This window comes from Sphaerisporangium sp. B11E5 (assembly GCF_039871875.1).
GTDB lineage: Bacteria > Actinomycetota > Actinomycetes > Streptosporangiales > Streptosporangiaceae > Sphaerisporangium.
This window is the reverse complement of the sequence record NZ_JBDPMD010000015.1, coordinates 1-57218: the sequence shown is the minus strand read 5'-3', so window position 1 is coordinate 57218 and position 57218 is coordinate 1. Positions and strand designations below refer to the sequence as shown.

The 57218-nt window shown below is 73.6% G+C and carries 46 protein-coding genes and 1 pseudogene (1 of these 47 running past the window's edge); 29 read left to right on the top strand and 18 right to left on the bottom strand.

What is annotated here, in order from left to right; translation table 11 throughout:
• On the bottom strand, positions 1-371 hold the 5' end (the start) of the coding sequence (locus ABGB17_RS16620) for an AfsR/SARP family transcriptional regulator (protein ID WP_347630326.1). It extends 655 nt beyond the left edge of the window; only the first 371 of its 1026 coding nucleotides appear in the window; its start codon is at positions 369-371; its stop codon lies off the left edge, out of view.
• Between the two features lie 212 nt (positions 372-583).
• Here ABGB17_RS16620 and ABGB17_RS16615 point away from each other — a divergent pair, with 212 nt between their 5' ends.
• Positions 584-775: a DUF397 domain-containing protein gene (locus tag ABGB17_RS16615; RefSeq protein ID WP_347630324.1), complete on the top strand. Its 192-nt coding sequence runs from the start codon at positions 584-586 to the stop codon at positions 773-775.
• A gap of 67 nt (positions 776-842) precedes the next feature.
• Here ABGB17_RS16615 and ABGB17_RS16610 read toward each other — a convergent pair whose 3' ends face one another.
• Together ABGB17_RS16610 and ABGB17_RS16605 are read right to left on the bottom strand one after the other, a co-directional pair.
• On the bottom strand, positions 843-1547 hold the full coding sequence (locus ABGB17_RS16610; RefSeq protein WP_347630322.1) for a DUF5753 domain-containing protein: 705 nt from the start codon (positions 1545-1547) through the stop codon (positions 843-845).
• A gap of 755 nt (positions 1548-2302) precedes the next feature.
• Positions 2303-2473, bottom strand: a pseudogene (locus tag ABGB17_RS16605) (MerR family transcriptional regulator); the annotation flags it as partial.
• Positions 2474-2727: 254 nt separating this feature from the next.
• On the opposite strand from ABGB17_RS16605, the gene ABGB17_RS16600 reads away from it, so the two are divergent.
• The 3 genes from ABGB17_RS16600 (at position 2728) to ABGB17_RS16590 (ending at position 4571) form a co-directional block, all read left to right on the top strand.
• A complete protein-coding gene (locus ABGB17_RS16600) occupies positions 2728-3183 on the top strand; it encodes a nitroreductase/quinone reductase family protein (RefSeq protein ID WP_347630320.1) in 456 nt (151 codons plus the stop codon).
• Between the two features lie 39 nt (positions 3184-3222).
• Complete coding sequence (locus ABGB17_RS16595) at positions 3223-3726, top strand: MarR family transcriptional regulator (protein ID WP_347630481.1); 504 nt, start codon at positions 3223-3225, stop codon at positions 3724-3726.
• Positions 3727-3833: 107 nt separating this feature from the next.
• A complete protein-coding gene (locus tag ABGB17_RS16590; RefSeq protein WP_347630318.1) occupies positions 3834-4571 on the top strand; it encodes a thioredoxin domain-containing protein in 738 nt (245 codons plus the stop codon).
• 5 nt (positions 4572-4576) lie between these two features.
• Here the strand turns inward: ABGB17_RS16590 and ABGB17_RS16585 are convergent, their stop codons facing one another.
• Positions 4577-5230, bottom strand: coding sequence for a TetR family transcriptional regulator (locus ABGB17_RS16585; RefSeq protein WP_347630316.1), 654 nt, complete (start codon positions 5228-5230; stop codon positions 4577-4579).
• 126 nt (positions 5231-5356) lie between these two features.
• Here ABGB17_RS16585 and ABGB17_RS16580 point away from each other — a divergent pair, with 126 nt between their 5' ends.
• From ABGB17_RS16580 to ABGB17_RS16570, 3 genes are read left to right on the top strand one after another with little or no spacing between them, the layout of a single operon-like run.
• On the top strand, positions 5357-5875 hold the full coding sequence (locus tag ABGB17_RS16580; protein WP_347630314.1) for a 2Fe-2S iron-sulfur cluster-binding protein: 519 nt from the start codon (positions 5357-5359) through the stop codon (positions 5873-5875).
• On the top strand, positions 5872-6867 hold the full coding sequence (locus tag ABGB17_RS16575; RefSeq protein WP_347630312.1) for a xanthine dehydrogenase family protein subunit M: 996 nt from the start codon (positions 5872-5874) through the stop codon (positions 6865-6867). Before ABGB17_RS16580 ends, ABGB17_RS16575 begins: the two co-directional genes overlap by 4 nt.
• Positions 6864-9161, top strand: a complete 2298-nt coding sequence (locus ABGB17_RS16570; RefSeq protein WP_347630310.1) for a xanthine dehydrogenase family protein molybdopterin-binding subunit — start codon at positions 6864-6866, stop codon at positions 9159-9161. Before ABGB17_RS16575 ends, ABGB17_RS16570 begins: the two co-directional genes overlap by 4 nt.
• A 55-nt stretch (positions 9162-9216) precedes the next feature.
• Here ABGB17_RS16570 and ABGB17_RS16565 read toward each other — a convergent pair whose 3' ends face one another.
• From ABGB17_RS16565 to ABGB17_RS16540, 6 genes are all read right to left on the bottom strand, one after another.
• Positions 9217-11721 carry a hypothetical protein gene (locus ABGB17_RS16565; RefSeq protein WP_347630308.1) on the bottom strand — a complete coding sequence of 835 codons (2505 nt, stop codon included), beginning with the start codon at positions 11719-11721 and terminating at the stop codon, positions 9217-9219.
• 132 nt (positions 11722-11853) lie between these two features.
• Positions 11854-13176 carry a metallopeptidase TldD-related protein gene (locus ABGB17_RS16560; protein WP_347630306.1) on the bottom strand — a complete coding sequence of 441 codons (1323 nt, stop codon included), beginning with the start codon at positions 13174-13176 and terminating at the stop codon, positions 11854-11856.
• On the bottom strand, positions 13173-14558 hold the full coding sequence (locus ABGB17_RS16555) for a TldD/PmbA family protein (protein WP_347630304.1): 1386 nt from the start codon (positions 14556-14558) through the stop codon (positions 13173-13175). The genes ABGB17_RS16560 and ABGB17_RS16555 overlap by 4 nt, the downstream gene beginning before the upstream one ends.
• Positions 14555-17056, bottom strand: coding sequence for a lantibiotic dehydratase (locus tag ABGB17_RS16550; protein WP_347630302.1), 2502 nt, complete (start codon positions 17054-17056; stop codon positions 14555-14557). Before ABGB17_RS16550 ends, ABGB17_RS16555 begins: the two co-directional genes overlap by 4 nt.
• A gap of 194 nt (positions 17057-17250) precedes the next feature.
• Positions 17251-18339 (bottom strand): FAD-dependent oxidoreductase, encoded by a 1089-nt coding sequence (locus ABGB17_RS16545; RefSeq protein WP_347630299.1) that lies wholly within the window; start codon positions 18337-18339, stop codon positions 17251-17253.
• The gene (locus tag ABGB17_RS16540) at positions 18336-21029 is read right to left on the bottom strand and encodes a hypothetical protein (protein ID WP_347630297.1); all 2694 of its coding nucleotides are present in this window, start codon (positions 21027-21029) and stop codon (positions 18336-18338) included. Before ABGB17_RS16540 ends, ABGB17_RS16545 begins: the two co-directional genes overlap by 4 nt.
• Positions 21030-21415: 386 nt before the next feature.
• Here ABGB17_RS16540 and ABGB17_RS16535 point away from each other — a divergent pair, with 386 nt between their 5' ends.
• The 8 genes from ABGB17_RS16535 to ABGB17_RS16500 all read left to right on the top strand — a co-directional run bounded on the left by ABGB17_RS16535 (position 21416) and on the right by ABGB17_RS16500 (position 34390).
• Positions 21416-21559 carry an ammosamide/lymphostin RiPP family protein gene (locus tag ABGB17_RS16535; RefSeq protein ID WP_347630295.1) on the top strand — a complete coding sequence of 48 codons (144 nt, stop codon included), beginning with the start codon at positions 21416-21418 and terminating at the stop codon, positions 21557-21559.
• Positions 21560-21657: 98 nt separating this feature from the next.
• Complete coding sequence (locus tag ABGB17_RS16530) at positions 21658-23505, top strand: hypothetical protein (RefSeq protein ID WP_347630293.1); 1848 nt, start codon at positions 21658-21660, stop codon at positions 23503-23505.
• 140 nt (positions 23506-23645) lie between these two features.
• Positions 23646-26045 (top strand): lantibiotic dehydratase, encoded by a 2400-nt coding sequence (locus ABGB17_RS16525; protein ID WP_347630291.1) that lies wholly within the window; start codon positions 23646-23648, stop codon positions 26043-26045.
• 695 nt (positions 26046-26740) lie between these two features.
• Entirely contained in the window at positions 26741-27997 is a 1257-nt protein-coding gene (locus tag ABGB17_RS16520) for a hypothetical protein (RefSeq protein ID WP_347630289.1), read from the top strand.
• Positions 27998-28178: 181 nt separating this feature from the next.
• Positions 28179-30506, top strand: coding sequence for a lantibiotic dehydratase (locus tag ABGB17_RS16515; protein WP_347630287.1), 2328 nt, complete (start codon positions 28179-28181; stop codon positions 30504-30506).
• Positions 30503-31759 (top strand): MFS transporter, encoded by a 1257-nt coding sequence (locus ABGB17_RS16510; RefSeq protein ID WP_347630285.1) that lies wholly within the window; start codon positions 30503-30505, stop codon positions 31757-31759. The genes ABGB17_RS16515 and ABGB17_RS16510 overlap by 4 nt, the downstream gene beginning before the upstream one ends.
• Before the next feature lie 253 nt (positions 31760-32012).
• Positions 32013-33629 carry a cellulase family glycosylhydrolase gene (locus tag ABGB17_RS16505; RefSeq protein WP_347630283.1) on the top strand — a complete coding sequence of 539 codons (1617 nt, stop codon included), beginning with the start codon at positions 32013-32015 and terminating at the stop codon, positions 33627-33629.
• Positions 33630-33736: 107 nt separating this feature from the next.
• Positions 33737-34390, top strand: a complete 654-nt coding sequence (locus tag ABGB17_RS16500; RefSeq protein ID WP_347630281.1) for a hemerythrin domain-containing protein — start codon at positions 33737-33739, stop codon at positions 34388-34390.
• A gap of 119 nt (positions 34391-34509) precedes the next feature.
• Here ABGB17_RS16500 and ABGB17_RS16495 read toward each other — a convergent pair whose 3' ends face one another.
• From ABGB17_RS16495 to ABGB17_RS16485, 3 genes are read right to left on the bottom strand one after another with little or no spacing between them, the layout of a single operon-like run.
• Complete coding sequence (locus ABGB17_RS16495) at positions 34510-35721, bottom strand: hypothetical protein (RefSeq protein ID WP_347630279.1); 1212 nt, start codon at positions 35719-35721, stop codon at positions 34510-34512.
• A gap of 54 nt (positions 35722-35775) precedes the next feature.
• Positions 35776-36282, bottom strand: coding sequence for a hypothetical protein (locus ABGB17_RS16490; protein WP_347630277.1), 507 nt, complete (start codon positions 36280-36282; stop codon positions 35776-35778).
• 4 nt (positions 36283-36286) lie between these two features.
• Positions 36287-36547: a hypothetical protein gene (locus tag ABGB17_RS16485; RefSeq protein ID WP_347630275.1), complete on the bottom strand. Its 261-nt coding sequence runs from the start codon at positions 36545-36547 to the stop codon at positions 36287-36289.
• 105 nt (positions 36548-36652) lie between these two features.
• Here ABGB17_RS16485 and ABGB17_RS16480 point away from each other — a divergent pair, with 105 nt between their 5' ends.
• Together ABGB17_RS16480 and ABGB17_RS16475 are read left to right on the top strand one after the other, a co-directional pair.
• A complete protein-coding gene (locus ABGB17_RS16480) occupies positions 36653-36877 on the top strand; it encodes a DUF2277 domain-containing protein (RefSeq protein ID WP_347630273.1) in 225 nt (74 codons plus the stop codon).
• A gap of 528 nt (positions 36878-37405) precedes the next feature.
• Positions 37406-38464: a PP2C family protein-serine/threonine phosphatase gene (locus ABGB17_RS16475; protein ID WP_347630271.1), complete on the top strand. Its 1059-nt coding sequence runs from the start codon at positions 37406-37408 to the stop codon at positions 38462-38464.
• Between the two features lie 30 nt (positions 38465-38494).
• On the opposite strand, the gene ABGB17_RS16470 is transcribed toward ABGB17_RS16475, so the two are convergent.
• Positions 38495-39415, bottom strand: coding sequence for a universal stress protein (locus tag ABGB17_RS16470; protein WP_347630270.1), 921 nt, complete (start codon positions 39413-39415; stop codon positions 38495-38497).
• 46 nt (positions 39416-39461) lie between these two features.
• Complete coding sequence (locus ABGB17_RS16465; protein ID WP_347630268.1) at positions 39462-40040, bottom strand: hypothetical protein; 579 nt, start codon at positions 40038-40040, stop codon at positions 39462-39464.
• A 396-nt stretch (positions 40041-40436) separates the two neighbouring features.
• Between ABGB17_RS16465 and ABGB17_RS16460 the strand changes: the two genes are divergently transcribed.
• Positions 40437-41345, top strand: coding sequence for a hypothetical protein (locus ABGB17_RS16460; RefSeq protein WP_347630266.1), 909 nt, complete (start codon positions 40437-40439; stop codon positions 41343-41345).
• A 36-nt stretch (positions 41346-41381) separates the two neighbouring features.
• On the opposite strand, the gene ABGB17_RS16455 is transcribed toward ABGB17_RS16460, so the two are convergent.
• Complete coding sequence (locus ABGB17_RS16455; protein WP_347630264.1) at positions 41382-43229, bottom strand: cytochrome c oxidase assembly protein; 1848 nt, start codon at positions 43227-43229, stop codon at positions 41382-41384.
• Positions 43230-43483: 254 nt separating this feature from the next.
• Between ABGB17_RS16455 and ABGB17_RS16450 the strand changes: the two genes are divergently transcribed.
• Positions 43484-43678, top strand: a complete 195-nt coding sequence (locus ABGB17_RS16450) for a CsbD family protein (protein WP_347630262.1) — start codon at positions 43484-43486, stop codon at positions 43676-43678.
• 54 nt (positions 43679-43732) lie between these two features.
• Here the strand turns inward: ABGB17_RS16450 and ABGB17_RS16445 are convergent, their stop codons facing one another.
• Positions 43733-44362 (bottom strand): hypothetical protein, encoded by a 630-nt coding sequence (locus ABGB17_RS16445; protein ID WP_347630260.1) that lies wholly within the window; start codon positions 44360-44362, stop codon positions 43733-43735.
• Positions 44363-44829: 467 nt separating this feature from the next.
• Between ABGB17_RS16445 and ABGB17_RS16440 the strand changes: the two genes are divergently transcribed.
• The 6 genes from ABGB17_RS16440 (at position 44830) to gndA (ending at position 52589) form a co-directional block, all read left to right on the top strand.
• Positions 44830-46155, top strand: coding sequence for a hemolysin family protein (locus tag ABGB17_RS16440; RefSeq protein WP_347630258.1), 1326 nt, complete (start codon positions 44830-44832; stop codon positions 46153-46155).
• Between the two features lie 178 nt (positions 46156-46333).
• A complete protein-coding gene (locus tag ABGB17_RS16435; RefSeq protein ID WP_347630256.1) occupies positions 46334-47350 on the top strand; it encodes a hemolysin family protein in 1017 nt (338 codons plus the stop codon).
• Between the two features lie 125 nt (positions 47351-47475).
• Entirely contained in the window at positions 47476-48816 is a 1341-nt protein-coding gene (locus ABGB17_RS16430) for an acyltransferase (RefSeq protein WP_347630254.1), read from the top strand.
• An 88-nt stretch (positions 48817-48904) separates the two neighbouring features.
• Complete coding sequence (locus tag ABGB17_RS16425) at positions 48905-50335, top strand: LCP family protein (protein ID WP_347630252.1); 1431 nt, start codon at positions 48905-48907, stop codon at positions 50333-50335.
• A 57-nt stretch (positions 50336-50392) separates the two neighbouring features.
• Entirely contained in the window at positions 50393-51061 is a 669-nt protein-coding gene (locus ABGB17_RS16420; protein ID WP_347630250.1) for an HAD family hydrolase, read from the top strand.
• A 94-nt stretch (positions 51062-51155) separates the two neighbouring features.
• Positions 51156-52589: an NADP-dependent phosphogluconate dehydrogenase gene (gndA, locus tag ABGB17_RS16415; protein WP_347630248.1), complete on the top strand. Its 1434-nt coding sequence runs from the start codon at positions 51156-51158 to the stop codon at positions 52587-52589.
• A 23-nt stretch (positions 52590-52612) separates the two neighbouring features.
• On the opposite strand, the gene ABGB17_RS16410 is transcribed toward gndA, so the two are convergent.
• Positions 52613-52921, bottom strand: coding sequence for a hypothetical protein (locus tag ABGB17_RS16410; RefSeq protein ID WP_347630246.1), 309 nt, complete (start codon positions 52919-52921; stop codon positions 52613-52615).
• 422 nt (positions 52922-53343) lie between these two features.
• Between ABGB17_RS16410 and ABGB17_RS16405 the strand changes: the two genes are divergently transcribed.
• The 4 genes from ABGB17_RS16405 to ABGB17_RS16390 all read left to right on the top strand — a co-directional run bounded on the left by ABGB17_RS16405 (position 53344) and on the right by ABGB17_RS16390 (position 57122).
• Positions 53344-54351, top strand: coding sequence for a hypothetical protein (locus ABGB17_RS16405; protein WP_347630244.1), 1008 nt, complete (start codon positions 53344-53346; stop codon positions 54349-54351).
• A 134-nt stretch (positions 54352-54485) separates the two neighbouring features.
• Positions 54486-55313, top strand: coding sequence for an undecaprenyl-diphosphate phosphatase (locus ABGB17_RS16400; RefSeq protein WP_347630242.1), 828 nt, complete (start codon positions 54486-54488; stop codon positions 55311-55313).
• 85 nt (positions 55314-55398) lie between these two features.
• Positions 55399-56358: a ketoacyl-ACP synthase III gene (locus ABGB17_RS16395; RefSeq protein ID WP_347630240.1), complete on the top strand. Its 960-nt coding sequence runs from the start codon at positions 55399-55401 to the stop codon at positions 56356-56358.
• Between the two features lie 14 nt (positions 56359-56372).
• Positions 56373-57122 (top strand): glycosyltransferase family 2 protein, encoded by a 750-nt coding sequence (locus ABGB17_RS16390; protein WP_347630238.1) that lies wholly within the window; start codon positions 56373-56375, stop codon positions 57120-57122.
• Positions 57123-57218 lie beyond the last annotated feature (96 nt).

Sequence of the window (57218 nt, the reverse complement as noted above, 5' to 3'; positions counted from 1 at the left end):
AGCGCCGCCCGCCACAGCCGGACCGCCTCGGCGTCGTGCTTCCCGTCGTACTGCCGCGCCTCGGCGTCCTTGTCCCGGAACCGGAGCACGTCGACCTGCCGCCGGTCCACAGCGAGGCGGTAGCCGCCGCCGGCCCTCGGCACCGGGTCTTCCCCACGGGGCATTGCGGACGCCAGAGAACGGCGCAGCGAGCTCGCCAGCGTGTTGAGACGATCCTCCGGTTCAGCCGGCATCGCGTCTTCGTCCCACAGCCCGGACTTCAGTAACTCCCGTGTCAGCGGGTGCCCCTCCGCGAGAGCCAGAAGGGCCAGGAGCTGGCGAACCTGAGGCCGTACGAGATTAACCTCCTCTGTTTCCATGTAGACCTTCACGTCACGTAGCAGGTGTATCCGTAGCATTTCTTCCTTCCTGAGGTAGTGACTTCTCCTACGGAACCCGTGCAGAACATGGACCGCCGCCTGTTCCACGGAGAGAAAAACAAAAGGATATGAGCCATCGGCCGGACGGTCTTCATAAAGGTGATCGCGATTCTATTTCCACGTCGGCGGAATCACCGCCGCGGGAAAAAGAAAGGGTTGTCCGCATGGGTGACTTCGCGATCGAGAAGGCCGGATTTCGCAGCGCGTGCAACGGCGGCAGCTGCGTCGAGGTGGCGATCGGCACCGTCGTCTCGGTGCGCAGTTCGATGGCCCGCGGCCGGGTCGTGGTTTTCACGCGTGACGAGTGGGCCGACTTCGTCAAGGGGGTGAAGGCCGGACTCTTCGACATCAAGTAGTGCGTCCAGGGGGCGCCGCGGCCGTCCGTCCGCGGCGCTCCCGCCCCTAGGCGTGCCGCTCCGGTGCTCATGAGCCGATCTCCCCGAACTCGTCCGCGATCCCGGCGAGAAGCCTCCTGGCGTCGTCCCCGAAGACGGCCATCCGCCGCAGCAGGGACCACTGCGTGCGGTAAAGAGACACGCTTTCCTGGTCCTGCAACGTAAGTGGGCCGTGGATGGCCTCCACCGTCACGATCGCGTCTCCGGCATCGTCGGTGGACGGAGCGTGGCCTTCCTCTCCCGTCTCCTCGAAAAGCACGAACGGGTGGGTGATACTGACGACCGCCTCGACCGCGTGCGGGATGAGCCCCATCGAGATGTTGGACAGCGTGCTGATCGACGCCAGGCGGTCAAGCTGGGCCCGCAGGAGCCGCGGCGGCCCAGGCCGCCACCGAAGCGCCGCCTCGGTGATGAGGAACTCGAATCCCCGGTTCTCCTCGTAGAGGGCAAGCTGCCGGTCGAGCCGACCAGCGACCGCCGCCGGGATGTCCGATTCATCGTAGGGCGGCTGGAAAAGAGTGAGCACCCGTCGTGCGTACTCGGCGGTCTGCAGGAGGCCGGGCACCATAGAGGACTGAAAGGTGAGAATCCGCCGGGCCTGACTTTCCATCTCCTGTATCTCGTCCTGATTGTGCGGGCGCCCCTGCAGCAGCGTCCGCCAGGTGTAGACCTCCGTGAAGGCCGCCTCGGTGAGCGCCGCCAGCACCTCCCGGGCTTCGACGGAAGCGCGCACGGCCTCGGCCCAGTCTGCGACCTGGGGAGCCGTCGGGAGTGCGCGTCGCGGGCGAGGGTCAGGTGCTCGCGGGAGGGGACGCCGGGAGGGTAGGGGGGCCAGGAGTTGATGGTGGCCATGAGGTCCCAGTAGCGGGTGGCGCGGGGGTCGGCGGCGCGTTCCAGGGTTTCCAGCAGGGAGTCGTCGTGGGGTGACGGGCCAAGGATGGTGGTCAGGACGGCGGCGGCTTCGGGGGAGGTGGGGGCGACGCCGTTCCGGTGGGCGGCGGTGGCGTGGTGGATGAGGCGGCGGGTGGGGTTCTCCTCGGTCTTGTCGCGGGCGCGGGCGATCTGTTCGGCGAGGGCGCGGAAGTCGCGGCGGAAGTCCGGGTCCCGCACGAGGGTGGCGAGTTCGATCCAGGCGTCGACCTGTTCGGGGGTGGGGGTGTCGGGGAGGTCGGGGGTGCCGAGGCGCAGGCGGTTGTGGATGCCGGGGGTGGTGTCGAGGCCGGCGAGGATCTCGGTCAGGAAGTCGTCGATGATCTTTCTGCGCTGCTCGGCGGACAGTCTGGCCAGTTCGCTCATCAGGGTGATCTCCTCGGTGGTCGATCCGCGGTGGGCGACGGTGGACAACACGGCGCGGCGCAGCCGCAGTGCGCGGATGTGCGTGTCGAGGGCCTCGACGTGGGCGGCGGCGACCTCGGCGAGGGTGGTCTCGCGCGAGAGCACGCGGCGGACGTCGTCCAAACCGAGGCCGAGGTCGCGCAGAGTGGCGACCAGTTCCAGCCGGGCGACGGACTCGGTGTCGTACAGCCGCCATCCCCTGGCGGTGCGGGCGGCCGGGGTGATGGCGCCGGTGTCCGACCAGAAGCGGATGGTGCGGACCGGCAGGCCGGTGCGCCGGGACAGGCCGCCGATGGTGAACAGCGTGCCACTGTCGTCCTTCATGGCCGGAAGTCTCGCTGTTCCAGCGGCTGGAGATGCAAGCCCTGGCCCGGGTGATCGCCGTAGCCGCCCTCGACGCGACGTCTCGCTGTTCCAGCGGCGGGAGATGCAAGGGCCACCCGGCGGTCCACGTGAGTGGATTCACGTTAAAGCTCGGTTAACGCCCTTACCCCCTCATATGCCGCAGGCCATACCATTCCTCTGCGTGGCCGCCGCGTCCGCGCCTGGCCGTCCCCAACCACCGAGGAGCACTGAGAATGGGGCCGATCGACCACCGCCGGTGGCTCGGGAAGGCGCTGCGTGCGCCGGTGTGGCTGTACCGGCACGGGCTCGGCTGGACGCTCGGTGAGCGTGTCCTCTACCTCGTCACGCGGGGGCGTGTCACCGGTCTCGCCAGGGAGACCGCCCTCGGGGTGCTCCACCTCGACCGGACCGAGGGCACGGTGTACGTGGTCGGCCACGGGAGCGAGTGGTACCGCCACCTCCAGGAGGGCCCCGCGCTGGAGATCAGGCTCGGCAGGCGCCGGCTGCCCAGGCCCGCGCACCGGTTCCTCACCCCCGAGGAGTGCCGGTCGCTGCTGGTGCGCCACCGCGACACCCACCCGTGGGCGTGGCGCGGACTCGCCCCGCTCGGCCGCCTGCCACGCGACCCCTCCGACCCGGCGCAGTTGCGTGGGGTGCACGCCGTCGCCTTCCACCCGGCCTACTCCTGATCGGTGCGGGCCCGCGGCGAACAACGAGAAACGGTGCATATGCCACAGCACGCCGCCGGCCCGCCCTGTGAGGACGACTTCGAGGCCGTCACCTCCGCGGTGCTCGGGGCCTCGCGCCTGCTGGTCGCCATCTCCGCGCGTTCGCTGGCGGCCGCCGAGGACCGGGTCACCCTGCCGCAGTTCCGCATGCTTCTCGTCATCCGGCAGGGCGAGACCAAGCTCGTCACCCTGGCCGAGCGGCTGGAGGTGAACCCCTCCACCGCGTTGCGCATGGTGGACCGCCTCACCGCCGCCGGGCTGGTCAGCCGCGAGGTGAACCCGAGCAACCGCAGGGAGACCCTGCTGCGCCTGACCGCCGAGGGCCGCCGCGTGGTGGAGGACGTCACCACCCGGCGCCGCACGGAGATCGCCACCATCGTGGCCAGGATGCCGGCCTGCCAGCGTCAGGCGTTGATCACGGCCATGCGCGCCTTCAACGAGGCCGGCGGCGAGCCTCCCCCGGGCGCCGTCCCGCTCGGCTGGCCGGACGCTCCCCCCGCCTGAGCCCTGGCGCGGCGACCGGCCCATCCGCCCGGTAGCGTTTGTGGGGGACGGGCCCCGGCACAGCGTGGGGCACGTCGGCATTCGGGCGAGAGATGGGTTGCAGGATCATGAGCAAGGCGTCCCGGCAGGCCGCACGTGATCGCCTGCGTGAGGAGCGGCTCCGGCAGGAGCAGCAGGACAAGCGCCGCCGCGTGCTGCTGATCGGCCTCGTGGTCGCCGTGGTGATCGCCGTGGTGGCCGGCGGGGTGGTCTACTCGCTGAACCGCGCCGAGCCCAGCACGTACGCCGGCGGCCTCGCCCCCGTCACCGTCGATCCCGCGCAGGCCACGGTCACCATGGCGAAGCCGGGCGTCAGCACGCCGGTGCTCGAGGTCTACGAGGACTTCCAGTGCCCCATCTGCAAGGAGTTCGAGCACACCAGCGCCGGCGTCATCAAGGAGTTCGCCGCGCAGGGCAAGATCAAGGTCGTCTACCACCTGCTCGCGTTCGTGAACCCCGAGGGCTCGCTGCGTGCCGCCGCCGCGTCGATGTGCGTGCCCGGGGAGTCCTGGATGCGCTTCCACGACGAGGTCTTCGCCAAGCAGCCGGACGAGCGGACCGCGCTGACCATCGCCGACATGAAGGGCTTCGCGAAGAACGTCGGGATCACCGACTCGGCGGTGCTGTCCTGCATGGACTCCCAGCAGCACGCCGCGGCGGTCCGGCAGCACACCGACGCGACGTTCGGCAAGGGCGAGGTGAAGGGCACACCCGCGCTGGTGCTCGACGGCAAGCAGCTCTCGACCGGCGAGACCCTGTCCGCCGACGGCCTGCGCCACGCGCTGACCACCGCCACCAAGGGCTGACCCGGTCAGCGCAGGGTCGGCATGCCGGCGGCCAGCGCGGTGAGCGCGCGGGTCAGCGTCGGCAGGAAGGGCGGGCAGGCCGCCGCGATGTCGGGATCCTCGGCGTAGAGCCGGGCCAGCACGGGCGAGGGGTTGGCCGCCGGGTAGAGGGCTCCGGCCAGCGCGGCGGCGGCCCCGGCCAGCTCGCCGCCCTCGCTCGCGCTGAGACCGGCGCCGGTCGCGGCGATCGCCGCGCCGACGTCGTCCACGACGGCCAGCACGGACCGTTTGAAGGCGCGGGCCGCCTCCAGGGAGACGTTGTGCTCCAGGCTGAGCGGGGCGTGCCCGATCAGGTCGCAGAGCAGCGGGCGCGCCTCCAGCGTCTCGCCCAGCGCGGCGACGACTCCGGGCATGGCGGACACCTGGCGGAGCCGGGCGACGAGCTCGTCACGCCAGCCGCGCCACTCCTCGGCGGCCAGCTCCAGGTAGATCTCCTCACGTGTCCCGAAATAACGGATCACGTTGGACTTGGCCAGCCCGACGGCGACCGCGACGCCGCCGAGGGTCACGTCGCGCACCCCGTGCCGCACGGCGAGCTCGCGGGCCGCGTCGAGGATGGCCTGCCGCCGCTGGCGCTTCTGCTCCGGCCGCCTGGCCCGGACGAACGGTGCGTGCTCCATCTCCCCGCAAGCATACGACTCCGGCGGGGTGTCCTCCCAGTTAAAAGAACGTCGTTCTCTTGTTAAGGAGACAGTGTTCTGTTAGCGTCCCCGTCGGGAGGCACAAAGACCGCCGATGGAGGAAACGTGGTCGAGGTACGCATACAGGTCAACGGCGTCGCCACGACGCTCGACCTGCAACCCCAGGTCAGCCTGCTCGACGCGTTGCGCGAGCATCTCGGCCTGACCGGCACCAAGAAGGGCTGCGACCAGGGGGCCTGTGGCGCCTGCACGGTCCTGGCGGACGGCGAGCGGATCAACTCCTGCCTGGCGCTCGCCGTGCAGTACACCGGCCGCGAGATCACCACCGTCGAAGGGCTCGCCGCCGGGGAGAACGCCCGGCCGCTGCGCGAGGCGTTCATCGAGCACGACGGCTTCCAGTGCGGTTACTGCACCTCGGGCCAGCTCTGCTCGGCCGTGGGCATGCTCGCCGAGCACGCCGCCGGCGCGCCGAGCGCGGTCACCGAGCACCTCGCGGCCGGCCCCGGCGAGCTGTCGGAGGCCGAGATCCGCGAACGCATGAGCGGCAACCTGTGCCGGTGCGGCGCCTACAACGGCATCGTCACCGCGATCCGCCAGGTCGCCACGGCGGAGGCGGTCCGATGAGGACGTTCGACTACGTCAGCGCCCCGGACGTCGCGACGGCCCTGCGTGAGGTGGCCGGGCGGCCGAACGCGCGGTTCCTCGGCGGCGGCACCAACCTCGTCGACCTCATGCGCGAGGGCGTCGAACGGCCGGACACCGTGATCGACATCACCCGTCTGCCGCTGGCGGAGGTCGAGGAGCTGCCCGGCGGGGGCCTGCGGATCGGCGCGCTGGTCCGCAACAGCCACCTCGCCGCGCACCCCGCGGTGCGGGCCCGCTACCCCGTGCTGGCCCAGGCGATCCTGAGCGGCGCCTCGGCGCAGCTGCGCAACATGGCCACGGTCGGCGGCAACCTGCTCCAGCGCACCCGCTGCATGTACTTCTACGACGAGGCCGCCGCCTGCGGGCGCCGCGACCCCGGCGCCGGGTGCGACGCGATCGGCGGGTTCACCCGGGGCCACGCCGTGCTCGGCACCAGCGAGCACTGCATCGCCACCCACCCTTCTGACATGTGCGTCGCCCTCGCCATGCTGGACGCCACCGTGGAACTGGAGAGCGTGCGCGGCACCCGCCGTGTGCCGCTCGGCGACTTCCACCGGCTGCCCGGGGACACCCCGCACATCGAGACGGTCCGGGCGGACGACGAGCTGATCACCGCGGTCGAGCTGCCGCCGCTGCCCATCGCGGCCGTCTCCCGCTACCGCAAGGTGCGCGACCGCGCGTCGTACGCGTTCGCCTTGGTCTCGGTGGCCGCCGCCCTGGACGTGCGGGACGGCGCGGTGGCCGGGGCGCGGCTCGCCCTCGGCGGGGTGGCCGCCAAGCCGTGGCGTGCGCACGAGGCCGAGCGGGTGCTCACCGGGGCACCCGCCACCGAGGAGACGTTCCGGCGGGCGGCCGAGGCGGAGCTCGCCCCCGCGTCCGGCGACCCCCACAACACGTTCAAGATCGAGCTGGCCCGCCGCACCGTCGTCGCGACGCTCCAGCGGCTGCTCGCCGAGGGGAGCGCGGCATGACCCAGACCGAGATCCGCCCGGCCCCGCCCGCACCGGCGGAAGGCTACGTCGGCAGGCCGGTGGACCGGGTGGACGGCACGGTCAAGACCACCGGCGCCGCCCTGTACTCCGCCGAGTACCCCTACCCGGGCATCACGCACGGCGCGCTGGTGCACGCCACGATCACCCGGGGCCGGATCACCCGCATCGACACCGAGCGGGCCGCCGCCGTGCCCGGCGTGCTGACCGTGCTCACCCATCTGAACGCCCCGGTGCTGAAGCCGGCGCCGAAGCGAAGCCCCATGAACCTCAGCTCGATGGTGTCGGGCACCTCGGTGTCCTACCTCAACACCGACGAGGTGCACTGGAACGGCCAGCCGGTGGCGATGGTGGTCGCGGAGACCATCGGCGCGGCACGCCAGGCCGCCGTCCTGGTCGAGGTGGCCTACGACGAGTTCCCCGCCACGGTGGACTTCGCCGCGGCCGAGCCGGACGCCGTCGTGCAGAAAAGCGACCTGCTGATGAGCGGCGAGGGCAGGAAGGGTGACGCGGAGGCCGCGCTCGCCGCCGCCCCGGTGTCGCTGGACCTGCGTTTCACCACGCCGCCGCATGCCCACAACGCCATCGAGCCGCACGCCACGACGGCGGCGTGGGACGGCGACCGGCTGACCGTGCACGACGGGACGCAGGGCATCGCCTGGGCGCAGGCGCATCTGGCGTTGCGGTTCGGCATTCCGGTCGCGAACGTGCGGGTGGTCGCGCCCCACGTCGGCGGCGGCTTCGGCGGCAAGGCGTCGCTCTGGGCGGGCACGCTCCTGACCGCGATGGCGGCCCGCGCCACCGGCCGCCCGGTGCGCATGATGCTCACCCGCGAGGGCGTGTACCGCACGGTCGGCGGGCGCACCCCGTCGGCGCAGCGGGTCGCGCTCGGCGCCCGCCCCGACGGGAGTCTGACCTCGCTGATCCACACCAGCGTGACCCTGACCGGGCGGGTGGGCGGCGGCCCCGAGCAGGTGACGGCCCAGTCGCGGCACCTGTACGACGCGGAGAACATCCTGGTCAGGCAGAGCCTCGTCGAGATGGACATGGTCTCCAACGCGACCATGCGGGCACCGGGCGAGTCGATCGGCACCTTCGCGCTCGAGGCGGCGATGGACGAGCTCGCGTACGGGCTGGGCATGGACCCGATCGAGCTGCGCATGCGGAACGAACCGGCGCGGAACCCGATGGACGGCAAGAGGTTCTCCCACCGCATGCTCCGCGAGGCGTACGCGCTCGGCGCGGAGAAGTTCGGCTGGTCCGGCCGCACCCCCGAGCCGGGGTCCATGCGGGACGGCCGGTGGCTGGTCGGCATGGGCGTCGCCACGGCGTACCACCCCGCGTGGCTGTTCTGGGGGAACATCATGGTGCGGCTCTCCGCGGACGGCACGGTGCTGGTGCGGTGCGGCTTCCAGGAGATGGGCATGGGCGGCGCCACCGCGCACGCGCAGATCGCCGCGGACGCGCTCGGCGTGCCGCTCGGCGCGGTGCGGGTCGAGTACGGCGACTCCACCCTGCCCACCGCGCCGCCCGCCGGCGGGTCGGGGCAGACCGCCTCCGTGGCCGCGGCGCTGCTGGACGCGGCCGACAAGCTGAAGCGGTCGCTGCTCGCCATGGCCAAGCGGTCGCCGTCCTCGCCGCTGCGGGGAGTGCGCCCGGGTGACGTCGTGGCACGGGACGGCGGGCTGCACCCGGTGGACGGCACCGGGGAGACGTACGCGGCGATCCTGGCCCGCGCGGGCCGGGACCACGCCGAGGCCGCCGTGGGGTCGGAGAGCCGCGCCGGTCAGGTGAGCGGCCAGCTCAGGTTCATGGCCCGGTTCCTGCGCGACCGGCGGCGGTTCGTGCGGGCCGCGTCCGGCGCGCAGTTCTGCGAGGTGCGGGTCGACCCGGACACCGGCGAGGTGCGGGTGACGCGCTGGGTCGGGGTGTTCGACGTCGGCCGGGTGATCAACGCCAAGACGGTGGCCAGCCAGTTGCGCGGCGGCATCGTGATGGGCATCGGCATGGCGCTGTCGGAGGCCACGCTGGTCGACCCGCGCACCGGGCGGATCATGAACCCCAGCCTGTCCGAGTACCACATCCCGGTGCACGCCGACATCCCCGCCATCGACGTGCACTGGCTGGACATCCCCGACCCCACCATGCCGCTCGGCCTGCTCGGCGTCGGCGAGGTCGGCATCACCGGCGTCGCCGCCGCGGTCGCCAACGCGGTCCACCACGCCACCGGCAGGCGCGTGCGCGACCTGCCGATCACGCTCGACAAGCTGCTGTAGACCGCGGCGGCAGCCGGGCACGCCGCCGGAGGGCCCGCACCGCGCCGGGGCGCCGTCAGCCGCGGTGCAGGCGCCAGCCCGCGCCGCCGGTGGCGGTGCCCGCGCCGCCGGGGTGGACGGCGAAGGCACGCAGTTCCATGGTGTGGCGGCCCTCGGGGCCCGGCAGCCACAGGTCGGCCGGGGCGGGGAGCATCTCGCTGACCGTCACCGGGCCGGCGCTGCGGGAGACGTGCCGGTGGAACAGCTCCACGAGGTGGCGGCTGGTGAAGTCCAGCAGCAACGGCTTCGGCTCCTCGGGCGTGCGGTAGTACACCTGCTCGGGCATGCCGGACCTGGCCCGCCACCCCCGCGCGGCGCGCAGCAGGGCCCACCCGCCGAGCGCGGTGTCCCAGGGCAGGCCGGGCACCTGCCAGCGTTCGCGCTGGTAGACGACGCCGCCGACGGTGATCCTCGGGGTGTGCTCCGGCAGGGCGATCGGGTGGTCCTCCACGGCGGGCAGGGTGAACGGCGCGAACGGGTCGAAGCCGGGGGCGCGGCGCAACTGCGGGTGCAGCAGCAGCGGGCCGTCGTCGTCGTACAGCGTCACGCCGCCGCCGTCCCTGCGCACGCGCAGCGCGGCGGCGGGCACGGCGCCGGGGCCGGGCAGGTGGGGGCGCAGCTCGACCAAGGTGTCGGCAAGCCGGTACGGGAAGATCTTGGTGCCTCGCCCGATGAGCACCTGGCCGACCCGCACCCCGGCGTCCGCGAACACCTTGGCCAGCAGCGCGGCCACGCGGTCCGGGTCGCCCGCCTCGCGGCGGAAGTGGTCGGTCGGGAACACCGACAACAGCGCGGGCGCGTGCCCCTCGCCCACCACGAGCAGGAACCGGCCCTCGGCCAGCTCGCCGGCTCCGCCGGCCGCGAGCAGCAGGTCCACCGAGGTGAACGACGGGTGGCCGGTGTCGTCGATCTCGCCGAGCGCGGCGGCCGACACCGCGGCCAGCCGCTCCGGGTCCAGCTCCACGTGCGGCGCGTCGCCGCGGCCGTCCAGCAGCCCGCGCAGCGACCGCTCGAAGCGCGCGAACGCCGTCCGGCCGTCGTCCTCCGGCGCGGCGCCCGTGGCCGAGCGCAGGTAGCGGAACAGGGGGACGTCGCCGTCCGGCGCGAGGGCGTCGAGGACGTGCCGGGCCTGCCGCCGCTGGTCGTGCCCCCGCAGCAGGGCCGCGGTCCGCCACAACTCCAGCACGGGCACGAGGCCGTCCCCGACGCGCCGGGCCACCGCGCCGCCGAGCTCGAACCGCGCGAGGTCGCCCCGGCACTCCTCGAACACCAAGGTCCGGTCGGCGTACATCGTGCCCGCGCCGCGCCGCGCGGCCTCCCCGGACAGCTCCTCGTACCGCTCCTCCAGCCGCCGCAGCGCCCCCATCGCCGCGGTCCGCGGCACGGCGGCGCACGCGGCCACGAGGCCGGCCAGCTCCTCCGCCGTGGCCCGCCACTCCTGTACGGCCCGCGCCGCGTCGTCGTCCACAGCCTGTGGACAACTGTCGAGCCACGCCGCGACCGCGTCGAGCGGGTGCGCGGTGTCGGGGGCGGCGGGCGGCGCGAAGGACAGCAGGCGGCGGTGGACCAGCGCCGCGACCCGCTCCGCGACGGACGGCCACGGCTCCCCCAGATCGGCCGCGAGGTCCCGCACGCTCCGGGTGCCGTCGGCGGCCTCGACCAGCCGGGTGTCGTCCGCGGACAACGTCACGGCGCGCCCGGTGCCGGTGTGCACCGCGCGGCCGTCCGCCACCCGGTGGGCCACCGAACGGCGGGGCCGCAGATGGGGACGCATCCGCGGGTCTGCCTGGACGGCGGCGGTGAGCGCGTCGGCGAGCCGTGCGGCGGCGAACACCGTGCGGGTGACGAGCGACGGGTCGCGCTCCATCCGCACCGGGGCGGGCAGCGCCGGGTCCAGGCGGCCGTAGTTGACCGGACCGAAGTGGCTGTTGGTCTCGTTCTTGGCGGCGAGGCGTTGCAGGTAGGCGGCCAGGCGCCGCTCCACCTGCCGCGCGTCCTTCGCCGACCCGGCGGCGTACTTGCCGAGGCTGTCGTGGAAGGCCGGGCTGAGCAGCAGGATCGCGTCGCGCAGGCGCGGGTCGGCGGCCCTGGCCCGCAGCCGTTCCCCGCACAGGGCCAGCTCGGCCGGGTGCGCGGCCTCGGCCCGCTCGGCCAGCGCTGCCGTCACCGCGAGCAGCCGGTTCCACTCGCGCAGCAGCCCGGCGAGCCCGTCGCCTGGCGCGAGCTCGGGCGCGGACACCGGGCACCAGCGTCCCACCGCCGCCCGCTGCTTGCTGAGCAGCCGTCCCGCCGCCCGGTCTCCCCCCGCGGCGCGCACCGCCGCGGGGAACGCGTCACGCAGCAGCGTCTCGCGGTGCTCGCCGGCGGCGTGCTCCGCGGCCAGCACGGCGTCCACGTCCGCCGCCGTCGCGGGCAGGCTCAGCTCCTCGACGATCTCGTAGGGGAACCCGGTCGTGCGCACCACCACATGGTCGTGCAGCGACCAGGTCGCGGGGCGTGCGGGCAGGGCGGCATGGGTCATGTTCGCTGGACCTCTTCACGGCTACGGGGTTTTCTGGTCGCACCAGAAACTCTCCGTGCTCCGCGAGCCACGGACCAGGGAAAACGGTGTCAGCTAGTTGTCAGCCGCCCGCCGATTGTTGCCACGGCGAGCTCAGCCGGCGTCCATGCGGCCGACGAGCACACCCGGGCACGAGGCGCCCGCGGCGAGGAACGAACGGGCCGGGTCGTCGCCCACCGCCTCGACCGAGCGCAGCAGCTCGAACACGCCGAGGGAGAGGCGGACCGGGCCGAGGGCGTGGACGCGGCGCCCGCCGCGGATCCGCCATCCGAGGACCACGGTGGTGAAGGTGCCGCGGCGGCCCCTGATGGCGCCGGGATGCACCACCCCGACGGCCTCGATGCCGTCGTCCATGCCGGAGCGCAGATCGTCCAGGGACCGGGTGCCCGGGACCAGCGAGATGCGGGACGGGCTCTCCACGGCGGGTTTGTCCGGTGCCTCGCGGCGGGCCGAACCGGACGGAGGCACGCCGAGCACCGCGGCGTTGTCCCGGCCGGTGAGGAAGCCGCGCAGCACCCCCGCCGAAAGGAGCGTCTGCCGCCGGGTGGGGGTGCCCTGCGCGTCCACCGGGGCGGGCGGGTCGTCCACCAGGGTGACGGCCGGGGCGGCGATCCTGCGGCCCACCCGGGCCAGCAGGGGCCGCATGCCGGACAGCACGTTGCCCGCGCTGAGCAGGAACCCGAGGCTGCGCACGAGATGGGCGGCGACCTCGGGGTGGAGCAGCACCGGGTGGGGGCCGCTCTCCACCACCGCGCGGGGCCCGGCCAGGTGGACGGCGCGGAACTCGCGGGCACGGGTGGCGAGGAGGTCCCAGCTCAGCTCGCCGAACCGGGTGGCGGCCAGGCCGTCCACCATGTGACCGCCGAGGCCCTCCAGCCAGTGCCAGGCGTGGTGCCCCGCCTGCTCGTACGCCACGGCCGTCCCCGCGGCGTCCGCGACCACCGTCCAGCTCCGGCTGCGCACGTGTTCCGCGCCGAGCGCGACGGGCCCCTCCACCGGGGTCAGCAAGCGGGAGAGCAGGGCCCGGCAGTAGTCGAACGGCACGTCGGGCTCCGCGGGCACCGGATGGATCGCGGCCTCACCCGGCCGGCGCGCCGCCGCCGGCGGGGGCAGGTCGTGGGGGTCGGCGGTGAGGCGGGAGCGGCGGGCCAGTTCCACGGCCAGGCGCGCGGCCTCCGCGGGCTCGCCGGGCGGGGCGCCGAGGAGAAGCCCCGCGACGCCGCCGCCGGCCTGGACACGCAGCTCCGTGACCGTGGTGACGCCGTCGCGGCCCGCGTGGGTGCCGTCCGCGAAGACCTGGGTGGCGCGCACCGAGGTGGTGACGGCCCGCACGTCGGCCGCGTCGCCCCCGGCGTCCGCCACGGCGTCGAGCAGCCGCCGCGCCGACGCGAGCAGGTGCTCCGCCGCCGAGGTCACGGGCCGCTCACCGCCATCGCGGCCACCCGCAGCGTCGGCTGGCCCACCGACACCGTGAGAGGGAACTGGCCGAGCTTGTTGCACTGGTAGCCGTACGGCATGAAGCGCAGGTCGTCGCCGATCAGGTCGATGGCGCGGAGCACTCCGAGACCCGTGCCCGACAGGGTGGCCTCACGGATGGGGGCGGTCAGCCGGCCGTTCTCGATGAGGCGGCCCGAGGTGACCCGCACGCTGAACCGGCCCGAGCTCATGTCCGTCTCCCCTGACACGATCGACTCCACGTACAGGCCGTAGGGCGTCGCCGCGATGATCTCCTCGGGGGGCATGGCGCCGGGGACGACGTAGGTGCAGCTCATGCGGGGCAGCGCGGGGTAGGCGTAGCTGAGGCGGCGGCCGTGGCCGTGCGGCTCGGCGCCGGTCGCGGCGGCGGTGCGCCGGTCGTGCAGGTACGACCGCAACACGCCGCCCTCCAGCAGGGCCACCGCGGCGGCGGGCTCGCCCTCGTCGTCGAACCGGTACAGCCCGGCGCCGGCCGGGGCGCGGGGTGAGTCGATGAGCGTCAGTCCGGACGGCGCGAGCAGCTCGCCGAGCACCCCTCCGTACGCGGCGCCCGGCTGCAGCGCGACGTCGGCCTCCAGCCCGTGCCCGCACACCTCGTGCAGCAGCGCGCCCGGCCCGCCCGCGGCGAGCACCACCGGCAGCTCACCGGTGGGGGCGTCGACGGCGTCGAGGTCGCGCACCGCGGCGTCGGCCGCCGCCCGCGCGGCGGCCCGGATCACGTCGTCGCCGACCGAGGCGGCGAGGCTGTCCGGTCCCCTCACCTCGGCCCCCGCGACGCGCATCACCCGGGCGGTCGTGCCGTTCCCGCGGGCGGTGACGTGGACCCGCAGTTCCACATGGGCGTGCGAGCCGTGGCGCAGCACGCCGTCCTCCCGGGCGACCAGCGTGGCCCGTTCGGTGAGCTCGCCGGTGACCCGCGCGACGGTCACCCCCGGGTACGCCGCCCCGGCCTCCGCGGCGGCCACCCCCACCATGCGGGCCAGCGTGCCGGCGGTGCCGAGGTCGGTGTCCGTGGTCATCTCCGGGCCGTCCCATGGAGCGCCCGGCGGGCCGTACACGTCCGCGGCGCGCCCGTCGTCGCCCAGCAGCAGCGGCAGCCGGTCGCTCGCCAGCCACGGCAGGTGGCGGTGGCGCACCCCCCGCTCGGTCACGAGGGACAGACCCATGCCCTCCCTGCGCCGCTGCCCGAGCCGCAGGCCGTCCTGCTCGGCCACGGCCCGCGACAGGACCCACGACTCGGCGAACACCTCCGCCCGGCACCCGGTCCCGGCAGCGGCCGCCAGCCGCACCGCGGCGTCACCGTCGACGAGCGGCGTGCTCATCCCGGGACCCCGGCCGCCTGGAGGACCGGCGCCTTTTCGGGGGACGTCTCGGGGAGACTCTGCGGCACGGCGCGGGCGGCGACCAGGCGGAGTTCGGCGCAGTGGGCGCCGTCCGGGCCCGGGAGCCACAGGTCGCCGGGGCCCGGCAGCATCTCCGAGAGGGTCAGGTCCGTGCCGGGCTCGCTGAGGTGGGCGACCAGCTCGGCGAGGAACAGGCCCTCGGTGTCCAGGAGCACGGGCTTGCGCTCCCCGGGGATCTTCACGAACGTCCACCGCGGCAGGCCGTGCCGCCGCACCGCGCGGCGTACCGCCACGAACAGGGCGAACGCCGACTCGTCCCCTGCCGTGCCCTGGGGGGCGTCGGGCGTGAGCTCGTCGCGGTCCACGAGCCAGCGCTCCCGCTGGATCACGGTGCGGCCCACCGAGATGCGGGGGGTGTGCCGCACCCCCTCGGGGGCGCCGAACGTCACCGGGCGGACGCGGGGCGGGGCGAGCACGTTGTGCGCCGGGGAGTCCAGCTCGCCGTTGTACAGCAGGAATCCGTCGTGGCCCGGCGCGGCCAGCAGCAGCCGCCCGTCCCTCGCCACGACGTCGACCTGACCGGCGGGGATGGTACGCCCGTCGGTACGGTGGCTCGGCTGGGCGGCTTCCACGGTGGGGCCGGGGAACTCGAACGGCACGATCTTCGCGCGTTTCGCGGTGAGCATGTTGGCCAGCGGGTGGGACGTGTCGAGCCGGTCGAGCAGCGCGGCCACCTCGGCCTGCGCGGCGGCGGGGTCGCCGGCGAACTGCAGCGCCCACCCCCACAGCAGGGCGGTGTCGTGCGACTCGGCCAGCACCAGGGTGAAGTCCCCGGCCCGGACGGCGTCCAGGTCCCTGGCCACGATCATGACGTCCGGGGAGCAGACCAGGGCCCGCCCGGCCAGCGTGCCCGGTGCCACCGCGACGTCCGCCGGATCGAGGACCACGGCCTCCCCACCCGCCGCCTTCTCCTCGATCACCGTGCGCCACGGGGCGGGGGGCGCCGGCGGCAGGGGCTGTTCCGGCCAGGGGTGGGCCAGGTAGCGGGTGAGGGGGACCCGGCCGCCGCCGGTCAGGCCGAGGGCGGCGGTCGCGGTGGCGGTGAGCGCGGCGTGCGTGCCGATGGCGGCGGCGGCCAGCAGGTCGAGCACAGGGGCGAGCTCGGCGGTGAGCAGGTCGAGCACGGCGTCGCCGAGGCGCAGCGGGGTGGCGTCCCCGAGGCACTCCTCGGTGATCACCAGCCGGTCGGCGTACAGGCGGCCGCCGGCCCGCCGGGGTTCCAGGCCGGTGAGCCCGGCCACGGTCTGTTCGAGGTCCGCGAGCAGGTCCTTGCGCCGGGCGAAGTCCGCACCGGCGAACTCCTGCTGCGCGGCGCGCAACGCGGACAGCCGCCCGAGCCACACCTCCCGCGCGGCGCAGTCCCCGGGCAGTCCCGCCACCCGGTCCAGCAGGGCCTCCAGCGCCCGCGGCTCGGTCACCGGCAGGTCGATCCCGAACGCCACCAGCCGCGTCCCCGCCAGCCGTTCCAGCGCGGCCACCACCTCGTCCACCGGGGCACCGGTCAGGCGGGCCAGCTCGGCGGCGTCGCGCCTGCCGTCCACCAGCGGCAGCACCTCGGCGGCCCGCCCGGCGAGGGTGACCGTGCGGGCGCGCGCCAGGGTCACCTCGACGCGTGCGCCGGCCGACACCGCGGCCAGGGGGGACAGCCGGGGCCGCAGGTAGGGGCGGACGGACGGCTCCTCGGCGAGGCGGTCGGCCAGGGCCTGGACCACCCAGTAGGCGATGTAGGCGTGCCGCCGGGTGACCGCCCCGGCGCGGGGCCGTTCCTCACCCGGAGGCGTGAAGTCGCCGTAGTTGATGGGGCCGAAGAAGGAGGCGGTCTCGTTCTTGGCGGCGACCCGCTGGAGGTACCCGGCGAGCTGGCGCTCCAGGGACCGCACCCTACCTGTGCGCGGCCCGGTCAGATCGGCGGCGACGTGGCCGCGCAGCCCGCGCTCGTACATCTGCGGGCTGGACAACCACACCGCCTCCTGGAACCGCTCGTCCGCCGCGAGGTCCCGCAGCGCCGCCCGCCGTTCCGGCAGCTCGGCGGCGAGCCCCGACCGGGCGGCCTCCCACGCGCGCTCGCGCCCCTCCAGAGCGGCCCGGTACCGCGCCAGCACCTCCCGGGTCGCCGCGTCCTGCTCGCCGTCCTCGTCGGGCAGCGGCCGGTGCCGCGACAGGCTCTTCCACAACCTGCGCCGCAGCCGCCCGTCGGTCACCCCGTCGTGGTCCCGCAGACACGCGACGGCCTCCGCCGCCGCGCCCGCCACCGCCTCGTCCGCGTCCAGCGCCGCGTCGATCAGCGCGGCCGTCCGCGGGAACGAGATCCGGTCCAGCACCGCGAACGGGAACCCGGTGCTGCGCAGAATGAACGTGGGGTGCAACTCCCACTCCGCCGCTCCGGGAGGAGCGTCCTCCGGCCGGGACCGCGACATCCGACCCACCGCCGGCTCCGCCGCTCCGGGAGGACCGGACTCCGGCCGGGGCCGCGACACCTCGTCCGCCGCCGGCCCTCCCGCTCCGGGAGGACCGGACTCCGGCCGGGACCGCGACACCTCGTCCGCCGCCGGCCCTCCCGCTCCGGGAGGACCGGACTCCGGCCGGGACCGCGGCTCCCAGGCCGTGGTGGTCACTCGCGCTCCAGCGCCGGGGTGAAGGCTCTCACCCACTCGTCGTCGCCGGTGGCCAGGTAGCCGGCGACGGCGCGGCCGGTGAGGCCGCCGGTGAGGATGCCCTGGCCGCCGTGGCCGGTGGCGGCGATCACGCGGTCCTCTGCGGGGACCGCGCCGATCAGGGGACGGCCGCCGGGGGCGGCGGCGCGCAGGCCGCTCCAGGCGTCGCGCAGGGAGCCGGCGGCGAGCCGGGGCAGCATGCGGCCGAGGAACGCGGTGAGCACCAGCAGGCCCTCGGGGGTCACCGACTCGGCGAAGCCCGCGTTCTCCTCGGTGGCGCCGACCACGACAGTGCCCGACCTGCTCGGCGCCGCGTACACCGAGCCGGACACCACGTGCCGCAGGCTGACGGTGGCGTCCAGGCGCAACATCTGGCCGCGCAGGGGGCGCACCGGAAGCGGGGTGATCCCGGGGATGGCGCCGGACCACGCGCCGGCGGCGACGACCACCCGGTCGGCCTCCAGCGCGCCGTCCTGGGTGCGCAGCGTCACGCCGTCCGCGGACTGCTCGACGCCGAACACCTGGGTGCCGAAGCGCACCTGTGCACCCGCGGCGACGGCGGCCTGCTGGAGCAGCGTGACGTAGCCGTCGGCGTCCATCACCAGGCCGGTGGGGTCGAAGTACGCGCCGTGGATCTTGCCGGTGGCCATCAGCGGCTCGACGGCGGCCAGCCGCTCGCCGTCCAGCCACTCGCCGAGGTAACCGGGGTGGCCCGCGGCGGCTTGCTCCAGCTCTTCCCGGTGCTGCGGGGTCCGCACGACGCGGATCACCCCCGCCTCGGTGCGCAGCCGGCCGGGGTCGCCGCCGGTGAGCTCCTCCAGGTCGGCGAGCAACTGCTTGCGTCCCGCCTCGGCGAAGCCCAGCATCAGGGGGTCGGCGAGCAGGCGCACCGACGGCACGCCGACCCCCGCGGCGGCACGCGAACCGCGCCCGCCGCGCGCGCCGGCGTCCAGCACGCAGACCGAGGCACCCTGGGCGGCGAGCAGGCGGGCAGTGGACGCCCCCACCACCCCCGCGCCGATGACGGCGACGTCGTATCGAGTCATTGGTCTTCCTTTCCGCGAGGTCCCTGAGGGCGGGTGAAGTACGTCATCCGCAGTTCGGTGCTGTAGCGGCCCCGCCCGTCGGCCAGCCACCAGCCGTCCGGGCCCGGCAGCAGTTCGGTGAGCCGCAGCGGCCCGGACGCCGCGCGTGTCATGTGGACGAGGTGCTCCAGGCTGAGCGGCTCGGCGAGGTCGGCGTAGAAGGGTTTGCGCTCGCCGGGCACCCGGGCGAACACCCGGGCGGGCAGGCCGTGCTCCGCACGCAGCCGGTCCGCGGCGAGCAACGCCTCGGCGGGGCCGGCGGCGCGCAGCAGGCCGTCGAGCGCGGCGGCGGGGATCTCCCAGGCGCGCCGCCAGAGGGTGACGCCGCCGAGACGCACCCGGGGGGAGGCGCCGGGGATGTCCAGCGGCGGCGCGACCACGGGCGGCGGGCCGAACAGCCAGCTCGACGCGGCGCGCGGGTCCCTCGGGCGCAGGAAAAGGTCTCCGTGGCCCGGGTGGCGCAGCCGCAGGCCGTCCGGCCCGCGCACCACCGTCACGTCGGCGGCGCGCAGACGGTGCGCGTCGTCCTTGGTGGAACGGCCGAGCACCTCGATGTCGAGGCCGGGGAGGTCGCGCTCGAACGCCTTGCCCTGGGTGCGGCGGTGCACGAGCGCGGCGGGGAGCCTGCCGTCCACGGTGAGCAGCTCGGCGATCTCGGCGGCGAGGTGATCATGGTCCCGCAGCAGCGCGCCGAGGTGGGTCCAGACCTGGGTGCCGTGGTGGATCTCCCCGACGATCAGCTCGGCGGCGCCGTCCCGCAGGGCCTTCTCGTCGGGGGCGGCGAGGAAGATGTCCGGGGAGACGGTGAGGCCCGGCGGCAGCGGCCGGGTGAACGGCGCGACGTCGGCCGGGTCCAGGTCGGCGAGGCCGTCACGGTCGCGGTCCCGCACGAGGGCCGCCAGGCGGGCCAGCCAGGCCGCGACCGGCGGGGCGTCCGCGATCCGCGTCATGTCCACGTGGGCGTCGAGCGCGGCGATGAAGGGGAGGAAGCCGGTGGCGGCGCCGCCCCCCAGCTCGGCGTGCAGCGCGAGGGCCCGCTCGTGCACAGCGTCGGCGACCGTGAGGCCGTAGCCCGCGCACAGTCGCAACACCGGGTCCAGGCGCGTGGAGATGCCGTCGAGCAGCGGCCCGCCGATCGCCGCGTCCACGACATCCCCCCGGCAGTCCTCGGTGACGATCAGCCGGTCGGCGTAGATGGTGCCCGCCGCCCGGCGTGGCTCGGCCCCGCTCAGCTCGGCGAACACCTCCTCCGCCGCACGCAACGCCTCCAGCCGGTCCGCGTCGCCCGCCGCCGCGAACCGCGCCACACCCGCCGCGAACCGGTCCACCCGCGCCACCCACGTCGCGGCGTCCTCGCCCATGCCGGCAAGCGCCGCGCGGAGCGCCGCGAGAGGGTCGTCCACGGCGGTGGGGACCGGGATGTCGCGCCGGATGACACCACGCGCCATGAGGCGACGTGCGGCGGCCTCCTCCTCGGATGTGGCCTTCTCGGCGAACCGGCCCAGGGTCACCCCGGCGTCACAGGCACGGACCGCCGCCCCGGACGCCGGATCGAGCCGTGCGGCACGCCCGTCCGGCATGACGAGCCGCCGTCCGTCCGGCGAGGCGGCGAAACCAGGCGCGAGGCGCAGCGGCACGTGCTCAGCGAGGTCCTCCGCGGCACGCCCCGCCAGGGCCTCGGCGGCCCAATGAGCGGCACGCGTCCACCGCCCCTGAAGGCTGCCGGCCCTGCGGTTCAGGACGAGCGGCACAGCCGAACCAGCCTCGACCCGCACGGCGTCCACCGGCCCGAAGAAACTCACCGACTCGTTCTTCGCACAGAACCGCTGCAGATACGCGTACAACAACCCCTCCTCCCGCCGCACCTTCGCGTTCCGCCCTCCAGGCGGACCGGGGGAAGGGGGTGGGGTGGGAGGCAGTCCGGCCGACGAAGCCGCCGGGACCACCGGGGCCGACGGGACAAGCGAGTCCTTGGAGGCGGAGGACGCCGGGGAGGCCGGCGACGCCACCGGGGAAGTGACCGGCGAACCGACCGGCGACGCAACCGGCGACGCAACCGGCGAACCGACCGGCGAAGCGACCGGCGAACCGACCGGCGAACCGACCGGCGAGGTGGGGTGGGTTTGGGTGAGGGGGGTTCGGTGGAGGACTCGTTCGTAGGCGCCGGGGTTGGACAGGAGGACGGCTTCGCGGAAGGGCTCGGTTGTCGCGGTCTGCCAGAGCAGGGTGCGGGCTCGGGTCAGGGCGGCTTCCGCCGTGGCGTTCACGTGGGCGCGGCACGTGTCCAGCCGGCCGGTGGCGGCGCGCCAGCGGGCTGCCCAGTCCGCGGTCTCGGGGCCGAGTGACTCCACGGTCGCGAGTGCGTGGGCGGGGGGCGGCTCCGTCCGGTCCGCGGCGCGGCGTACCCGGTAGAGGGCCTTGAAGACCGGTGGCGGGGCCTGCGCGGCCTCCTGCTCGCGTACGGCACGGTCGAAGAGCTGGGCGGTGAACTCGGCGCACAACTTCTCGGCGTGCGTCCGCGCCGCCCGGTAGGCGTCCAGCGACCCGGCCACCTCGGGGACGGTGAGGCGGTCGAGCAGCTCGAACGGGAAGCCGGTGCGCCGCAGCAGCGCCAGGGGCGCGGGCCGCCACCGGGTGGCGTCCGCCGTCATGGCGTCGCCTGGGACAAGGGCCGTTCCATGCTGCGTGAACTCCGGGGTCGCGGGAAATCGCCGGTGCCGTGAACCGGAACGGGCTCGACGCCCACCGTAAACGGCCCGGCCCGCGTGGCCCGTCTTCCAGAATGCTGCGTTCAGCAGACCGGAAGAACGAGCGGGAAAACCCAAACTCGGCACGTGCGAAGAAGACACGCTGGGGCTGCTGTTACAGGATCGGTGAACGACAGGAGGGACCGCGCTCCCGGCCGCACGGGACGTGCCGGCCCGCCGTTTCGCCATGCCCGGCCCGGTGCCGTGCGTGCGACAGCGGAGACGAGGAACGCCCCGGTGACACGCGTACCCGCGGGTCACCGGCGAACATTCGAAAAGGAGCCCTGCATATGGCCGACGAGGAGATCTCCCCGGATTCCGCGGTCGATTCCGTGGCGGAGGACGCCGCGTACGACGACGACGAACTCGGCGACCTGGACGACATGGAGTTCCTGCTCGAGGAAATCGAGAACCGCATCGCCCCGCTCGCCTGAGCGATACGGCCGCCGACGGCGGTTCCCGCTGAGACATCTATTTCCAATGCCACAGGATCGCGATGGGAGCCCTGGTGCGAATGGTTACGAATACATTGGTGGAGATCCCGCGGGACGTGCTGCGCGTCGGCGGTCCGGCGTCTCCGTCGCCCGGCACGGCGCCCGTCGTCGTGGCCGTGGGCACCCGGCTCCCCGTCGCCTTCTCGTCCCTGCGTGCGGTGCTGACCGCACTGGCCGGGCTCGCCCCCGAGGTCGTGGACGAGGTCGCGCGGCGCCGCCGGCCGGAATGGCAGTGGTTGTTCCCCGGGACGTTCCCCGACGCGCCGCTGCTGGCGGACCTCGCGGGCACGCCGTCCGAGCGGCGCCTGCACGCCGAGTCCGAGCAGGTGTTCCGGGTGCTGGACACCGGCGCCGAGGCGGTGACCGCGGCCCTGGTGGCGGTGGGCCGGCCGCTGCTGCTGCGCGGGATCGGGCACGCCGACGTGGTGAGCCTGCGGGCGCTGCCCCGGATCGCCGAACGGCTCGCGCTGAGCGGAGCCACCGGCACCGGCTTGTGGCTCGCCGACCTGGACCCGCCCGCCGGGACGTCCGCGCGGGCCGCCGCCGTGCGCCGCGCCACCCTGGCGGCGCTGCTGGACCGGCTCGGCGTCGCCGCGCCGTCCCCTGAGCCCCCCGTGGAGATCCTCACCGACGACGTGCCCGGGGACGTGCCCGAGCACCGCCAGTTGACCGAGGTGCTCGGCGAGCCCGCCGGGCCGCCGGAGCGCACGGCCGCCGCCGCGTTGCTCGCCATCCGGTCCTGCTTCTTCAGCGCCAACCACGAGGGCGGCATCCTCGCCGCCGAGGCGCTGCTCACGCTCCTCGACACCGTGCCCGCGCTGGACTGCGCCGCGGTCCGCGAGCACTTCACCGCGCTCGACCCCGGCGACGGCACGCCCGCCATCGGCGTCCACGTGGACGCCGCCGCCTCCCCGGCGCACCTGCGGGCCTTCGCGCTGCGCTCCATCGGCGTCGTGCGTGCGCTGGTGCAGGACATCGAGGGCGCGCGGGCGGAGTTCGACCGGGCCGCCGCCGTCGCACCGGACGCGGTGAGCGAGGCGCAGGTGCTGCTGCTGCGGGCGCTGCTCGCCGTCAAGCGGGCGGGTACCCTGCCGCTCGGCGTCGCCGACATCGAGCACGGCCTCGGGCGGCTCGCCAAGGAGCCGTCGGAGGTGTCCGCGGTCGAGCAGGCGTGGCTGCGCAACGTCCGGGCGCTGGCCCACGTGCGGGCCAAGGAGTACCCGCAGGCGATGCGCGAGGAGAAGAAGGCCGTCGCGCTGATCTCCAAGCTGCACTCGGCGGACGCGACCCACTTGAAGATCAACCTGATCTCCAACATCAGCGTGCTGCAGGAGATGGCGAAGAAGTACGACACGGCGAGCGGCACGTGGGACCACTTCGCCAAGATCAGCTCCGGGTGGGGCGACAGCTTCTTCAAGCACCACAGCTACCGCGCCGCGGGCCTCGACTACCGGGCGGGGCGGCACGAGGAGGCGCTCGCCGGGTACGCCACCGCGTACGAGCTGGCGCGCAGGCTCGACGACCAGCTCCACCAGCAGATCGTCGCCACCGAGATCGGCGGCATGCTGCTGGACCTCGGCGAGCCCGGCCGGGCCGGCGAGTGGTACGTGCTGGCCGAGACCGCCGCGACCGCGCTCGGCGACCCCTACGCCCTCGCGGTCGCCCGCACCGGACGTGCCGTCGCCGCCGGCCAGACACCCGGGCCGGACGTGCGGGAACTCGCCGCCGCCAGCCTCGCCTTCCGCGTGGAGGCCGCCACCCTGATCGCCGCGCTGGACGCCGCCGGGGACGACCCCGCGTCCCTGGCCGGCGCGCTGCCCCGGCCCACCACCAAGCTGAACCGCCCCTTCCGGCTGATCGCCCTCGACCTGGCCGCGCCGGCATGACCGCGCCGGCCCACCCCCGAGCCGAACCGTCCGCTCCGGCTGACCTCCCTGGGCCTGGCCGCGCCGGCGTGACCGCGCCGGCCCACCCCCGAGCCGAACCATCCCTTCCGGCTGACCTCCCGGGGGCTGGCCGCGCCGGCGTGACCGCGTTCCGGATGCTGGACACCTTCGTGCTGCGGCGCGCGGGCTTCCCGTTCGGCCTGCTGTCCGGCCTGGACTGCCCGCGTACGGCGGCGGCGTTGCGCGACGCGCACCTGTGCCGGGACCGCGCCGAGGCGGCCCGCGCCGGGCTGCTGGAGACCGTGATCCCGGCGGAGGTGGAGCGGCTGCGCGCCGACGGCGGCGACCGGGCCGCGCTGCGGGCCCTGTCCCGGCTGCGCGCCCGCGTCGGGCGCCGCGCGGCGGCCGAACTGCCGGCCGGCCCGTGGTCGGCGGAGCTGGTGTCCGGCCACCGGGAGTGGACCGGCGCTCTGGACGACGCCGCCGCGCACACCGCGCGGGCCGGTGACCTGCTGGAGTCCGAGGGGCCGGAGGCCGCGGCGGCGCTCCGGACCGCGACCGGGCGTACCGACGTGCGGGAGGCGGTGTTCCTGCTCTCCCCCGACTTCCTGGAGTCCCTGGTCCGCCGGGACGAGCGGCCGGGGGAGGCCTCGCGGACCGCGCGGGACCGGGCGATGGAGCGGCGCGAGTACGCCTACCTGCAGCGTCTCGGCGCCAAGAACGAGACCACGAGCTTCTTCGGCCCGGTGTGCTTCGGCCGGGTCGACCCGGAGGCCGACTCCATCGAATGCGGTCCGGAGACCCCGTCCGGCGTGGCTTCACGGGAAACATTCACGACGTTCTGGGCAGCCGTCGCCTGGGGGCGGGCCGCCGCCGCAGTGCCGTCCATCCGCAAACTGCTGCCGCCACGCCGCCTACCGGTCGCGATCATCGAGGAGACCGGTGTCGCACGGATTCCCGGGCGGGACCCCGTGCGCCTCGACCCGATCGATCTCGCGCTGGTGCGCGCCGCCGACGGGGTGAGGACCGCCGCCGAGCTGGGGATCGCCACCGGTACAGGCGCCGAGGAAGCGGAGCGGCGGGTCAGCGTACTCGAGCGCACGCTGCTGCTGCGCCGGGATCTGGAGCCGAGCTCGACCACCGTGTACCCGCTGCGGGACGTGGTGGGGCGACTGCCGGACGTCCCCGCCGCGGCACGGTTCCGGGACGCCGCCGACGACCTGGAGGCGCTGCTGCGGCGGTTCGCGGAAGAACCCGGCGTGGCGGAGCGAACGAAGATCCTCGCAGCCGCCGAGGAACTGTTCACGTCGGTCACCGGCGTACCCGCGCGCCGCAACCAGGGCCGCACCTACGCCGACCGTTTCATCCTGTTCGAGGACTGCCACGCCGACGGCCAGCCCGTACGCTGGCCCGCCGCCACCGCACGGCGAATGGAGCGGGCCCTCGACCCCGTGCTGCGTCTCGGCCTGACCGGCGGACGCCTCCAGCACGAAGGCCTCCGCGCGATCGCGGCCGAGGTCCTGTCCCGCCACGGCGGGTCACTCCCGTTCCTCGACTTCGCCGACGAGTTCGCCGCCCACCTCGCGACCGGCGCCTTCGAACCCGTGCTGGACACCTGGGGCCGCTGGCGGACCGCGTTGCTGGACCGTTTCCTTGCCGTGTCCGACGGCCGCCACGCGTACCTCCCCCCCGAAGCGGTCGCGGACCTCACCAATCCCCCCGAAGGCACCTTCTTCGTCAGCCCCGACGTGATGCTCCAGGCCGGTGACGCACCGCTGGTACTGGGCGAGATCCATCCCTACGTCTTCGCCTGGGGACTCCAAGCCCACTTCGCCCCCGACCCCGGTGAGCTGGCCAGGGACGTGGCCCCGGCGCTCGGCGTGTGGGGCGGCCTGGAGCGCGCGGCCACCGTGCTGCACCGCCGCCAGCACAAGGGCCTCGTCGGCGCGACCTACCCCGGCACCTTCATCGAGGTCACCGGCCGCTCCGGCGCCCCCGCCGGCCGCCACGTGGCCGCCGGCGACCTCCGCGCCGTCCTGCGCGACGGCCGCCCTGAGCTGATCGGCCCGAACGGCCCCCTGTCCCTGTACATCGGCGAAGACGACCACCCCCACCTGCGTGTCTTCGCCCCCGTCCCCGTCGACTTCCCCCGCCTGCGCGCCGGCGAACACACCCCGAGGCTCGTCCTCGGCGACCTGGTCGTCCAACGCGAACGCTGGGACCTCCCCACCGGCACACTCCCCGGCATCACCAACGCCACCACCCGCCTGGACCTCTTCGCCGCCGTGACGACCGAACGCGAACGCCGCGGCTGGCCAAGACACGTCTTCGCCGTGAGCCCCACAGAAACCAAACCCATCTGCCTCGACCTGGACGCCCCCCCGGCCCAGGAACACCTCCGCACCCTGGCCGCCACCGCCCCCCTGTCCCTCTCGGAGATGCTCCCCACCCCCGAATCCCTCTGGCTCCACCGCTCCACCGGCCCCCACACCAGCGAATTCCGCATAGCCCTCACCACCCACACCGGACCGACTCCATGACCCCCACCCCCCCGACGATCATCATCCCCCCACTGTCCGACATCACCACACTCCCGGAACCCCCCACCACCCCCCTCCACGTTCTGAACCCCGGCCATCACTTCATCGCCCGACTGCTCGCCACACCCGGCACCCCCTCCAGCCCCGCCGAAGCCAGCGGAGTCGCCGAACCCGCCAGCTCCGCCGAAGCCGCCGGACCCGCCGGACCCGCCGGACCCGCCGGAGTCGCCGGACCCGCCGGAGTCGCCGGACCCGCCGGACCCGCCGGACCCGCCGGACCCGCCGGACCCGCCGGAGTCGCCGGACCCGCCGGAGTCGCCGGACCCGCCGGAGTCGCCGGACCCGCCGGAGTCGCCGGACCCGCCGGAGTCGCCGGACCCGCCGGAGTCGCCGGACCCGCCGGAGTCGCCGGAGTCGCCGGAGTCGCCGGAGTCGCCGGAGTCGCCGGAGTCGCCGGAGTCGCCGGAGTCGCCGGAACTAGCAGAACCACCGAAGCGGCAAGCGGCACCGGCACGGCGGCGGAGCCGCCGGCCGCGGGCATCACGCCATCGGCCGCGCCGCCGGCCGCAGGCACGGCGGCAGCGGGCGCCGCGCGGGGGGAAACAGGGAGTGGCAACGCGGGAGCGCCCCGTGCGGTGGCCATGGACGGGGTCGCGGAGGACGTTGTCGTACGGTTGCGGGCGGGGGTGGCCGGGATGACCAACGCGGCGGGACCGTTGGGACGGATGCGGGCGGCCGCCGTCCTGGTCCCCGCGGCGGCTCATCACCCGGCCGGGGCGGTCGAGGTCACGCTGGACGATCTGGAACTGCGGGACGGAACCACCGAGGACTCGGCCGCGGCCCTGCGGGCCTCGCGCGCCCCCGCACCGTACGACGCCGAGGTCAAGGAAGCCATCGAGACGGCCACCGCCGCGGGTGGGGACATCTGGCTGGTCCTGGACCGGGACCAGCAACTGCCCGCGACGCTCACCATCGCCGCCCGCCTCCCCACGCCGCCCCTGGTCACCGGCCGTTTCGCCCGCGCACACTGGCCGGTGCTCGCCACCCTGCCACCGCTGCGCCACGCCAAGCTCGCCGATCCTCCAGCACCGCTCTGGCGCCGGGTCACCGGGCTCCCCCCCGCGGACGAACCCGGGCCGTACTGGCGCGAATGGGCCGGCGACCCGGTCCCCCCCGCACCGTGGGCGGGCCGCGCAGGACTGGCCATGACCGTGGCGGACCCGGGCGGACTGATCGCCTCCGGCTGCACCACGGTCGTACTCGGCATCTGCGCCGCCGACCACGAGGTCATCGGCCGCGGCGGCGGCACGGTGCCGATGGACCGGATGCGTGAGGCCGTCGAGAAACTACGCGCCGCCGGCGTCACCGTGCTGGCCGAACTGTGGCTGGGAGCCCCAGGCATAAGCGCGACCCGCACCCGGACGGCCATCGCCACCCTGACCGCAGAGAACGCCCCCGTGGACCGCCTCGTCGGCCTGCGCCCCTTTGACTGGCCGACCCACTGGACCACCCCCGCCTGGGGGAGAACCCCCGTGGAGATCACCCCGTCCACGAAAGACCTCGCCCGCCACCACCACTTCCACGCCCCCGGCACCTTGACGGATGCCGAAGTCCAGGCCCTGATAGCCGACATCGGCCCCGCCCTGGCGAGCACCGGCACCCTGATCCCCGCCCGCGTCGCCGCCGCCTACCTGGCCGAGGACCCGCCCGGCGGCACCACCCCCGGCATCGCCCTGGCCCCCGACACCGTGCTCGTCACCACCCCGCCCGACTGGTACGCGGTGAACCTACGCCTGGGCCGCGTCATCCGCCTGGACCCCCGCGTGGCGAGCCGCCTGCGCACCACCCGCCACCCGATCCCCGAGCCGGACGCCCTCCCCGGAGTCCCCCCGAAAGGCCGCGCCAAGATCCTCGACACCCTGGTCGGCAACGGCCTCCTGGTACGCACATGACCCACCACCCAACCGGCCGGCCACCGCACGACGGCGCCGATCCCGCCGCACCACGTCCCACCGTCGCGGCGACGCGGGGACGCCGTCATGACGGCCGGGACGGTGGGGGCGGCGGGGTGTACCGGGGGCGGTGCCGCTCGTGCCGGGGCGGCTGGAGTTCTACAGCGAAGGAGACAGTGCGATGAATGGTGACGGGGTGGAGTGGGAGCTCGGGGCGATCTTCGTGATGCGGCATGCGGGGATGCCGTTCGACTGGGTGGAGTCCTTGGGGGCCGGCGCGGAGGTGTTGGCGGCGTGCGCCGAGGTGCTGGCGGTCGAGGATGAGTTGGCGAAGGTTTTGGGGGAGGACTCGGCGGGGGAGGTTGTGGGGGTGTTGGCGCGGGGTGGGGCGCCGTCGGTGCCGGGGCGGGCCAAAGGGGTGGTGCGGCGATGGCAGGAGGCGTTCGGGCGGCTTGTGGAGGTGTACGAGGAGGAGGCGCCTCGGGTGCGGGGGCGGTTGCGGGAGCTGGCGGGCACGGAACGGTTCAGGGACGGGGTGTTCACGTCCAATCCGGGGATGTATGACGGGATGGTGGCGGGGTATCTCGCGCTCGCCGAAGTGCCGGACACGGCGAAGTATCGGCGGGTGGAGCGGCAGCTTTACAACTATCTGCAGCGGTTCTGCGCGAAGAACGAGACGGCCAGCGCGTTCGGGCCGATGGGGTACGGCGAGGTGGGGGGCAGCGGGTTCGCGGTCGAGGCGGCGGGCGGGCAGGTGCGGCGGGCCTTCCTCGCGCACTGGGCCGTCGTCGAGCTGGCCAGGGCGGCGGGGCGGGACAAGGGGCTGGCGCCGCATGTGCCGGTGCGGCTCAGCATGCTCGCCGTCCGCACACCCGCGGGGGTCATGGCGGACGGCCGGGAGGTCCCGCTGCCGGAGGGGTCGCTGACCGAGCGGGTGGTCGCGATCCTGGAGGACGGGGCGGCGGGGCTCGGCCGCTTGGCCGAGGTCACCGGGGTGCCGGTGCGTGTGGTGGCCGAGACGGTGCGGCCGTTGCTCGCGGCGGGCGTGGCGGTGCGGGGGCTGGAGGTGCCGGGGGAGACGGTCGATCCGCTGCCGGGGTTGCGGGCCGCGATCGAACAGTTACCGGAGTCGCCGGGCCGAGACCGGTGGCTCGCACGTCTGGACGGGCTGGCGGTGCGGTGTGAACGGTTCGCCGCGGCGGCGGGTGACGTCGGCACGCGCCGGGACGTGCTCACCGAGCTGGAGACCACCTTCACCGAGCTCACCGGGGTCCCGGCCCGCCGCGGCGCGGGCGCGGTGTACGCGGACCGCCTGGTGCTGTTCGAGGAGGCCTCCTCGCCGTTCCGCCTGGCGGTGGGCCGGGACACCGCCGAACGGCTGGCCCGGGCGCTCACCCCGGCGCTGGAGCTGTCCGCCGCCTTCGGCGACCAGGTGCAGGAGGGGCACCGCACGGCCATGGCCGCCCTGGTGGAGGCGGCCGGCGGCACGCTGACGTTCACCGACTACGCCGCGAGGGCCCGCCCCGAGCACCAGGAGGGCAGCCGTTTCTCCCCGGTGCGCCCGGTGGACGTGCCCGCCGAGGATGGTGAACCGGTGAAGCTGACCGCGGACGCCCTCGGCGCGTCCGAGCCGGGCCCCCGGTACGCGCTCCCCGACGTCTGCCTGGCGATGGCGAGCCCCGAGGAGGCCGTGGACGGCTCGTGGCGCGTGGTGCTCGCCCGGGTGCACCACCACCTGCTGCTGCGCGGCTGGCTGACCACCTTCCACCCCGACCCGGACGCGTTCGACCGGGTGGCCGCGGACTGGCTGGCCCGGGACGGCGCCGGCGTGACGGGCCTCGCCACCAGCCGCCGCAACAAGGGCTTCTACCGCTTCCCGGGCCGCAGGCTCGTCTTCACCGCCACCGACCCCGAAGGACGCACGGACAACGTGACCGCCGCGGGCTGCACGGTGACGCTGCGGGACGGCCGCCCCGTGCTGCGGGACCCCGCCGGGAACGCCATCACGCTGTACCCGATGCTCAACGACCTCACCACGTACCCGCCGTTCGCCGCGTTGTCCCACCCGTCGGTGCTGCACGCGCCGGTGCGCGGCGGCACGGGCCACCTCGGCAGGGTGACGATCGGCGACGCGTGCTACCAGCGCGAACGCTGGATCCTGGACGCCGCCGCGCTCCCCACCGGAGGCCGGGGCCCCGCCGCGCTGCTCGCCCTGCGGCGCCTGGCCCGCGCGCACGGGCTGCCGCGCTTCGTGTTCGCCCGCGTCGAGGCCGAGCGCAAGCCCATCCTGGTGGACACCGCCTCACCGTTCGCCGCCGAGTTGCTCGGCCACCTGCTCGGCGGCGAGCGCACGCCGGGCACCCGGGTCCTGGTGGAGGAGATGTACCCCGGGCCGGACGAGCTCTGGCTGCGCGACGAGGCCGGCCGCTACACCTGTGAACTCCGCATGCAACTGACCCGCCCCACCCCTGAAGCAGCACCCCTGCCCGCACGAGGAGGGAACGCATGACCACCGAGACCACGCCCGGGACCGGGCCCGCCGAGATCCCCACGACCGGCCTCCGCCGCTACCGCACGCTGTTCGGCACACCGGGCGTGCTGCCCATGACGCTGGCCGCGCTGGTCGCGCGGCTGCCCAGCGGGATGATCGGCCTGGTGCTGGTGATCGGTTTCGTGCAGAGCACCGGTTCCTACACCCAGGCCGGTATCGCGGCGGCCCTGTTCGCGGTGGGTGTCGGCGTCTCGGGGCCGCTGCGGGGCCGCGCGGCCGACCGGCGCGGCGCCGCGATCGTGCTGGTCATCTCGGGTCTCGGGCAGGGCTTGGCGCTGCTGGCCCTGCTGGTCGCGCTGACCGTCCGCGCCCCGGTCGCCGTGCCGATGGCGATCAGCTTCGTCATCGGCGTGATGCTGCCGCCGATCTCACCGATCATGCGGACGATGTGGAGCCGGTCGCTCACCGACTCCGGGGTGCGCACGGCGGCGTTCGCCCTGGAGTCCATCGTCGTGGACGCGGTCTACATCGCCGGCCCCTCCGCGGTGGCCCTGTTGCTGGTGCTGGGTGACGCCCGCGTCGCGCTCGGCGTCACCGCCGCGCTGACCGCGGGGGGCTGCCTCGCCCTGGCGGCGGCCCGGGCGATCCGCGTGTCCCGGCCCACCGGCGGGGACGGCCCGCGTGACTGGCGGGGCCCGTTGCGCGCGTCCGGGGTGCGCTGGATGTTGCCGGTCGGCGCGCTCGCGACCGGCGGCATCATCGGGGTGGAGGTCGCGCTGCTTGCCACCGCCGACTCCTTGGGCCACGCGGACGCGGGTGGCCTGCTGATCGCGGCGTTCTCCGTGGGCAGCGTGTTCGGCGGCCTGGCGTACGGCGCGTCGCGGTTGCGCGGCACCACCGCTCAGCATCTCGGGGCGTTCCTTCTCGTGCTCGCCTGCGGGTACGCGGTGGCCGCCGCGGTGACGAACCTGTGGCTGCTCGCGGTGCTGTTCGCGGTGACCGGGGTGGCGCTCGCCCCCATGATGACGGCGCAGTTCACCGCGATGGAGGAGGTCGCGCCCGAGGACTCCATGACCGAGTCGTTCGCGTGGCTGAACGCCCTCGGCCAGGGCGGCGGCGCTCTCGCCGCGGCGGCGGCCGGCGGTCTCGCCTCGGGTGGCAACCCCGGCGGCGGCTTCCTGGTGGCCGCGGGCATGGCCGTCCTCGCCGCCGTCCTCACCCTCGCCATCCGCCCTTCCGCCCCGGCCCCGGCGCCGGGCACGGCGGCCTGACGAAACTTTCAGCGGATATCGCGCCGGACGGCGGCGGGCCGCGTGGCGGGTGCGCCCCCGCCTGACGCCGTCTTTCGATGTGGGGCACGGGCGCCGGTCCGGGCGTGGAGGAGGGCCGGCGCGGGGCCCGCGTGACACACGCTGTACACGCGCCGGAAACACACCCACTATGGGAGCGCTCCCAACGGGTCTTCAGGCCCCGGCTACGCCTCAGAACTTAACCGGTTAATGACCAGTCAGAGAAAGGCACGTCATGCGAAGGAGATCACGGCCGGCACAGGTGACCCTCCTGTCCCTGCTCGCCGCCCTGCTCGGCGCCATGCTCGTCGCCGCGCCACCCGCGAGCGCCGCCGTGGGCCTGCGGGTGAGCGGGACCAACCTCACCGAGGCCAACGGCAGCAACTTCGTCATCAGAGGCGTCAGCCACGCGCACGTCTGGTACCAGGACCGGCTCAACGCCTCCCTGGCCGGGATCAAGTCACTCGGCGCCAACGCGGTCCGCGTGGTGCTGAGCGGCGGCCGCTGGACCCCCGCCAACAACGCGTCCGACGTCGCCAACGTGGTCGCGCAGTGCAAGGCCAACAAGCTGATCTGCGTCCTGGAGAACCACGACACCACCGGCTACGGCGAGCAGGGCGGCGCCGTCACGCTGGACGCGGCGGTCAACTACTGGATCAGCGTGCAGAGCGCGCTGACCGGCCAGGAAGACTACGTGATCGTCAACATCGGCAACGAGCCCATCGGCAACAACGCCGTCACCCCCGGCTGGACCCAGGCCACCACCTCCGCGATCACCCGGCTGCGCAACGCCGGTTTCCAGCACATGCTGATGGTCGACGCGCCCAACTGGGGCCAGGACTGGCAGTTCACCATGCGCGACAACGCGCGCAGCGTCTTCAACGCCGACCCGCAGCGCAACACGGTGTTCTCCATCCACATGTACGGCGTCTTCGACACCGCCGCGGAGATCAACGCCTACCTCGACGCCTTCCGCACCGCCCAGCTCCCCCTGGTGATCGGCGAGTTCGGCCACAACCACTCCGACGGCAACCCCGACGAGGACACGATCATGGCCCAGGCGCAGAGCCGCGGCCTCGGGTACATCGGCTGGTCGTGGAGCGGCAACAGCAGTGACGTCGCCTACCTCGACATGACCAACAACTTCGACGCGAGCAGCCTGACCTCGTGGGGCACCCGCATCTTCAACGGCGCCAACGGCATCAGGACGACGTCGCGTGAGGCCACCATCTACGGCGGCAGCGGCACGGACACCACCCCGCCGAGCACGCCGGGCACACCCACCGCGTCCAACGTGTCCACCACCGGCGCCACCCTGACCTGGACGGCCTCCACCGACACCGGCGGCTCGGGCCTCGCCGGCTACAACGTCTACCAGGACGGGGGGACGCTGCTCGGCCAGAGCACCACCAACTCCATCACCCTGACCGGACTGACCCCAGGCCTGCAGTACCGGGTCTACGTCCGGGCCCGCGACGGCGCCGGCAACCTGTCCGGCAACTCCTCGACCGTGATCTTCACCACCACGGGCGGCGGGAACGGCGGCGGCTGCACGGCGACCGCGACCGCGCAGAGCCAGTGGGGCAACGGGTACGTGATGCAGGTCGTCGTCACCAACACCAGGACCACCACCATCACCGGCTGGACCGTGACCGCCACGCTGCCGTCCGGGCACACGGTCACCGGGTCGTGGAACGCCGGCGTGACCACCAGCGGCAGCGCCCTGACCGCGCGCAACGCCGGGTACAACGGCACGGTCGCGGCGGGCCAGACGGCGTCGTTCGGCTTCCAGGGCGGCCGCCCGGACGGCAGCACCACGTTGCCGTCCGGCTTCACCTGCACCGCCTCGTGACCATGGGCCGCACCGGCCGCGCGACGGCTTTCCTTACCTGATCGGGAGGGTCGTGTCAGTTCCGCTCGGCGATCCTCGGGGGATTTGCCCCCATTGGGAGGAATGCCATGGCAGACAGCGAAACAATGCCGGAACTACTCGACGAGAACGACGTGGTGGGATTGCTGATCCGTCAGCACGCCATGATCCGGGACCTGTTCGCGGAAGTGGAACAGGCGACCGGCGGCGCGCGGGCGGAAGCCTTCGAGCGGCTGGTGCGGCTTCTCGCCATCCATGAGACGGCGGAGGAGGAGATCGTGCACCCCTACGCCCGGCGGACGCTGGACGGCGGGGACGCGATCGTCGACGAACGCCTGCGGGAGGAGAACGAGTCCAAGCAACTGCTGTCCATGATGGAGGAGCGCGGGACGGACGATCAGTCCTTCGTCTCCCATCTGGAGAAGCTGCGCGTGGCGGTCATGGAGCACGCACGGGCGGAGGAGCGGTACGAGTTCGCCCAGCTCGTCCGGGAGACCAGTGACATCGAACGCCGCACCATGGCGCTCGGTGTCAAGGCGGCCGAGGCGATGGCTCCGACCCACCCGCACCCGGGGGTCGAGTCCGCCACCATGAACATCGTGGTGGGCACCCCCACCGCGATCATGGACAGGGCGCGGGACGTGATCCGCCAGACGATGGCCAAGGCCAAGGCCCCGGCCGGCAAGCAACAGGAGAAGAAGAACCCCAAGGGAGGAGGCAAGGGCAAGGGCACCAAGCCCTGACCGGCCTCCTCACGGCATACCGGACGGCCGCGCGCACCTCGGGAACGGGTGCGCGCGGCCGTCCGTCGTCCGGAGCCGGACGGCCACGCGCCCTCCTCGAACTCAGGCGACGGCCGGACTCACGGAGGGTTGGGTGTGCCGCGCATGCTGGGAACGGGGTGCGGGCCCTCGGTCTCCATGCGGTAGTCGGTGCCGAACTTGTGGCGCGCCTCCTCGAGCACCTGGTCGCTCGGCGGGGTCTCGCCGCCGTGCACGGCCTCCTGCCAGCGCTGGAACCGCTCGTGCGCGTCCCGCACGTACCCGGTGCCGAGGGTGGTGAGGTCGACCTGCGTGGCGAGCAGCTCACGGACGTAGTGCTTGTTCGGCTCGAAGGTCACCGGCTCCGGCAGGGAGGGGGCGAGGATCTGCTCGGGCTCCTTGCCGTCGTGCTGCCGCAGCAGCTCGCAGGCGATGCGCAGGTGCTCCAGTTCCATGGCGAGGTGCAACTCCCACAGCGACCGCAGCCGGCGGTCGGACTCGGTCTCCATGAACGAGTGGTACATGTAGCACTCGTTGTACTCGTGGTGGACGAGCTGCTCCCACCAGGTCTCCGCCGGGTCCACGAGCGTCTCGTAGTGCGTGACGTGCTCCTCCTCGATCATCCCGATCTCCTGGTAGAGCTGGCGGGCGATCGGCTCCATGTACTCGGGCCCGACGTTCATGTAGAAGTTCATCGTCTGCTGCTCGGCCGCCATGATGGTGAGGGCGTGCAGCCGCGAGGCCGGGTGGACCGTGTTCTTGTCGTAGTGGTCGCGCACGTTGTCGATGGGGTGCCGGTGGTGCAGCGGCGTGGGCCGCCCCGGCATGACTTCCGTGAGCCCGTCGACGATCTTCTCGGCCTTGCGGTGCTCGACCAGCTCGTACAGGTTGGCGTACCGGTAGAGGTGGTCGAAGTCCTCCAGCAGGCCGAACTCGAACGCCTGCTTGATGTAGGGGTCGGGCTCCATCCGCGCCACCCAGGCGGTGAGGTCCACGGCCACCTGCTCGTAGGCGATCGTGGTCTCCAGGACCGACGCGAGACCCGGCAGCAGCCAGTTGACCGCCTTCTGCTGCTGCGCCTCGATCGCGCGCACCTCCGCCAGCCGCCGCCGGACCTCCAGGTCGGGGCAGTGCCGGGTGAAGTGGTGGCTGAACATGATCGCTTCGATCTCGATGCCGTTCATGGCGATGACGCGGCACCGGGCGTAGGGATCGGAGTGGTCCGGGTCGAGCTGCGGCACGTTCAGCTCCCGCCAGTTGCGGGTCTGCCGTTCCAGCGGGAGTCCCTGCTGCTCCAAAGGATTGAACGTCATAGACCTGACCCCTTTTGTCCGATTTAGGCAGGTTTGTCGGTTGATACCCGCCCCTCAGGGACGGCAACCGGGCCGGCCAGCCGCCGTGATCACGTCGAACGTGTAAGCCGTGACCAGCCCGTACGTGAAGTGCGGCACCAGGTCCGACAGCCACCCCGCGACCCCCCAGGTGCGCGGGTCGGTGAGCCCGAGCGCCGTCATCGGCCCCCCGCTCGCCAGCACCACCGCCACCCCGAGCCCCGCCGCGGCCACCAGCGGCGACGGACGTGGCACTGCCGTGCGCAGCGCGCCGTACGCCGCCCCCACGGCGAGCCCGGTGAGGATGCCGAGCAGCCCTCCCACGCCCTGTGCCCGGCCGGCGGCCTCGTCCCCCTCGCCGAGGGGGACCCCCGCGATGCCCGCCAGCCGTTCGGCCACCCGCTGGGGCATGACGCTCGCCGGCCGGCCGCGCAGCGCCTGATCGAGGTAGGTGACCATGTCGAGCGCCGTCGTCCCCGCGGCACCCGCGAGCAGCCCGGCCGTCACCGCGCCGTACACCACCCGCCTCCGCGCGTTCCCCATCGCGCTACGCGGACTCGGCGGCCTGGCCGATGCCGCGCAGGAGGTTGGAATGGTGCTGGTCGGCGAGCAGGTGACCGATCCCGACGAGCAACGCCACGGGCCGTTCGATGAGTTGCAGGGCCGCCGGCACACCGAGCGCCCCGTAGAAGGCCACCCGGTCCGGGGCGGGCAGCCAGACCCGGCCGATCAGCGGCAGGTCGAGGTGCGGGCGTGTGCCCGCGGCGATGTCCATGGCCATGGCGCTCTCCGTCGTCCTCGGCGTCATCCGGGCCATCCCCCCGCGCCGTGGCCGGTAACGCGGCTTGGCGGGGTCTTTGTGCCGTCTGACGATGCCCGGCGACTGTCGGTGCGATGACATAGCGTCGGTGTCATGTGCAGGAGCATCAAGACCCTTCGCGAGCCGTTCGTCGCCGACGTCACCGACGATGACGTCCGTGCCGCCGCGCTGCAGTACGTCCGCAAGATCTCCGGCTTCCGCGCCCCCTCGGCGCGCAACGCCGAGGCGTTCGAACGGGCCGTGGCCACCGTGGCCGCCGCCACCCAGACGTTGCTCGACGAGCTCGACCTGCGGCGGGTGCCCCGCCATCAGGGCTGAGCGGGCCGGCCAACGGGGAAATACCACCCCCAGCCGATCACTGTTCATCGGCTTAGAAGATTACTTACGCCGATAGACAGAAACGCCATCACGGGGAAATTCGCCGACCTCTTTCGAACGCGTACCGCCGCCCCCATCCCAGAGTAAGGTTCGATTCATGAGCCTTTCAGAGATCCCCCGGCCCGAATGACGCCAGGGCAGGCTCGGGGAGGCTTTCAGACGCCGGAGCGGCGTCCCATCTCGTTCGTGTGGTGAGGTCGTCGAAGTGCTGGTTCACACGCACACACAATTGTCCGACTTATCCTGCTATTCACAAAAACATGATTCCTCCCCTATGAACACTCACCCGGGCCGCCGGCGGGCGGCTCCCCGATTCGCCCGGCCGTCACGCTGTCCGTGCGCCACTCCACTTGTTACAGTGACCGCGAAACGCTGGGAAGTTCGCTTGCCCGTCGGGATTCGACCCGATCCGTGGAGGCCCCCGGCCGACGCGGATCGCGAGCCGAGCGTCACAAGCGCGGAGGGTCCATGACCCAGGTCAACCGCAGAACACAACGCCTGATGGCCGCGCTGCCTCTCGCCGCGCTGTTCCTGGTCGCCGGGCTGGACGCGCTCACCGGGCCCGAGCCCGGCTACCTGTCGCTGCTGGCCGTGGGGCCCGCGTTCGCCAGCCTGGTGGGGGACGTGCGGCGCACCGTGGCGATCGGCGTGGTGGCCCTGGCCCTCTCGGTGGCCCTGTCGGTGTACGACGGCATGCTCGGCGACCGGCGCAGCGACATGAGCCTGATCTCCATCGCGGGCGTCACCGCGGCGAGCATCCTCGCCACCGTCGGGCGGCAGCGCCGCGAGCGCGAGCTGGCCAGCGTGCGCTCGGTGGCCGAGGTCGCCCAGCGGGTGCTGCTGCGGCCGGTGCCCCGGCGGGCCGGCCACTTACGCGCGGCCGTCTCCTACACCTCGGCCACCGCGGAGGCCCGCATCGGCGGCGACCTGTACGAGATCGTGACCGGCCCCGGCGGGGTGCGCGCCATCGTGGGCGACGTGCAGGGCAAGGGCCTCGCCGCCGTCGAGACCGCGGCGCTCGTGCTCGGCGCGTTCCGTGAGGCCGCGCACGACGAGCCGGACCTGCGGGGCGTGAGCGGGCGGCTGGAGAAGGCGCTCAACCGGCGGCTGTCCGGCGAGGAGTTCGTCACGGCCATCCTGGTCGAGGCCGACCCCGCGGGCACCCTCACCCTGCTGAACTACGGCCACCCGCCGCCGCTGATCCTGCACGCCGACGGCAGCATCGAGCTCGCCGAGCCCGACGACACCGCCCCGCCGCTCGGCCTCGCGGCGCTGGAGGTGGAGGGCCCCGCTCCGCACCGGATCGACTTCGGCCCCGGCGACCAGATCCTGCTGTACACCGACGGCGTCATCGAGGCGCGTGACCGGGCGGGCCGGTTCTACCCGCTGACCGATCGCGCCTTCCTGCTGAAGGACGACGACCCGGAGGCCGCCCTGGAGGCCCTGCGCCTCGACCTGGTCGCCCATGTGGACGCCCCGCTGCACGACGACGCCGCGATGCTCCTCCTGCGCTTCCGCGACGGCTGAGCCTTCCGTCCCGGCGGTCCCGCCGCCGCGTCAGCCGTGCGCGCCGTGCCGTCCCCTCTCCCTTGTGCCCGCGGAGGGGCCGTCCTTCGCGGGCGGGTGCGGGCGGACGACCGCGACCGGGCAGTGGGCGTGGTGCAGCACCCCGTGCACGACCGAGCCCAGCACCGCCGAGCCGAGCGCGCCGCGGCCACGCGAGCCCACCACCAGCAGGTCCGCCGTCGCCGACGCCTCGGCCAGCGCCTCCACCGGGTGCGCGCACACCGTGGTGTCGCGCACCTCCACCTGCGGGAACTTCTCCCGCCACGAGGTGAGCTGATCGCGCGCGGCCCGCGTCCCCCACTCGAAGGCCGCCTCGGCCTCGGGGGTGTAGGCCTGGAACGTCGGCAGGAACGCGGACACCTGCCAGGCGTAGACGGCGTGCAGCCGCGCGTCCCGCCGCACCGCCTCCTCGAAGGCGTACTCCAGGGCGGCCTCGGAGTCGGGAGCCGCGTCGTGGCCCACGACGATCCGCCCGTACACCTTGTCGCGGGCGTGCCCGGCCACCACCACAGGGCAGTCCGCGTGCCCGGCGAGGCCCATCGACACCGAGCCGAGAATCAGCCCGACGAAGCCGCCGAGCCCCCGGGTGCCGACCACCAGCTCGTCGGCCTGCCGCGCCTCGCGCTGCAGCTCGGTCTTGATCTGCCCGGCCAGCGCCACGGTCTCGACGAGCAGACCGGGCGCCCGTGACCGCGCCACGGCCGCCGCCGCGGCGAGCACCTCGCGGGACTGCTCGGCCAGCGTGTCGCCGAGCCCCGGCGCCGTCGCGATGGGCGCGCCCGCCACCCACGCCTCGGTGACGTGCACGATCCGCAGGCCGCAGCCGCGCCGCACGGCGTCGTCGGCGGCCAGGCGCACCGCGTCCATCGAGGGAGTCGAGCCGTCGGCCCCCACCACGACGTGTCCGTTCATGCGGCGTCTCCTCTCGGCGCCCTTCGGGGGACACCGGGACGGCGGGTCACTGCTTCCTCGGGCGCCACCGCTGCTCGGCGGACTCCCACGCGGTGTCCCAGTCCGCGTACCTGCGGCGGTCGAGCAGCCAGCGGATCACGGTGAGACCCACGAGCAGCACGGCGGACGCCGCGACCATGACCCCGAACCCGGCCACCGCCGCGTCGGTGACCGTCTGGGCGTGCCGGCGCGGCGCGGCCACCGGGTCGCCCGCCTCGTCGACCCACATCCGCGTCATCGAGCCGGCGCGCGAGTCGGCGGGCACCGGGCGCACGGCGACGCGCTCGCTGCCGTCCGGCGCCTGCCAGCGCACCTTCGCCTTGACCTGCACGACGGTGCCCTGTGCTGTGACGGTCGTGGTGCTGGTCGCGTCCTCAAGCAGGACCGCCATGACGGGCTGCCGCACCCCCGGCTCGGCCAGTTCCCTGGCGAGTCCCTGCCGGTAGACCTCGCCGGCGACCAGGAGAGCGGGCCACAGGCAGGCGAAGAGGATCACCAGGGTCAGCAGGACGGCGATCGCCTCGACCCGGTCGGAGCGCCGACGCAGGGGGTTGCGGTCGAACCGGTAACGGCGTGCGCATCTCACCACCCAGTTGGGGCAGGATCCCATCTCGCACCTCCCGTGGGTCAGCCCTTCCAGCCTCCGCCGTCCGGCCCCTGCCCGCCAGGGTCGTCCGGCGTCCGCCAAGGGGACGTCCGGCCCTGTCCGCCACCTGCGCCTCCGCACACACGGTGACGGGCTCACCACCAACGTACGACTCCTGGCCCGCCGAGGCGACACGGGGTCCCGCACCGGGCCTGTGTGGGACGGGTGTGACTGAAGTGACAGTTGTTAACATTGCGATTGTCCACGCAAACTGTGAAGTTTCCGGACAAGGGGAAGTCGAAGCTGCTAAGAAGTTGCGCGGCCTGAGAACTCGCGGCGCCGAGCCACGCGTCACGCGGTGACGAGTCAAGCGGCAGAGCATACGGAGGAGCGACTATGGACCGCGACGGCACGCCGAGGTACCACGACGAGGATCCGATCAACCAGACCGGGCCACTCGGGATCGAGTGGCTTGACGACGCGGACCCGCCCGGTGACGTGCTGTCCGACGGCTGGCCGGACGGTCAGGAGCCCGGGACCACCGCGGTGGCGGGCGCAACCGAGATCGTCTCCCCCGGTGACCGCCATCACCCGGACCTCTCCGACGACCCCGACCGCCTGGACCAGTTCGACCACGTGGACCCCCTGGACCACCTCGACCCGGAGGGCCGGCGCGACGACGACTGGCTCGACCACGACGACGACCCCGACAACGCCTCCGAGGAACGCCGCGGTTTCCTCGGCTCGGGCTGGCGCGGCGAGGACGGCGCCGAGGAGGAGAGCCCCGGCCAGAACCGCCGCCTGATCCTCGCCATGGCCGCCGTGGTCGTCCTGGCGGTCGCCGGCGGCTGGATCGTCTCCTCCTCCGCCAGCCCCACCCCCGAGGCCACGTGCACCGCCCCCGCCGACTGCACCCCCACGCCCCCCGCGGTGCCCACCGCGTCGGAGAGCACCGCGCCTGACCCGGCCACCCCGCCGGCCGTGGACCCGGCCCTCACGCCCGGCGCCACCCCCACGTCGCCCACCGAGGCCCCGTCCGGGGTGCCCACCGGCGCCCGTTCCGAGAGCGCGCCCGACCCCACGAACCCCGACCCCGACCCCACGCGCACCCGCGTCCGCTCCCCTGAGCCCGTTCCGCGCACCAGCGCCCCGCGCCAGAACGACCAGGAGCCGCGGATCGAGGACGAGCCCACCTCGACGCCCCGCCCCTCCACCCCGCCCCCGCCGCCCCCCACCACCAAGGCGCCCGCGCCGTCCCCCACGCAGAAGGAACGCGGCGGCGGCATCCTCGACTGGCTGTTCTGACGATCCCCGCGCCGGGGACGGCCATCGTCCCCGGCGTCAGGGAGCGATCGTGGCGTGCCCCGGCTCGGGGGAGTGCTCGCGGGTCCGGCGGCGCAGTGACACGAGGCCGTACAGGGCCAGGATGGTCACCGCGGCCACGACCGGGCCGGTGAGGACGCCGGTGCCCTGGTCGGCGAACCGGTCCGGGGCCCACGGGAGGGCCAGGGCGGCGTACCAGTCCTGACCCTGGATCGGGCCGGTGAACAGGACCAGGGCGATCCACGCCTGGGTCGCCAGCGCACCGATGATCATCATGGTCCGCACCTCGGTGGTGCTCCCCCCGGGGAGCGGGTCCACCGCGAAGGCGACGAAGAAGAACCAGGCGCCGGTCAGCACCACGACGAGCTGGGACGCCAGGCGCACCGCGAGGCTGGACTGGGTGGCCTCGAAGACGCCGGTGACGTACAGGACCAGGTAGGGGACGGCGTAGACGGCCGTCGCGACCAACGGGTGCGCCGCCCTGGCGGCGGCCCGGCCGGTCAGCGCGGCCGCGGCCAGGGGGGCGGCGGCGCGCAGCGGGGCCAGCGGGGCGCCGAGCGCGAACAGGGCCGGCCCGACGGTGCCCAGCAGGGCGTACTGCGCGGCGTGCACTGAGAAGACGGCGGGGCCGTACGCCGCGGCACCGCCCGCGGCGGCGTACAGGACCACCAGCAGACCGGCGAGTGCGGCCACCGTGCGTCCCAGGGGCCACGTGACGCCGTCCCGGGTGAGGCGCCGCACGCCGAGCAGGTAGGCCGCGGCGACGCCGAGCACGGCGAGGATCAGGATCGGGTCGGGACGCACCTCGGTGAACAGCCGGCCGGACGTGAGCGGCGGCAGCACGTAGCCGAGCAGCTCGTGCTGCCCGTGCACCTCGTCGGCCCGCGGCGGCGGGGTGCGGGACAGGGCGACGGCGAGGGCCAGCGTGCCGGCCATCACGGCGATCTCGCCGGTGGCCAGCCGCAGGAACGGCCTGGAGCCGGCGCCGGACCGCAGCGCGGCGAGCGTGCGCCCGCGGTGCAGGTACCCGAACCAGCCGAGCACCGCCAGCGCCGCCATCTTGGCGATCACCAGCAGGCCGTAGCGGGAGTCCCAGAAGGCGGAGATCGAGCCGAGGCGCACCCAGGCGTTGAGCAGCCCGGAGAACCCGACCGCCGCGAAGCAGCACAGGGCGAGGGCGCTGAACCGGTGGGCCGCCGTGCCGAGGTCGTCGCCGCCCCGGCGGGCCACCAGCGCGAACAGGCCGCCCACCCACAGGGCCATCGCGGCGATGTGCAGCATCAGGCTGGACACCGCGATGTTGTGGTCGGCGGCCGACGCCGAGTGCCCGACGTACGCGGGAGGCAGCACGGCGAGCACCGCCACCGCCAGCAGCACGACGCGCCAGGCCCGCCCGACCGGCAGCAGCGAGGCGACCGCGACGAGCAGCGCGGCCACGCCGACCAGGAGGAACGCCTGGCCCTGCGGGACGTCCAAGGTGAAGGTCGGCAGGAAGCCGGAGTCCAGCGCCTCCCCCATCGGCAGGCCGAGCAGGTCGGAGAGGGTGAGCAGCAGGGTCAGCCCCGCGGTCGCCGCCCAGCCGAGGGCCCACGGCGCCGCGGCCCGGGTGATCCGGCGCCGTTCCCCGGGAGTGCCGCCGAACGCGGCGGCGGCCAGCAGCACGCCGATCGTCACGGCGGCGCAGATGTCGTGCGCGACCCGCACCACCGGCAGCCCGAGGGTGGTGAGCGTGCCAGGCGTGGGCAGTCCGGGGATCTCCGTGCCCGGCCAGCCTCCGCCGAACCACAGGGCGAGCACGAGCACGAGCACCGCCCCGGCGGCCATCAGTGCGTAGACCGCCGGACGCCGCTGTGAGGGGGTGGTCATACGCCCGCCTTCCCGTTCCCGGCCCTGATCGAGTATGTCCGCCCGGGCCCGGCGGGGCGAGTGGCCAGGTGAACTGACGGCAACAGCCCCTCATGACGTCGGTTGCGCGATGAAACTTTCTGCCTCTACCTCAATATCCCGCTCTACGGGTTATAGCAGGACTTGACGCAGCAGATGGGCAGGAACCGCGTTTATCCCCCTACTCCTCGGAGAGGTGCAATAGGGAAGCGATCCATCGCACGAAGGGAACCGTCATGGGGGCGGACGACAAGATCTCCAACAAGGCCGAGCAGATCAAGGGCAAGGCCAAGAAGCGTGTGGGCGAGGCCACCGGCGACGAGGACATGCGCGCCGAGGGCCGCACCGACGAGGCCTCCGGCCGCATGAAGGAGGCCGGCGAGCGCGTGAAGGACGCCGCCAAGAACGTCAAGAAGGCCTTCAAGAGCTGACACACCCACGGTGGAGGCCCCGGACTCCGGGGCCTCCACCGTGCTGTCCGCCGGTCACAGAGCGCGGCGGAGTTTGGCCGTCATCTGTGACTTGTGGCGGTGGGCCTCCTTCAGCGGTCTGCCCTCGCGCAGAGCGCTTATCACTTCCTCCTCGGCCTCGGCGTAGGCATAGGAGTCGTCAAGGACGTCGGGCCCTGGGACGGCCACGACGCCGGCGGCGTCCATGGCGATCAGGGTGCCCTCGTCGACGCGCACCCCGGCCACGGTCACGGGGGCGCCGACGGACGCCACACGCACACCGGGCCCGGCGCCCGCGGTCGCCTCGTAGAGGGACCAGGCGGGCAGGTCCAGGTCGCGGAAGGCGTTCAGGTCACGCACGCCTCCCTCCACGGCGACGGCCGCGAGGCGGCATGCCAGGGCGGCGCGGGTGTGGATCTCGCCCCACACGGCCCCGGCGGCGGCCTGCGCCCCGGCCACGACGAGCACACGGTCACGCAGGTCGTCGTCGAAGAGCACGTGCAGGGACTCCAGGTCGTCCCCGCCGGGTCCGGCCGCGAGCTGCACGGTCCTGGCCCGGCCGAGCAGGCCCATGCGGCAGTGGACGCGGCGCAGCGGCGGGCTGAGCCAGCCGTTGAGCCCGCGAAGTTGGAGCACGTCCGCGATCGCGGTGGTGGGCGGAACCACGGATCGGATCACCTCTTACGGGAGGCCCGGAGACCGGGAGACACTGCGGGTTCTTGAGGCGGCGGGCCGAGTCGTGGATCGCTTCAGGGCGCCGGTGCACCATGCCACTTCCGAGAGGGAGGCCCGAGCTAGACGAGGCGGTGGACGTCACAGGGAGGAAGCCCCGGCGAGAGGCGGCGGGGGTGAAAGACGGTTCCGGCGGTATCGGACTTTCCTACCACGATGGAGGATCTCGCCCGGCGCGTACATAGACATCGAATAACGGTTCACCGCTCCCATGTAAACGATCGCGCACATCGTCGCGAGCGCCCCCGCGAGGCCTCCCGCACCAGGTGGATTGAAGATTCCGCGGCGGGGTACCGGGAGCGCCATTCCCCGGCGCGGTGCCGTCCCGGTACGGTTCCGGCGAAGGCACCGCACACGTCGCGCGGCCCGATACCTGGCGGGCCTCGCGGGAAGGCGCCACGGTGATCGTCGATCTGTTGTTCCTCCTCGCCGCGCTGGTGCTGATCATGGCCAACGGCCTGTTCGTCGCCGCCGAGTTCTCCCTGGTCACCGTGGAACGCGGCGAGATCAGCCGCCTGGCCCTGGCCGGCGACCGCGGCGCCCAGGGCATCCAGGCCGCGCTGCGCCGGCTGTCGTTCCAGTTGTCGGGCGCCCAGCTCGGCATCACGATCACCTCGCTGCTGCTCGGCGTCATCGCCGAGCCGTCGGTGGCCCATCTGCTGCGGCCCGCGCTCGGCGTGCTGCCCGAGGGTGCCGCCGACAGCGTGTCCACGGTGCTCGCGCTGTTCATCGCCACGGTGAGCCAGATGGTGCTCGGCGAGCTGGTGCCGAAGAACGCCGGCCTGTCCCGCCCGATGCAGGTCGCCCGGCTGTCCACCCCGCCGCAGCGCGTCTTCTCCGCGGTGTTCGCCCCGCTGATCAAAGCGTGCAACGCCACCGCGAACGCCGTCGTGCGGGCGGTCGGCGCCGAGCCGCAGGACGAGCTGGCCTCCGCGCGCTCCCCCGACGAGCTCAGCATGCTGATGAGCATGTCGGCCGAGGCGGGCACCCTGCCGACCGGCACCGCCGCCATGTTGCGCCGCGCCCTGCGTTTCGGGGACCGCAGCGCCGCCGAGGCGATGACGCCCCGCCCTGTGTGCGTGACGGTCTCCGGGGACCGCACCGTGGCCGAGTTCCTGGTGCTGGCCCGCGGCGAGCGGCACCTGCGGCTGCCGGTCACCGGCGCCGAGCTCGACGACATCGTGGGCGTGGCGTCGGTGGTCGACGCGTTCGCCGTGCCCGAGGCCGGCCGCGCGGCCACGCCGGTCGCCCGCATCGCCCGGCCGCCCGTGCTGGTGCCCGAGTCGCTGGACCTCGCGGCGCTGCAGGACCGGCTCTTCGCGGCGCGGGCCGAGATGGCGGTGGTCGTGGACGAGTACGGCGGCTTCGCGGGCATCATCACCGTGGAGGACCTGGCCGAGGAGCTGGTCGGGGACATCGCCGACGAGTACGACCTGCCCGAGGAGGGCTCGGACGGCCCGGTGCCCGGCATGCTGGCGCCCGGCGCCTCGGCGGCCGTGCCGGCCATGCTGCGCGCCCACGAGGCCGAGGAGCGCTACGGCTTCCAGATGCCGGAGGGCCCGTACGAGACCCTGGCCGGGCTGCTGATCAGCCGTCTCGGCCGCCTGCCCGAGCCGGGGGACGCCGTCGTCGTGGACGGATGGACGCTGCGCGCCGACACCATGCGGCGCCGCCGGATCGAGCAGATCACTCTCACCGCACCGGGTGACGAGAAGGAGCCCAGTTGACGACCCCCGCCCCCTCGGATCCCGCCGATACCGCCGGCCAGGACGAGCCCGCAGATACCGCCGACCCGGCCGATACCGCCGGGTCGGCGGACACCGACCCCGACGATCCTCCTGATCCCGCCGCGCCGTCCGGGGTCACGCCGCGCCGGCCCGCGCCGGGCAGCGCGTGGAGGGCCGGATGACGCCGCTCGACGGGCTGGTCATCGTGGCGCTGCTGGCGCTGAACGGCTTCTTCGTGGGCGCGGAGTTCGCGCTCATCTCGGTGCGCCGCACGCAGATCGAGCCGCTGGCCCGCGAGGGCTCGCGCCGGGCCGTGTCCGTGCTCGCCGCCATGGACTCGGTGCCGCTGATGCTGGCGGCGGCGCAGCTCGGCGTCACCCTGGCCTCGCTGGCGCTCGGCGCGGTCGGCGAGCCGGTGCTGGCGCACGCCGTGGAGCCGGTGTTCGCCGCGGCGGGCGTGCCGCACGGCCTGGTCCACCCAGCCGCGTTCGCCCTGGCGTTGTTCGTCGTGGTGTCCGGGCACGTCATCATCGGCGAGATGGTGCCGAAGAACCTCGCGCTCGCCGGCCCGGACCGGGTGGCCGTGTGGCTGGTGCCGCCGCTGCGCGTGACCGCCCGCGCCATCCGTCCCCTGCTCGTCGTGATCGACGCCCTCTCCTCGGCCGTGCTGCGGCTCCTGCGCATCCCGCGCGCCGAGGAGATCCGCACCGTCTACACCTCCGACGAGATGCCCGCCCTGATCCGCGAGTCGCGGCGGCACCGATTACTGGACCAGGACGAGCACGACCGCATGATCGCGAGCCTCGCCCTGCACGCGCGCCCGGTGGCGTCCGTCATGGTGCCGATCGGCGAGGTGGTCAGCGTGCCCGCCACCACCGGGGCCGCCGAGCTGCAGCACTACGCCGGCCGCTACGGCCACTCCCGTTTCCCGGTGCGCGGCGAGGCGCCGGGGTCGCTGTGCGGCTACCTGCACGTCCTGGACGCGCTGAACGGCCACGCTCCCGACCGCCCGCTGCCCGCCCGTGACCTGCCGCACGCGCACCGCCGCACCACTCTGGCCGAGATGCTCGCGCTGATGCGTGACCGCCGCGCGCAGCTCGCCGCGATCACCGGCGAGGACGGCCTCGTGCTCGGGGTGGTGACCTTGGAGGACGTGCTCACCGGCCTGCTGCACCAGGCCCGGGAGGCGGGCTGACGACACCCACAGTTCCCCTGTGAGGTTTACCACACCAAGTAATGGTCAGTTCGGTTCCACGGGCTCGAGCCGCCTATGGTGGCCCGAATGGTGAAAGACGTGCATCTTTGGGTAGGGCGGGCGGAATGCACGTCCTGACCCGTCCGTCCCCTCCGTCCCCTTCGCTCCCCTCGCCGCGGACCGGCCGCCAGTCCTGGCTGGACGCGCTGCGCGGCGTCGCCGCCCTCATCGTGGTCTTCGAGCACTCCCTGGACGCCCTCCTGCCCGAGGTCAGGAACGCGATCAGCCCGTGGTTCGACTTCGGGCAGTACGGCGTGCTGGTGTTCTTCCTCGTCAGCGGCTACGTCATCCCCGTCTCACTGGAACGCCGCGGCGACGTGCGGGGCTTCTGGATCAACCGGGTGTTCCGCCTCTACCCGCTGTGGTTGCTCACGGCCGTGCTCGGCACCGCTTTCGCGCTGGTCGAGGTGTACACCCGCCTGCCGCCCGACGCCCGCGCCGAACCGCTGACGTCGGCGCTGGCCCACCTGACCATGCTCCAGGACCTGCTGCAGGTCAACAGCGTCGTCAACGTCTTCTGGACCCTCTCCTACGAGATGGTGTTCTACCTGCTGGTCACCGCGATGTTCGTGTTCGGCGTGCACAGGGCGAGCACCGCCGCCTCGGTCACGCTCGCCTGCTGCGCCGTGGCCGCCGGGGCGGTCGTGCCCGCGGGCCTGCTCTCGCGGATGTTCGGCGCCCCCGTCGTGGTGGTCGCCGCCGTCGCGCTTCTCGCGGGGCTTCTGGCGGTGGCCTGCGGTGGCGAGGCGCTGCGGCGGCGTGGCGCCGTCGTGATCGCGGCGCTCGGCCTCATCCTGCTGATCTTCAACAGCCGGGTCGGCGCCTGGCAGAGCCTGGTCATCCTCGCCACCATGTTCGCCGGCACGGCCCTCTACCGCATGGAACGCTCCGGCGCCCGGCCCGCGACGCGGCTGATCGTCGTCGTGGTCCCCGTGCTGTCGGTGGCCGCGGCGGTGTGGCACGGCCCGGGGTGGGGCATGGCGGAGGCCGCGCGGCAGGAGTTCGTGCAGGGCTGGTCGACGGCCGTCGTGGCGGCCTGGCTCACGTTCGCCGTGGGCCTCGCGTCGCGTCACCGCGCCACCGCGCCGGCCCTGGCGTGGCTCGGACTGGTCAGCTACTCCATCTACCTGCTGCACCCCTTGGTGGTGCAGGTCATCAGGCGCGTCACCTCCGACGCCGCCGGGCTGTCGCTGCCGATGCGCCTCGGCTGGGAGGCCCTGCTGTTCGCCGCCGTCATCGCCGGCGCGGCCCTCGGACACCGGTACGTCGAAATCCCAGGTCAGCGCCTCGGCCGACGGCTCGCGCGGGGCCGCGCGGAGGGTGGGACCGCAGTGACAAATGCTAAAAGTAGCCACTTTCCTGTGAATACCGCGACCCGAGATTCCCCGGAAACACTCCCTCGCTAGACTGACCGACGGCTTGCCGGGCGGGTGGACCCGGCGCCTCGAATCGGCGGGTGGCCTGCGGCCACAGCCCCGGCCTCTCGTGGGGATCATGAACGGCGGGCTTGTCGACGCCCCTGTCCGGCCCGAGGGCGGCACCGAGCGGCCACCCGGCCGGCGCAGGCGTCCCTGGATGACGTGGGTGTGGTGCCTGGTCGCGGCGGTCACCGGTGTGGCGGTCGCCGTCACGGTCACGCTGGTCGGCGCGTACGCCAAGCTCAGCGGCAACATCAGGCACGACGACGTCCCCACCGCGGACCTCGGCGCCCGCCCCGCCAAGGTCGGCAAGGCGCTGAACATCCTGCTCGTCGGCTCGGACACCCGCGCGGGCGCCAACATCAAGTACGGCCACCGCGAGTACGGCGAGCGCACCGACACGATCATCCTCGCCCACCTGTCCCCCCAGCGGGACAACGCGCTGCTGATCAGCTTCCCGCGCGACTCGCTGGTGGCGCTGCCGTCCTGCCCCCCGCGCAAGGGCCTGCCGGGCCAGCGCGCCCACGTCGGCATGATCAACGAGTCGTTCAACTTCGGCGGCATCGCCTGCACCTGGAAGACCGTCGAGACGCTCACCGGCATCCACATCGACCACTTCGCCAAGGTCGACTTCACCGGCTTCAAGAGCATGGTGAACGCCCTCGGCGGCGTCGAGGTCTGCGTGCCGAAGCCGATCGACGACCCCAAGGCCCTGCTGAAGCTCCCCGCGGGCCGCCAGACATTGAAGGGCGAGCAGGCGCTCGGGTACGTCCGGGCCCGCTACAGCCTCGGCGACGGCTCCGACATCGGCCGCATCCAGCGGCAGCAGATGTTCATCGCCTCCATGGTCAAGAAGGCCATGAGCGGCGCCACGCTCACCGACCCCGCCAAGCTGTTCGGTTTCCTCGACGCCGCCACGAAGTCGGTGACGACCGACCCCGGCCTCACCATCGGGGTGCTGCGGGAGCTGGCGGCGGGCGCCCAGGGGCTGACCGCCGGGAACATCCGGTTCGTCACCACGCCGTGGCGCTACTCGCTGACCCAGCCCGGCCGGGTCGAGTGGGTGCAGCCCCAGGCCAAGCAGTTGTTCCGGCTGGTCGCCACCGACACCAAGATCAAGGGCGCGCACATTCAGACCGGCCGCCAGGGCGACGTGCCGAAGTCCAAGATCGAGGTGGTGGTGCGCAACGGCACCACCCGCTCCGGCCTCGCCGCCCAGGTGGCCTCGGACCTGGAGAAGCGCGGCTACAGCGTCGTGCGGGTCGGCGACGCCCCGGACAAGCCGTACCCGAAGACGCAGGTCAGGTTCTCGGCCAACGGCAAGACCCGGGCCCCCACGCTGGCCCGCGACCTCGTGACCTTCCGCTACGCCGAGGTGAGCGACACCACGACGACCCGGCTGGTGCTGATCGTGGGCGACGACTGGAAGGGCGTGAAGCCCGCGCCGGTCTCCCAGAAGGAGCTCAAGGGCATCGACGCCACCCAGGACTCCTGCTCGGCGGACTAGCACCGATCACCCAGGGTACTTGGGCAGGTGCGGGGACGACGGCAAGGACGGTGCACGATGCCCAACGGAGTGATCTTCGACCTGGACGGGACCCTGGTCGACACGAACTACCTGCACGTGGTCACGTGGTGGGAGGCGTTCCGCCGCAAGGGACACGACATCCCCATGGTGGACATCCACGGGGCCGTCGGCCGGGCGGACCGCGCGCTGATCGATTACCTCCTGCCGTCCGCCGGCGACGAGGAGGCGCAGGCGATCTCCGACGCGCACTCCGAGCTGTACAAGCCGAGGATCGGCGAGGCGCGCCCCGTGCCGGGCGCCGGGGAGCTGCTGCGGCGGCTCGCCGGGGCCGGGCTGCAGGTCGTGGTGGGCACCAGCGCGCACAAGGACGACGCCGAGCGGCTGATCGGCGTGACCGGCGCGCAGGACGCGGTGGCCGCCATCGTGCACGCGCAGGACGTCGAGCGCTCCAAGCCCGACCCCGAGCCGGTGCGGCAGGCCCTGGACAAGGGCGGCCTGACCACCGGTCAGGCGGTCTTCGTCGGGGACAGCGTGTGGGACGCCCTGGCCGCCCGGGGCGCCGGCGTGGAGTGCGTCGCACTGCGGTCCGGCGGCATCGACACCGCCTCCCTCATGGACGCGGGCGCCCGCGTGGTCTACAAGGACTGCGCCGAGCTGCTGCACCACCTCGACGAGAGCCCTCTCGCCAGGCTGCTCACCGGTTGACGGACAGGTAACACCCTCCGCGTAGCGTTGGCTCGTACATGAACCGGACCGTGGTCCGGGGCGTACTGCCGAAGCAAAGGGAGGGTGATCGGATATGGCACAGCAGGCGGTCATCGGCGTCACCGGACTCGGGGTGATGGGCCGCAACCTGGCGCGCAACTTCGCGCGCCACGGGTACGCGGTCGCCGTGCACAACCGCACCGAGGCCAAGACCAAGGCACTGATGGAGGAGTTCGGTCACGAGGGCGAGTTCCATCCGGCCGAGTCCCCCGAGGCGTTCGTGGCCTCACTGGCCCGTCCGCGCAAGATGGTGATCATGGTGCAGGCCGGGCCGGCCACCGACGCCGTGATCGAGGAGTTCGCACCGCTGCTGGAGCCTGGGGACATCTTGGTGGACGGCGGCAACGCCCACTACCTGGACACCCGGCGGCGTGAGACGGCGCTGCGCGAGCGCGGCATCCACTTCGTCGGCGCCGGCATCTCCGGGGGCGAGCAGGGCGCCCTGGAGGGGCCGAGCATCATGCCCGGCGGCACCCGCGAGGCGTACGAGTCGCTCGGCCCGATCCTGGAGGACATCGCCGCCAAGGTGGACGGCGTGCCGTGCTGCACCTACGTGGGGCCGGACGGCGCGGGCCACTTCGTGAAGATGGTGCACAACGGCATCGAGTACGCCGACATGCAGCTCATCGCGGAGTCCTACGACCTGCTGCGCAAGGGGGCGAGGTTGTCGCCCCCCGAGATCGCCGAGGTCTTCCGCACCTGGAACACCGGGCGCCTGGACTCGTACCTGATCGACATCACCGCCGAGGTGCTGTCGCACACCGACGCCGCCACCGGCGGGCCGTTCGTGGACGTCGTGCTGGACCAGGCCGAGCAGAAGGGCACCGGGCGCTGGACGGTGCAGACGGCCCTGGACCTCGGGGTGCCGGTCACCGGCATCGCCGAGGCGGTGTTCGCCCGGTCCATCTCCGGCCACGCCGAGATGCGCGGCGCCGCACGCGGGCTGCCAGGGCCGTCCGGCGGCGAGCTCGGGTCGTCGTTCGCCGACGACGTGGAGCAGGCGCTGTACGCGTCCAAGGTGGTCGCCTACGCGCAGGGCTTCAACCAGATCCAGGCGGGCAGCGCCGAGTACGGCTGGGACATCGACCTCGGGGCGATGGCGACCATCTGGCGCGGCGGCTGCATCATCAGGGCCCGCTTCCTCGACCGCATCCGCGCCGCCTACGAGGCGGACGCGCGGGCGGCCACGCTGCTGTCGGACGCCAACTTCGCCGCCGAGGTGGGCGCCGCGCAGGACTCCTGGCGGGACGTGGTGGTGACCGCGACCCGGTCGGGCATCCCGGTGCCCGGCTTCGCGAGCGCCCTGTCGTACTACGACGCGCTGCGGGCCGAGCGCCTGCCCGCCGCCCTGGTGCAGGGCCAGCGTGACTTCTTCGGCGCCCACACCTACCGCAGGGCCGACCGCGAGGGCGTCTACCACACCCACTGGGAGCTGCCGGACCGCCCGGAGAGCCGCGTCGACGTCTGACCTCCACGCCGCCGGGTGGCGGCTCAGGACGCGGGCCCGGCCCGGTGCTCCTGCTCGGCGATCAGCCGGGTGAGGGTCGCCGGGTCGTCCGCGTCCACCGTGCGCCAAACGCCGGCGGCCTCGTCGGCGTCCCGGAACCGCCACCGGGTCGCCCAGTAGCGCCCGGTGTCGGACCGGAACACGGTCCACCCGGGCGGCGCGGGCGGGAGCAGCGGGGCGGGCTCCTCCAGCTCGCAGAGTTCGTGCAGTTCGTCGAGTTCGTCCAGCCGGTTGATCTCTTCGAGGCGCACGGCTAACAGGGGGTGGCGGGCAGGCGCCGGTGGTTCGCGCATCGGGATCGGACCTCGTTCACATCCAGGCACAATGGCAGGCCGATCGGCCTTCCCGGGCCTGCCATTTGTGGCGTCATCAGGCCGCGCGAGTGACTTCCGCGCTACGGTCAGTGTGAGGGGTTGATGACGGGCTGTCACCGTTGCGGTGCTGCCGCATCGTCATTGCCGCAACACGAGGAGTGACCATGACGAGCGGGGGCGAACTGCGCGACGCCCGCAGACGTGCGGGTCTCAGCCTGGGCCAGCTCGGGGAGCGCATCGGAGTCTCCGCAGGTCACCTCAGCAGAGTGGAGCGGGGTGACCGCGAGGTGACCCCATCGCTCCTGCACCGCTACGAGCTCGCCGTCGGTCTGCTATTCGATCCTCCCGGCTTGCCGGAAACCCCCGATGCCGACACCCCCGAAATGGGTACCGTCGATGACATGAAGCGACGGGGCCTACTCTCGGTCATCGCGGCCGCCTCTGTGGGGGTCGCGGGCGGTGAGCCGCTCACCCGCCTGCTCGACGGCCTGGCCGCCCGGCCGCCGTCCCGTGTCGGAGCCTCCGAGGTCGAGGCGGTGGAGGCCGCCGCCGACCTCGCCATGCGGATGGACTTATCCAAGGGCAGCGGCGCGGCGGTGGCCATGGCGCGCGGCACCCTCGAATGGGCGGTGATGCTGCGCGACCAGCCGATGGCCTCCGCGACCCGCGAGCGGCTCGGCTCGGCCATCGGGCTGCTCGCCGACCGCCTCGGCTGGGCCACCTACGACCAGGGGGAGATGGAACGCGCGACGCGCCTGCTCACCTTCGCCCTCGACTCCGCCGCCCGCGGTGCCGACCGCGACCTGCGGGCGCACACCATGCTCGACCTCTCGGCCGTCTTCGCCGACCTCGGCCGGCCGCGGGACGGCGTGGAGATCCTCCGCCTGGCCCTCGGCGACGAGCGGGTCTCCAGCGCCGAGCGCGCCAACGTCCACGCCGTGGCGGCCCGGCACTGCGCCACCGCGGGGGACGTCCCCGCCGGGCTCCGCCACATCGCCCTCGCCGAGGAGGCGCTGGCCCGCGACGAGCCCGTCGCCTCCGGCGACGACGTGCCCGCCTGGGCGCGGCACATCACGGTCTCCCCCGGCCACCACGACAGCGCGCTCGGCCTCGCGCTCTTCCAGCTCGGCGACGACAGACGGGCCCGCGAACGGCTGGCGTCCGCCCTGGCCCGCCTCGGCGCCACCCGCACCCGCACCGGCCTGCGGTGCCAGACCCGCCTCGCCGTGCTGCGCGCCAGGGAGGGCGACCGCGAGGGCGGCGCCGAGCAGGCCAGGCACGCGGTCGAGCTCGCCGCCGACGTGCGATCCGTCCGGGTCGCCAAGGACCTCCACATGATGATCAAGTGCCTGCGCGAGTGCGGCATGACCGACCTCGCCCGGGAACTGTCGGCCGCCCTCCGCACCTGACCCGCGCCGGCGGCCCCCGCACCGGCCTCGGGCCGATCCCCATCCGGGCCTGACCGGACCCCGGGTTTCGATAGCCTCACTAGGCTCGCGTCACGCCCGCGGCGCCGCCGCACGGTCCAGGAAGGTGTCGTTCATTGATCGGCTGGTTTGAGGCGCTCGTGCTCGGCCTCGTGCAGGGGCTCACCGAGTTCCTGCCCATCTCGTCCAGCGCGCACATCCGCGTGGTCTCCGCGTTCTTCGGCTGGAAGGACCCGGGCGCCGCGTTCACCGCCGTCATCCAGCTCGGCACCGAGACCGCGGTGCTGATCTACTTCCGCAAGCGCATCTGGGACATCATCTCCACCTGGACCCGCTCGCTGTGGACGCCGGAGCTGCGCGAGTACCCGGCGGCCCGCATGGGGTGGTACGTCATCGCGGGCAGCGTGCCGATCGCGGTGCTCGGCCTCACCTTCAAGGAGCAGATCGAGACCACCGTGCGCGACCTGCGGCTGGTGGGCTTCTGCCTGATCGTCTTCGGCCTGCTGCTCGCCGTGGCCGACCGCATGGCACGCAACGAGCTCACCCTGGACAAGAACCTCAACCTGCCGCACGCCCTGACGTACGGCCTCGCGCAGTCGCTGGCGCTCATCCCCGGCGTCTCCCGCTCCGGCGGCACGACCGGGGCGGGCCTGCTGCTCGGCTACCGGCGCGAGGAGGCGGCGGAGTACTCGTTCCTGCTCGCCATCCCGGCGGTGCTGATGTCCGGCGTGCTGGAGCTGTTCGAGATCGGCGACGGCGTGACGCCCGCGTGGGGCCCGACCATCCTCGCCACCATCGTGTCGTTCGGGGTCGGCTACGCGGCCATCGCGTGGTTCCTGCGGTACATCAGCACCCACAGGTTCACCCCGTTCATCGTCTACCGCGTCGCCCTCGGCATCGTGATCATCGCGGCCGTCGGCCTGGGCTGGATTCCCGCGGGCTGACCTTTACCGCAGCCGCCCGATGATCTGCATATTTCGGTAGATTGCCCGGCACAGGGGGATTGTTCAGGTCATCACGGGGGGCGCCATGTGGGCCCGCATCTCAGGTGTCTCTACCTACCTGCCCGAACGCACGCTCACCAGTGCCGAGGTGGAGGCACGCATCGACGGGTACGTCCCGCGCCGCGGCATCGTGGAGCGCATGACGGGCATCCGCCGGCGGCACGTCGCGGCGCCGGACGAGCAGGCGTCCGACCTCGCCGCCGCGGCGGCACGCGGGCTCGACCACCGGGCCGCCGACCTGCTCATCTTCGCGTCGGCGTCCCAGGACATGGTGGAGCCCGCGACCGCGCACATGGTCGCGGCCAGGCTCGGCCTGTCGTGCCCGGTGTTCGACGTCAAGAACGCCTGCAACAGCCTGCTGAACGGCGTGCAGGTGGCCGAGGCGCTGATCCGCACCGGTGCGCACCGCACCGTCCTCGTCTGCACGGGCGAGGTGCCCTCCCGGGCCGTGCGGTGGCGGGTGTCCGGGCGGGCGCAGTTCATCGAGGCGTTCGCCGGCTACACCCTGTCCGACGCCGGGGCCGCGGTGCTCGTCACGGCCGACCCCGGGCGCGGCATCTTCTACCGCGAGTTCCGCGCCGACTCCACGGCCTGGGCGGTCGGCACGCTGCCCGGCGGCGGCTCGGCGCACCCGCGTGACCCCGAGCACTCCTACTTCCGCGGCGACGGGCGGCGGCTGCGGGAGGCGTTCGAGCTGTTCGGCCCGGAGATCTTCCTGGACGCGCTGAAACGCGCCGGTCTCACCTGGGACGACTTCTCGCACGTGGCCGTGCACCAGGTCGCGGTGCCGTACCTGGACGCGCTGGTGCGTGTGCTCGGCATCCCCCGCGACCGCCTGGTGGTGACACTGCCCGAGCACGGCAACTGCGCCTCGGCCAGCCTGCCGCTCCAACTGCACGCGGGCGGCGCGGGGCCCGGCGACCGGGTGGCGCTGCTCGGGCTCGGCGGCGGCATCAGCCTCGGCGTCATGTTCGCGGACTTGTGAAAGGCGGCGGCGCCATGGACCTGTGGGTGATCGTCCCGGCTTACAACGAGGCCAAGGGCATCGAGGCGACGCTGCGTGCGCTGGAGGAGCAGGACGACCCCGGCTTCACGCTCGTCGTGGTGGACAACACGAGCACCGACGGCACCGGCGACGTCGTGCGGGCGTACGCCGCGACGTCCCGCATGACGATCGAGGTGATCCCCGAGCCGCGCAAGGGCACCGGCGCCGCGGCCGACACCGGCATGCGGCACGCCATCGCGCGCGGCGCCACCCACCTGGCGCGGACGGACGCCGACTGCCTGCCGCGCCCCGACTGGGTGCGGGCGGTCAAGCGGGGCTTCGGCGACGGACTGGAGATGGTCGGCGGCCTCCTGCGCCCGCGCACCGACGAGTTCCGGCTCAAGATGTGGGAACGCCGGCTGATCCCGTTCCTCGTCGAGGTCGCCGCCACGTTCGGCCGCTTCCGCCCCGGCAACCGCGACCCCGCCTACCTGGGCCCCTACGTCATGATGCCCGGCGCCACCGTGGCCATCACCGCCGAGTTGTACGAACGTTCCGGCGGCTTCCCCCGCGTCGCCATCGAGGAGATGCACGAGGACCGCGCCCTGGTCAACCAGGTCCGCCGCCTGACCAAGGCCTACGCCACCCGCCGCGACGTAGTGGTGTACGGCTCGGTCCGCCGCCTACGCGCCTACGGCCTCGCCGGCACCCTGGCCTGGTACGCCGACCACCACTACCGCCCCGAAATCATCGACATCCGCTGACCCCACCCCCACCACTTCCCGTACCCACACCCACCGCCCCCGCGCCACTCCCCGCCCCCGTGCCACTCCCCGCCCCCGTGCCACTCCCCGCCCCCG

Excerpts from the sequence above, each read along its gene's own strand:
- ABGB17_RS16615 (WP_347630324.1), top strand. The coding sequence starts at position 584 with ATGGGTGACTTCGCGATCGAGAAGGCCGGATTTCGCAGCGCGTGCAAC.
- ABGB17_RS16600 (WP_347630320.1), top strand. The coding sequence starts at position 2,728 with ATGGGGCCGATCGACCACCGCCGGTGGCTCGGGAAGGCGCTGCGTGCG.
- ABGB17_RS16595 (WP_347630481.1), top strand. The coding sequence starts at position 3,223 with ATGCCACAGCACGCCGCCGGCCCGCCCTGTGAGGACGACTTCGAGGCC.
- ABGB17_RS16590 (WP_347630318.1), top strand. The coding sequence starts at position 3,834 with ATGAGCAAGGCGTCCCGGCAGGCCGCACGTGATCGCCTGCGTGAGGAG.
- ABGB17_RS16585 (WP_347630316.1), bottom strand. The coding sequence starts at position 5,230 with ATGGAGCACGCACCGTTCGTCCGGGCCAGGCGGCCGGAGCAGAAGCGC.
- ABGB17_RS16575 (WP_347630312.1), top strand. The coding sequence starts at position 5,872 with ATGAGGACGTTCGACTACGTCAGCGCCCCGGACGTCGCGACGGCCCTG.
- ABGB17_RS16570 (WP_347630310.1), top strand. The coding sequence starts at position 6,864 with ATGACCCAGACCGAGATCCGCCCGGCCCCGCCCGCACCGGCGGAAGGC.
- ABGB17_RS16565 (WP_347630308.1), bottom strand. The coding sequence starts at position 11,721 with ATGACCCATGCCGCCCTGCCCGCACGCCCCGCGACCTGGTCGCTGCAC.
- ABGB17_RS16555 (WP_347630304.1), bottom strand. The coding sequence starts at position 14,558 with ATGAGCACGCCGCTCGTCGACGGTGACGCCGCGGTGCGGCTGGCGGCC.
- ABGB17_RS16550 (WP_347630302.1), bottom strand. The coding sequence starts at position 17,056 with ATGTCGCGGTCCCGGCCGGAGGACGCTCCTCCCGGAGCGGCGGAGTGG.
- ABGB17_RS16545 (WP_347630299.1), bottom strand. The coding sequence starts at position 18,339 with ATGACTCGATACGACGTCGCCGTCATCGGCGCGGGGGTGGTGGGGGCG.
- ABGB17_RS16540 (WP_347630297.1), bottom strand. The coding sequence starts at position 21,029 with ATGACGGCGGACGCCACCCGGTGGCGGCCCGCGCCCCTGGCGCTGCTG.
- ABGB17_RS16535 (WP_347630295.1), top strand. The coding sequence starts at position 21,416 with ATGGCCGACGAGGAGATCTCCCCGGATTCCGCGGTCGATTCCGTGGCG.
- ABGB17_RS16520 (WP_347630289.1), top strand. The coding sequence starts at position 26,741 with ATGACCAACGCGGCGGGACCGTTGGGACGGATGCGGGCGGCCGCCGTC.
- ABGB17_RS16515 (WP_347630287.1), top strand. The coding sequence starts at position 28,179 with ATGAATGGTGACGGGGTGGAGTGGGAGCTCGGGGCGATCTTCGTGATG.
- ABGB17_RS16510 (WP_347630285.1), top strand. The coding sequence starts at position 30,503 with ATGACCACCGAGACCACGCCCGGGACCGGGCCCGCCGAGATCCCCACG.
- ABGB17_RS16505 (WP_347630283.1), top strand. The coding sequence starts at position 32,013 with ATGCGAAGGAGATCACGGCCGGCACAGGTGACCCTCCTGTCCCTGCTC.
- ABGB17_RS16500 (WP_347630281.1), top strand. The coding sequence starts at position 33,737 with ATGGCAGACAGCGAAACAATGCCGGAACTACTCGACGAGAACGACGTG.
- ABGB17_RS16495 (WP_347630279.1), bottom strand. The coding sequence starts at position 35,721 with ATGACGTTCAATCCTTTGGAGCAGCAGGGACTCCCGCTGGAACGGCAG.
- ABGB17_RS16490 (WP_347630277.1), bottom strand. The coding sequence starts at position 36,282 with ATGGGGAACGCGCGGAGGCGGGTGGTGTACGGCGCGGTGACGGCCGGG.
- ABGB17_RS16485 (WP_347630275.1), bottom strand. The coding sequence starts at position 36,547 with ATGACGCCGAGGACGACGGAGAGCGCCATGGCCATGGACATCGCCGCG.
- ABGB17_RS16480 (WP_347630273.1), top strand. The coding sequence starts at position 36,653 with ATGTGCAGGAGCATCAAGACCCTTCGCGAGCCGTTCGTCGCCGACGTC.
- ABGB17_RS16475 (WP_347630271.1), top strand. The coding sequence starts at position 37,406 with ATGACCCAGGTCAACCGCAGAACACAACGCCTGATGGCCGCGCTGCCT.
- ABGB17_RS16470 (WP_347630270.1), bottom strand. The coding sequence starts at position 39,415 with ATGAACGGACACGTCGTGGTGGGGGCCGACGGCTCGACTCCCTCGATG.
- ABGB17_RS16460 (WP_347630266.1), top strand. The coding sequence starts at position 40,437 with ATGGACCGCGACGGCACGCCGAGGTACCACGACGAGGATCCGATCAAC.
- ABGB17_RS16455 (WP_347630264.1), bottom strand. The coding sequence starts at position 43,229 with ATGACCACCCCCTCACAGCGGCGTCCGGCGGTCTACGCACTGATGGCC.
- ABGB17_RS16450 (WP_347630262.1), top strand. The coding sequence starts at position 43,484 with ATGGGGGCGGACGACAAGATCTCCAACAAGGCCGAGCAGATCAAGGGC.
- ABGB17_RS16435 (WP_347630256.1), top strand. The coding sequence starts at position 46,334 with ATGACGCCGCTCGACGGGCTGGTCATCGTGGCGCTGCTGGCGCTGAAC.
- ABGB17_RS16430 (WP_347630254.1), top strand. The coding sequence starts at position 47,476 with ATGCACGTCCTGACCCGTCCGTCCCCTCCGTCCCCTTCGCTCCCCTCG.
- ABGB17_RS16425 (WP_347630252.1), top strand. The coding sequence starts at position 48,905 with ATGAACGGCGGGCTTGTCGACGCCCCTGTCCGGCCCGAGGGCGGCACC.
- ABGB17_RS16420 (WP_347630250.1), top strand. The coding sequence starts at position 50,393 with ATGCCCAACGGAGTGATCTTCGACCTGGACGGGACCCTGGTCGACACG.
- gndA (WP_347630248.1), top strand. The coding sequence starts at position 51,156 with ATGGCACAGCAGGCGGTCATCGGCGTCACCGGACTCGGGGTGATGGGC.
- ABGB17_RS16410 (WP_347630246.1), bottom strand. The coding sequence starts at position 52,921 with ATGCGCGAACCACCGGCGCCTGCCCGCCACCCCCTGTTAGCCGTGCGC.
- ABGB17_RS16405 (WP_347630244.1), top strand. The coding sequence starts at position 53,344 with ATGAAGCGACGGGGCCTACTCTCGGTCATCGCGGCCGCCTCTGTGGGG.
- ABGB17_RS16395 (WP_347630240.1), top strand. The coding sequence starts at position 55,399 with ATGTGGGCCCGCATCTCAGGTGTCTCTACCTACCTGCCCGAACGCACG.
- ABGB17_RS16390 (WP_347630238.1), top strand. The coding sequence starts at position 56,373 with ATGGACCTGTGGGTGATCGTCCCGGCTTACAACGAGGCCAAGGGCATC.